Origin of the sequence: Cryptobacterium curtum DSM 15641 (assembly GCF_000023845.1) — a bacterium.
Classification (GTDB): domain Bacteria; phylum Actinomycetota; class Coriobacteriia; order Coriobacteriales; family Eggerthellaceae; genus Cryptobacterium; species Cryptobacterium curtum.
This window is the reverse complement of the sequence record NC_013170.1, coordinates 1,493,364-1,551,034: the sequence shown is the minus strand read 5'-3', so window position 1 is coordinate 1,551,034 and position 57,671 is coordinate 1,493,364. Positions and strand designations below refer to the sequence as shown.

Below are 57,671 nucleotides of genomic sequence, written 5' to 3'. Positions count from 1 at the left end.
TCTTGCCAGATGTGCGAGAACCCATCTTGCGTGAAAGTATGCCCAACTGGGGCGTCATATGTCGATGAAGACGGGGTCGTGCTTGTCGATTACGAACGCTGCGTTGGTTGTCGCTACTGCATGAGCGCCTGCCCGTATGGAGTGCGTCAGTTCAACTGGGGGGATTCACTCCCAAGCAAGACGCTTGGAGCCGACGGGTATGTTTACGGTTATCCATATGACTATCGAGAAGAGGGGCGGTTGGTATATACACGCGATCGTCCGCGCGGTACGGCAGAAAAATGTACCTTCTGCGCGCAGTATCGCGCGCAGGGGCTTGATCCCATGTGTGTGACAGGCTGCCCTGCTAACGCGCGTATCTTTGGTGATTTAGACAATCCTGAGTCGCCTATTAGTACCTATCTGGTCGAACGTGATGCAGATCAGCTGGAAGCTCATCTGGGCAATAACCCGAAAGTGCTCTATGTACAGGGCTCGTCAAAGGACAAGCCGGCGTTGTTTGACCCCTACGAGAGAAAGGAGCTGTAATGTCCCGGAAGATGCTTTTTGCCGCATCGACTGCTGTCATGGCGCTCGGTCTGGCCGCCTGGATATTCCAGCTTTTAAACGGCTTGGTCATAACTAACATGTCAAACCTATTTAACTGGGGTTTATATATCGGTTGCTTCGTGTTCCTAGTGGGGGTTGCTGCAGGTGGCATGATTATTTCATCATGCATTTATCTATTTAATATCAAGTTGCTCAAGCCCTTTGGCAAGATCGCATCGCTCTCCGCTTTTGCGTGCGCACTGGGGGCCGGCACGATGGTTATTGTTGATTTGGGAAGCGTACAGAACATTCTCAATATATTCATTCACCCTAACTTTTCCTCGCCGTTGGTGTGGGACGTTATTGTGATTTCGTGCTATATCGTGCTGACCTTCCTATCGGTGTATTTTCAGCTACTTCCCGATTGCAAAGAACGCGGTCTGTGGTTCTTTAACGGATGGGTGCGCAAGGCAAGTGAAGAAAAGGTGCTACGGATTTCTCAGAAGGGATCGCGGCGAGTTGCCTTAATCGGTTTGCCGTTTGCAGTGCTTATTCACACGGTAACGGCGCTTATTTTTGCTACGCAGAATGGGCATGAGTACTGGCATACCGCTATGCTGCCGCCGGACTTTATTGCCATGGCTGTTGCTTCGGGCGGATCCTTAGTTCTGCTTTTGGCTATGGGTCTTGCCGGGAAGGATAGCTTCAAGGAGAACCTGGGGGCGTACCGTCTAATTGCAAGAATTGCAGCGACGGGTGCTGTCGTACACTTCTTCTTTGTCGCGATGGAACTTATTTTGCTCGCCTGGACGAGTAGCTTTGACACGCTGGAACTACTGGGACGATTGTTTGGTACCTATGGCATTCTATATGCTATTGAACTGGTATTTCCCTTTGTCGCCCTGGTGATGTTCTATCGCAAGAGCACTTCATCGTCAGCGGGTATGCTGATAACAGCTTCGGTGCTGATGCTGATAGGCACACTTGCTCATCGTTTTATGCTGCTGTTTCCTGAACTGTCGGTTTCTCATATATCGCTGAGTGTGCAGACACTTTCTGGTACGGTAGACTGGCTTTATCCAGTGTCAACGGGTCGGTTTGCCCAAACGGGCATGGCGTTTTCTTCGGTGTATGCCTATGTGCCGACAGGGGCAGAGTATCTTGTTGCGTTGCTTCCGATAGGACTCACGTTGACCGTGCTCGCCTTCATGGCATTGAGATATCCACTCGTGAGCCAAAAGTAAGAGGTGCGGGACATATTTTCCCTTAGACCAACGTAATGTTAAGGGATTAAGACCAAATGGCACCTGCCTTACGTCTTTTGCGTAAGGCAGGTGCGCTGGCACTTTTAGGAGAGGAGGCCATCATGGAAATAGTCCAAGAAAGAGATCTCGAGCTGCTTTCACAGACCCCCTTGTTCTCGTATCTTTCCGATGATGAGATTAGGAAAGTATGTCGTGAGACGAATTGTTACATCAAGCAGTATTCGCGCGGTGAATTCCTTATGCGCTCGGGTGAATCGATTTCTGCAGCGGGTCTGGTGCTTGAGGGGAGGGTGGCTATCTATACCGCGCCGGGATACGACGGCATTGAGCGTATTATTGCAGAAATAGGCATTGGCGAAATGTACGGTGAGCCTTTTAACTGCCTGTCTTACCAGGTAACTCCCATTAGTGTCACAGCGAGTACTGCGGCTCGGGTGCTTATTATCGATGTGCGAGAGCTGTTTGATCTAAAGATTGACCAGGCAACTTCCCAACGTGTTCTTGCAAATCTAGCCATTCAATTTGCGGAAAAAATTACGTTGTTCCGCGGCAAAGTTGAAGTACTCAGTCAGCCGACGCTCAAGAAGAAAATCTTGGCAGCGGTTAAACAAGAAGCTGAATATCAAAATACACTCAATCCCGTTATCCCCTTTACGAAAGTTTCGTTTGCACAATACTTATGTGTCAACCGCAATACGCTGGCGCGGGCGCTGAATGAACTGGAAGAAGAAGGCGAGCTTGCAATACAAGGGCGCAATTATCGACTGCTTCGGCCGGAGCATATGCTCTTTGTGCTGAAGAGCCCTCAGTCGCCCGAAAGCGGTATTCATTCCACGCGTTCGCGCTCGTAGCTGGGGTGCTAGTGAGGGTGTTTTACTCTGGCGTATTACGTTGCTTTACGAGTCTGCGCTACTCTCACTTTACGAGCCGACGTTATCCTTACTTTTCCTCGCCTTTATATCGGGGCTGCCACTTTGTTTATCGGGCGTTTCGGTGAGCGTATCAGGGCTGTTGCCTTGCCTATCGACTGTTTCGATGGGGTACTTCAGGTCGCACCAGATCAATAAGTTCCTGCTTGCTGTGCACATTCAGTTTGGCGTAAAGGTGCTTTGAATGACTACGCACGGTGTTTTCGGCAACGAAGAGCGTTTCGGCGATATAGGCTTTTGAACGGCCCTTGCAGATAAGCTCCATCACTTCTATTTCGCGTGGCGTAAGACCGTGTGCCTTGCCGACTTGTTGGCAGTTGCGTTCAAGATCAGGAAAGCGGTCGTTGGCAGGAATAGTGGGACCAAGGTCGGCAAAGATGCGTCGAATGCCAGATGGGTACGAATCGACGATAAACATAAGCATCAAAATAAGGGCATAGGAAAGAACCGGCGCGACCGAAGAACCTTGAGCGTCCATGGGAATAAACTGGGCGAAGAAGTATCCAGCGGCAAGCGGTAGCGCATAGAGAACCCAGCCTGCGCCAAAGACGGCATAGGGGTGCAAGCTGCTGTAGTGAGCAATGTCCATAAGCGCAAGCCACAGCAAAATAACGACAATTGTCTGAGCGACACCGACAAGAGAAAGCGCAACGGCGCGGGCATCGCCTTGGAGAAATGGCATGATTACAAGCCCCGTTGCCATGAATACGAGAATAAGTCGCCATATCTGGAAGAAATCAAATTCTCGATGCCACGGAACAGCACGCAGCAACACAACACAACCGAGTGCTATTTCACAGAGATGCAAGAAAATATTCGCTTCGGCAGTAAGGGGCGCTGAAAGATCAGCATCAATCCCATTGATAATGCCGATGAGTGTACCAAAAAGCGCAATGCCGCAAGCGATTTTCCATAGGCGATGTACGTTTGAAGCAGTGTAAACCGCTTCCACTTCTTCAGCAGGAAATCCTTGGTGGCTGGCCCTGTTTGCAAGCAGCGGTGAAGCAAGCGCGATACAACTAACCGCGATACATTCGGCTTCGGGCGGAATCAGATCGACGAAGATCTTTGCAAGCGAGCTGATAATAAGAGCCCAGGCAAAACATCTGATACAGGCCCCAATAGGGAGCGACCGATACAATCGCGCCCATGAGGTGTACATCCACGCCACACAGATGCCGCCGAGAGCCTGCCCCATATGAACAATGGGAGCAGGCGCGGGCGTATACAGAAGATACGTTGCTAGTACACAAACGAGAGCGATCAACCACGAAAGCCATTTCAAATTGGGAGTCTGTGGGCGCATGCCCCAGACAAGGGTAATGATAAGCAGCGTGATGCCGCACGAAGAATAGAGGATAGGAACCGCAAGCGTTCCATATGTTTCGAGGTTGCCATGGTGAGCCGCGCAGAACACCCAAGCCATTGGTGCCCAGACGCCAGCCTGACAGAATTTCTGCCATCCTTGTCTGACAATATTTTTCACACGACCCCCCTCAAGTGCTATTTCTATTGTAGCGGATGGCTTCTAAGCGGTTATCAAGAAGAGCTTATCGAGAAGCAATTGGTACGCGTTGAACTGGGAACATGTATCTATCTTGGGATAAAAGGTGCAATATCACCCCTTTGATGTCATGTCATTTTCCCTTTTGCCCACGAAAGGTGTGAATACAGGCTCTTGCAAACTGCGTATGTTTGTATGTGAGGGTCGCAAGGGTTGCCCTTGCGAGGTCAATCGTCATGTTGTCTTTGAAGTCACGTCAATACTTTGAAGCAAATTACATGGCGCACTATAAGGAGGGACATCATGCACAAAGGGAATGAAAGAAACTTTGCAGCGGAGTACATCAAACCGGCATCGTATGCGAGCCACCAGATAAATACGACTACGCCCATTGATGCTGTTGATCTCTGCGCAACAGGGGCTGCTGAGCATGCTCGCCTGTCGCGTCGTGGCTTTGTGGGACTGGGCGTTTTGAGTGTAGCTGCCGCAACAGTATTAGGCACGACGGGCTGTGCTTCGCCTAAAAAGAGCGGCGATCAGGGGTCTCAAGAATATAAAGCGGGTACCTACACAGCTACCGAAGCAGGACGCAATGGCGACATCACAGTAAAAGCAACCTTTTCGACCTCGGCGCTTGAGGCGCTCGATACCGATCATGAAGAGTCGCGCAATATTGGTACGTTCGCCATCGATACCTTGACGCAGCAATGCTTGAATGGTCAGACGCTGAACCTTGATGCTATTTCTGGAGCGACGCTGACATCGATGGCGTTCACAAAGGCATTGGAAGATGTCTTTCAGCAGGCAGGCGGCAACGTAACAGCACTGAAGAAGGCTGCTCCTGGGGCTGAAGCAGCTGCTGACATCGATGAGACAGCTGATGTTGCTATTGTTGGTACGGGTGGTGCAGCTCTTGCCGCTGCTGTTACGGCAGCCGAAGCGGGCGCGAGTGTCGTTATGCTCGACAAGATGGATGTCATTGGCGGTAATACCAATGCTGGCGAAGGCACGCTTAATGCCCCCGACCCCGAACGTCAGGAAGCGCAAGGCGTTGAGGATAGTGTCGAACACTTCTATACCGACACGTATGAGGGTGGCGATGAAAAGGGAGATCCTGCCCTCGTGCATATCCTTACCGAGAATGCGCTCGATGCAGTTCACTTTATGGAGGACCATGGCTTGGTATACGAGAACCAGTGCTTTACCGCTATCGGCGGCAAATGGTGCCGGGGTCATGCTGTTGAGGTGGAAAAGAAGGGTGAACAGGGCGGATCGTATTATGTGAGCGTGCTGCGCTCTACGGCTGAAAAACTTGGCGTGAAGATATATGGCAATGCGAAAGTGGACACCATCTTAGAAGAAGGTGGAAAAGTCGTTGGCGTTTCAGGTTCGCGCCGCAACGGTGCCAAGGTGCAAGTTCGCGCAAAGTCGGTTGTTATGGCTACCGGTGGCTATGCCCGCAATCCTGAACTGGCAAGCCAATTTGATAAGCGCGTAACATCCGATATGCCGTCATCAAACGTGTCAAGTTCTACGGGAGACGGCATCGTTATGGGACAGGCTATCGGAGCTGACCTGGCAAATATGGAACTGGTACAAATCCATCCACTTGGCGACCCACAAAACGGTGGTGTTGCCACCTTTGTGGGAAATTGGTTGGGCGTTGAGGACTACATGATGGTCAACGATGAAGCAAAGCGCTTCATTAACGAAGATGGCCGTCGCGATGAAATAGCCAACGCCATTCTCGAGCAGCCTAATAAAGAAATGTGGCTGCTGGTGGATTCGACCAATATCGCTTCTGATCGTGCGTCACAGATTGATGAACTGGTTGACACCGGGCACAGCTATCGCTGCGAAAGCGTAACGGGCCTGGCTGATAAAATCAGTGTTCCAGCTGATGAATTGCAGAAAACAGTGGATCGTTACAACGGCTTTGTTGTCGCAAAGAACGACGAGGACTTTGGCAAGAAACTACTGGGGTCCGACGGAGACGATAGTTATCAACTGACCGATGCGCCGTACTATGCGTCGAAGCGCGTTCCGACTATTCATTACACGATGGGTGGGTTGAAGATCAATACCGATGCTCAGGTCGTGAATACTTCTGGTACGGCTATTGAAAATCTGTATGCTTGCGGTGAATGCACCGGTGGTGTGCAGGGTTCAAACCGACTGGGTGGTAATTCCTATACTGACCTGATTGTCTTCGGCCGTATTGCTGGTGCGAATGCAGCAAAGAATGCCCGCGCGTAACCAATTGCGTACTCAAGCCTACTGAGGCGCGTACAATTGGCGACTGCTGAATTGACGTATTGTCTGGTGGACGCAGCTTATTTACGCGGGTCTTTTGCGATTAGGTTGGTCTTGTAAAGGCCACTAAATCAAAAAATCCTCTCCGCGCGCATCCTCTGTCTTTGCAGGGGATGCGCGTTTTACGTTTCGTGCGTGTTAACGCCTGCAATGCTTCTTCTTCCGGTGGCGTGCTCGGGTACTATCGCGATGTGAGAAAGAACGCTTGCGCTTGGGTGACAAAGCTCAACAGATAAAGCTTAGCACGGGCGTGCGGAAGGAGATTTTCATGAGTAAGACTCGCATTGGCATTCTCGGTTATGGCAACTTGGGCCGCGGTGTTGAATTGGCTATCCGCCAAAACGAAGATATGGAACTGGTGGCGGTATACACGCGTCGCGATCCTGCTACCGTTACCGTTGAAACACCTGGTGTCGCAGTGCGCTCAGCTGAACAACTCGAAGCGGGCAACGAACCGATCGATGTACTTATCCTGTGTGGTGGTAGTGCAACCGATCTGCCTGCTCAGACCCCTGTGTTTGCTGGCAAGTACAACGTAATCGACAGTTTTGACACCCATCACAACATTCCTCAGCATTTTGAGCGCGTCGATGAAGCCGCTTGCGCCGCCGGTACAGTGGGGCTTATCTCTTGTGGTTGGGATCCGGGTCTATTTAGCCTTAATCGTCTCTTTGGCAACTGCTTTATTCCTGAAGGATCGGATTACACATTCTGGGGTCGTGGTGTCAGCCAGGGACATTCCGATGCGCTGCGCCGTATCGAAGGCGTTGCTGATGCTCGCCAGTATACGGTACCCGTTGAGGCAGCTTTGGAAGGTGCTCGTAGTGGCACGCATCCGAACTTTACAACGCGCGAAATGCATACACGCGAGTGCTGGGTAGTGCTTGAAGAGGGTGCTGATCCCGCGAAGATTGAAGCTGAGATCAAGGCGATGCCCAATTATTTTGACGAATACGATGTCACAGTGAATTTCATCTCTCAGGAAGAACTCGACCGCGATCATGCCGAATTACCTCACGGCGGTTTTGTGCTGCGAAGCGGTGACACAGCTGGTGGTCATACCAGTGTTATCGAGTATTCGCTGAAACTTGGCAGCAATCCCGAATTTACGGCAAGCGTGCTCGTGGCATATGCCCGTGCAGTAGCCCGTCTTGCAGCCGAGGGGCAGAAGGGCGCCTACACGGTGTTTGATATCGCTCCTGCTTATCTTTCTATTCACGATGGTGCCTACTTGCGCTCTCATCTGCTGTAGGCCAAGTTAAATAGTGCCTCAATAGTATGAGGCTGAAGATGCGCCCTCTGTCCAAGAGAATCTCTCACGGATAGGGGGCGCATTTCTTTCGGTCCGGTTTCGTTAGGTAGCTACGCAGACAATCTGCCCGTGATAAATGAGGAGTACATTTCTTTGGATGGGCGTCGTTAGACATTTCACGCGCATCTATCTCGCGCGCGATATAGATGTACCGCTCGGTTAAAGAAAAACCAATAGAGGGGTGTGCCGTGTCCTGTTTAACCAGAACAGGATAGCGAAACGAACTCCGACAAAACAAACCTCGATAAAGTGACCTGAAAAAATTGATGTGAATCGGCGCTACCTGTCTTCTGCCTGCCTTCGTAAAGTGCCATTCAAGAACTTACGGCTCAGCCGAGGTTCGGATGTCTTGCCGCGCGGCGAAGATGGGGTTACCTGTCTTGCGGGTCCATATTCTCTTCCCGGACCTGCCGCCGCGCTGCTTCATCTGAAGCGGCTCACGGAAAAGGAGGGTCTTTCATGGATCGACCAACACTACAAGAGACTTACGGACTCTATATTAACGGGGAATTTCGTCCCGCATCGGACGGTGCTACGTTTGAAACAACTTGCCCTGCTGACAGTACCCATCTGGCATATATTGCCGCTGGCACCACTCAGGATGTTGATGACGCTGTTGCGGGCGCATGGAAGGCGTTTGAAAGCTGGGGAAAGACTACCCCGAAACAGCGCGCTGTTATTCTGCGTCAGATCGCTGATGTGATTGAAGAAAACAAGGAACGGATCGCATTTATAGAGAGCCTTGATAACGGCAAACCCATTCGCGAAACACTCAATATTGATGTTCCGCTGGCGATCGACCACTTTCGCTATTTTGCAAGCGTGATTGAAGTTGAAGAAGGGTCGGCTACGATTCTGGACAATCGCTATCTGAGCTTGATTTTGCGTGAGCCTATTGGGGTTGTGGGCCAGATTGTACCTTGGAACTTTCCCTTTACTATGGTTGCATGGAAGCTTGCACCAGTTCTTGCAGCTGGTGACTGTACGGTGTTTAAGCCGTCGAGCATCACGTCGCTTTCTGTGCTGGAGCTGGCACGTCTAACGCAAAGCATTATCCCTGCAGGCGTGTTCCAGGTAATTACTGGGTCGGGTCGTGCGGCCGGACAGGCACTTTTAGATCATCCTGACTTGCGTAAGCTGGCGTTTACCGGGTCGACCGAAGTTGGCTACAGTGTGGCTGATGCTGCGGCGAAGAAGTTGGTTCCTGCTACGCTTGAACTCGGCGGTAAGTCGGCAAATATTTTCTTTGACGACTGCGATTTCGAAAAGGCGATGGATGGCCTGCAACTAGGCATTCTCTTTAACCAAGGACAGGTTTGCTGCGCGGGCAGTCGCGTTTTTGTGCAGGATACGATCTATGACCGCTTTGTCGAAGAAGCAGCAAAGCGATTCAAGGCAGTTCGCCTGGGCATGCCATGGGATCCGGAAACTCAAATGGGTTCGCAGATCAACGAAAAACAGGCTGAAAAGATTGTCAACTACGTCAAGATTGGTGTTGAAGAGGGGGCACGTATTGCCGTTGGAGGCGCGCGTGCTACCGAGGGCGACCTGGCAAAGGGCGCGTACGTACAGCCGACGCTGCTGGTGGACGTAACGAATGATATGCGCGTAGCGCGTGAAGAAATCTTTGGTCCGGTGGCTGTTGTTATCAAATTCCACAGTGAAGACGAAGTGGTGGCTCTTGCCAACGACAGTGAATATGGCTTAGGCGGTGCAGTTTGGACTCGTGATCTCAACCGAGCGTTTAGGGTAGCGCGTACGGTTGAAACGGGTCGCATGTGGGTGAATACATACAACCAACTGCCCGAAAAGGCTCCATTCGGTGGCTATAAGAAGTCGGGTATCGGTCGCGAGACGCACAAAGATATTCTGAATGCATACACCCAGGTGAAGAATATCTTTATCGATCTTGAAGACGCCCCGAGCGGTTTTTATCCCGTATCGGAAGGTTAGGGTTGAGGCTGAGGTTGAGACTAGTCACACTCCGATAATCTGCAGATTAAACCCGAGTGGCTTTTACCCTGTATCACAGGGTTAAGGCTTGCAGAGTTAAGGTCGGTTACACTCGACAATCTGCAGTTCAAACCTTACTGACTGTTACCCTGCATCGTAGGGTAACAGTCAGCTGCGGAGGCAATCTCTTCGGCGAATATCTTCTCAAGAATGGTGACCACGCGCGGCATATGTTTCACTTCGACACTCGCGAAATTCAAGACGAGTTCGTGGATATTGAACACGGTTGGCGTAACGCAGTAGTCAGACAACATCGATAGCCGAAGCCCTCGCTTGTGCGCAGCGACGCGGATTTCCTCGTCGCTGCGTGCTGTTGCGATATGCAGCACCAGGTGGGTTCCCACTGGGACCGGGCGCCTGACCGCTATGGTCATCAACGGTGACTTATCGAGCAGGGAAAATAGATTCTGTCGCGCTTCGCCGTAGTAGCGGACAAGGCGATTAATATGTCGCTCAAAGTACCCGCCAGAAAGGAACGAAGCCAAAGCGAGCTGTTCGAAGCTTGATACGGTACACGAATAAAAGCTCAATTGCTGCTGATAAAGGCTGGCAAGCGAGGGTGGCAACACCATGTATGAAATACGTAACGACGGCACAAGCGTCTTTGAAAAGGTATTCAGATAGATTGTCTTTTCATACTCGTCTTGAGAGAAGAGCGTCGGCGCAGGGGTGCCTTCGTAGCGAAGTTCGCTGTCGTAATCGTCTTCAATAAGATAGCGATGCTCTTTTTCATGTAACCAGGTAAGCAGGGTTTGCCGTCGTTTATCAGACATAACGATGCCGGTAGGAAAATGATTGGCGGGAGATGCGTGCACCACGGTAGCGGTGCTGTTGTAGAGTCGGTCGGTGCAAAGTCCCTGTTCATCAACGGGAATAAAGTCCCAGGCAATGCCCATTGACCGCGATATATCAACAAGTTTCTTTGATCCGGCGTCTCCTGCCGCGACAACACAACGCGGTCCAAATAATTGAAGCAAGCGGCCATACAGATACTCAGTACCCGCACCGATAACGATTTGTTCGGGGTCGGCCTTGAAGCCTTTAAATTCATACAGGTATGAAGCAATGGCCTGTCGTGCCGCTAGTAGGCCGTTGTACGGAACTGTTTCGAAGAGCTCAGGATTTCTATCCGAAAGTACCGAGCGCATGATGCGGGCCCACGTGTCGGCTGGAAAAAGATTCATGCTGCAGCGATTAGCTGAAAAGTCGACTTCCTGCGATGGTGAACTGGTCTGCTGCTCAACAGGGTGGCCGTTTTGAACGGCGTTTTGGGCGGGTTCGGCAGCTGGTATTTCAGGTATCTTTCGAATACCTGCGAAGCCATCTTGTGTTTGAGACGCTGAGCGGACACTCAAAGAGCTACTCTGTTCCGCTACATAGAAACCGCTCCCTTGTCGCGCGTTGACGTACCCCTGTTCAACCAGCAAATTGTAAGCTGCTTCTATTGTGCTAACGCTGAGCGAAAGATGGCGCGCGAGGATGCGCTTAGCAGGTAGTTTTGTCTTCGGCTTGATTGTGCCACTGCGAATGTCTGCCCGAATGCAGCGGTAGAGGTATTCGTATTTTGGAAGCCCCTTGCGACTGCTTATATCATAGGTGAGCATTGGTGAACCTTTCGCATAGCCCGTACATATCTCATGCCAATATAAGGTCAATTTTATTCGCTCAATCAAGTCAATTACTATACCGTTACTTACTTTGTGTGCGATAAGCCCGAAGGAACAGAGAAGAAATGATGGTATGCAGATATCAAAGGAGACAGAATCCCCAAGCAGGCACATAATCATGCTTTGAGCCTTTTCAGAGGCCGCACCAAATGAAAGGATCGGCTTATGACTGCCGAGAACAACCATATTCAGGCAGAGAACCGCCGTCGTATTGTCGAATATCTGCAAGCAGGCTGCCAGCCCGTTGCGGCGAAGGCTCGGCATGCGGATGGAACTCTTGATGCTCCTGGTGCTCTTGGTGTTGAGGTAGAGCATTTTGTTGTTACGGACCCCGATAAGCGTCCTGTTTTCTATGAGCCGCGTGATGGCAAGCTGGGCGTGCGCGATGTTCTTGAGTACCTGGCGCAGTGGTATCCCGTAGTCGATCGTAATAGCGCAGGAGAGGTCCTTGCTCTCCGTTCAGATGAGGCTTCTATTACTATTGAGCCAGCGGCTCAATTGGAAATAAGTATCGCGCCTCTTGCGCGGGTCGACCAGGTGAAAAGCGCCTATGAGCATTTTCGGCGTGTGCTTGACCCGTTTCTTCATGAACACGCTTTCCAGCTCTTGGGATTGGGGTATCACCCCACTACTCAGGCGCTTGATATGGAACTGATTCCGAAGCAGCGCTATCGTTTTATGGACGAGCATTTTCACCATATTGGTACCCATGGCGAACGCATGATGCGCGCAAGTGCTTCTACCCAGGTATCAGTTGATTTCACAAGCGAAGTCGATGCGGTAGAAAAGTTTCGCGTAGCGTTAGCTTTAGGTCCTATTTTGGCGTACATCTGCGACAATGCACCAGTATTTGAAGGCAAACCGAACACTATTCCGTTGGCGCGCCTTAATCTCTGGCGCGATGTGGACAATGCTCGTTGCGGCATTATCCCAGGTGCTTTTGATGACGGGTGGGACTTCGGCTCGTACGCCGACTATCTGTTGGGCGCGTCGCCAATTTTCGTGACACAGCCAGAGGTACGAGCGGTTGGTGAAACCCTGGCGCGTGATGCGTATGGCGATCGTCTGATGGACCAGTCGGATATCGAGCATCTGATTTCAATGTTTTGGCCGGATGTGCGGCTGAAGCAATTTGTTGAAATCCGCCCAGCCGACAGCATGCCCGCCGATTGTATTTATGGGTATGCTGCCCTGATTAAAGGCATCTTCTATGCGCAGGAGAGCCTGCAAACTATCGAGGAAGTGCTCGGTGTTCATGAGGGAATTTGGCCCCTCCACGACGATAGCGTTGACAGTGCGCTGCGGGCCATTCGCGCAGAGGGGCGCCAAGCATGTGTCTATGGACATTTGGTAACCACCTGGATTGATCTTCTGTTTGAGGTGGCCGAGCAGGTTCTTGATACTGAAGAGCGACCTTGTCTTGCGCCGCTGAAACGCTTTGCTCAAGAGCACTAACCATGCTAGAGGACATTTTTGTTTAAGAGATTAATGAGCTTTCGGATGTCAGGCGTGATATACGTGGCCTTAAGGGCAACGTATAGAAGAGTATAGAGAGGCCAGAGGGATCAGGAGAACCGGCGGTCGCACGTTTCGTGAGAAGGCTCAGGACGCGTTGCAGGGCAGCGATAGCAAGACGCCTAACCAGGTGCGGAATCATAAGACGGCACGGAGAAAGGAAGGATTCGCATGCCAGAACTTTATTTCGCCTACGGGTCCAATCTGGACTTCGGCCAAATGGAACAACGCTGTCCGGGGGCTGAGTATCTTGGCGTTGCAACGTTGCATAATCATGCGCTGCGCATGGATGCGGCGGGGTTTGCCACGGTAGTTAACCGTCGGGGCGAGCATGTTCAGGGTGCGCTGTGGGATTTGACGCATGCCAATGAAAGCAAGATGGATGGTTTTGAAGGCGTTGAAGACGGGTTTTACCGGAAACAGTTTGTTGGAGTTACCTATGAAGGAGATCGACGACCTGGTAGAAGTTCGAGCGAAAGCCTGAGTCACGCCTATGCTCATGGGCAGCACGAAGCAGCCAGTGTGTTACTTGATGCGCTCATTTACCTTTCAGCCCGCCCACCATTTATAGGGGCTACCTGGCGCAGCGACTATCTTGACCGGATATGTCGTGGTGCCGTGCAGTTGCATCTTGATCGGGCAACCATCAGCCAGTTAGCGAATATGAAGCTCGTGTCCCGCGCCGACCATAATCAAGTTCTTGCGCAAGCACGTGGGCTGCTCAAGACGTCTACGCCTGCGCAGTGATCTTGCAAGCGAACTTGATTTCTCCGTTACTATCAAGTCCTTTTGCTTGGATGTCTTTGCCTTCAACCTGCGTAAACACAACAAGCGGTGTGCCTTCGATAACTTCATGGCGAAAATCGATCTGAAATGATGCAATACTGCCCGCAGCACTGGGGTCAAGTGCATCCAGAACAAACGAAGCATAGCGGGCGTTGTTAACATGTCCGTTTTGGTCGACATCGCTATAGCGCGGAGTAATAGAAAGACCGCTACCTTCTTCGGTGAAGTCACGTATCTTGCGCAGCTTTTTTGCGAACATGCGCTCGTCAATGAAATCGAGTGAACCGTGGTAGTAATCAAGCACCGAGGTGAGAGAGCGGGTATTCATATCCATAAGTACCCATTCGGAGGTGCCACGCACCAAAAGGCTTCCATCGGTACTTCGCAGGGCGTAATCGCGCTGGAAAGAATAGCGCGAAGGCGAATGAGGCCAGGTGCTCACCTTCACGACTTCGTGTTCGGCAGGGGTGTGTTCCACCTGGTAAGCTGTGCGAACAACCGCCCAAAACACATCTTGAGCGGCCATGGCATCGTACCCAATGCCCATCATTTCTGCTTGGAGCCCACCAATATCTTGGAATAGGTCAAGTACTGCCGTCGGGTGAAGGCGCCGATAGCGGTCGAAATCGCCGGTGCGTAAGCGGTAATCTTTTTCAAGGAACAAGGATGCGGAAATAGTCACAAAGCCTCCTTTTGTCGTGTCAGTAGCGAATGATATCTGCTGGCACGGTAGGCGCGAGCTTATTAATTTGTTCGGTCAGTTGATACTTTACCGCGCGGTTGGAGCTATTCGTCCAATAGATAGATTTATATCTTACCAACTGGATTAATTTGTCCAGCCGATGGAACGATGCGAATCTTGCCAGGTGGGCGAGTCAATCCCCTGGATTCTAGTTGTCCAATACGCGAGTGTATGCTCGATGGGTCGAGCTACATCTATCGATTGAGCTGTGCTTACCAGGTCGGTATAGGCGGCTATGAGACATGAACGAGCGAATATATTTCAGCATCGGTGTAGCGGCTGACATGTTCGCGCGGATTCAGGAAATCGAGTTCCATCAAAAAGGCCATGCCTGCAAGTTTTGCCCCAAACTCTTTCAAGAGCTTAATTTGCGCGATGGCGGTTCCGCCGGTTGCAATAAGGTCATCGACTAAGATAACCGTGTCATCAGGCGTTAAGGCATCGGCATGAATTTCTAAGCAATCGGTTCCATATTCGAGATCATAGGATGCACTGAGTGTTTCGCGCGGGAGTTTCCCCGGCTTGCGTGCCGGTACAAACCCGGCGCCCAAACGGTATGCGACAGGAGCTGCAAACATAAACCCACGTGCTTCGGCGCCAATGACCTTTGTTACCCCTGCATCGGCAAAATGATCAGCTAAATCATTGATTGCGCGAGAAAATCCTTCCGGATCTTTCGTGAGGGTCGTGATGTCCTTAAACACAACACCTGGCTTTGGGTAGTCGGGAACGCTCGTAATGAGGTGGGCATAATCGAAATCGCTCATGGATATCCTTCGGTTGGGCTGTGGCCTGTTGGCGCACGGCGTCTATCATACCCGCCGTGCGCGCTTTTTGCCTATATTCGCGAAGAAAATCCCTGTAAGGGCTTTATGTCGAGGAACCGCTTACAGGCTGCCGAGCTTTTTGCCAATAACGTAACCCTGTGTATAGTTGCGCCCCAAGTTCACACCAAAAACGGTCAAGGGATAGTCTATACCGCCGTAGAATCCACCAGCTGCATTGCCGATAGCGTAGAGTCCTTCGATAACACTTCCATCGGGTGTGACGCACTGCAGTTCGCTGTTTACTTCGATGCCAGAGCAGATAGCACTCATGCGCACACGGCGATGAATGCCGTAGAACGGCGGCGTGTCGATGGAAGTTAGATAATTAGCGGGGAGACCAAAATCGCTGTCTTTACCTGCGGCAACAAGATCATTCCAGCGTGCGACACTTGCGACAAATGCATCAACATCAGCAATTTCTAGCTTGTCTGCAAGTTCTTCTAACGTATCGGCTTTCCAGGTGTTGATTTGACCAGCAAAAACACCCTGACGCTCGACATTTTCAGCAGGCATGTACACACGCAGCGATTCAGGATCAACCAGTTTCCCGGGAAAATTTGCCGCCTTATCCATGTAAGCACTGTCGAAAATTTGGCAGTAATGGCCGCGGTCTTCAGCGCTGCGGGTGTAGTTGTTCATTAAAGACATCTCAACGTCTTCGCTGCAGAAGCGTTTACCGGTACTATTTTTCACACGCATAAACGGCATATCGCACATTGAAGCAGGGCCGGCATCAAAGTCGTGCAGCATATGGGTGTGCCCGATGTTTTCGATGGCGCCACCAGCCCAGACGGCCATCTTATGCCCGTCGCCGGTACGCCCAGTCTGCTTGGGGTCGAAGTTCGTCATATCAGGAAGATAGTATTCGAGCATCGCACGGTCGCTTTGATAGTCGCCGCTGGCAATTACGATATTCTTGGCGTTGAACTGGGTATATCCTTCATCGGGGTTCTGTGCTATGACGCCTGTGACTTTGCCGGTTGAATCCTGAACCAGCTGCTGGGCAGGCGTGCGATAGAACACTTCGACACCTTCTTTAGCTGCGAGCTCGGCAAGTGCTTGCATGCCGTCGCCGGTGGTGTAGGGCTTCGGGCCAAAATAGCTCGTCACAAAATTGATGTTATAACCTTTGCGGTTTTTAAGCGGCATATGCTGGGCATTTCCCTGGTCGATAACCTGAGCACCAGCTTCTTGAGCTTTTGCTATAACCCATGAAACCGCCTCGCCAGAGTTTTTCGCCCACATTTCAATAAGGTCGCGATTAGCGCGATGTTGGGACTCAACCATCAGCAGCGAAACAAGATTTTCGACATCGGCTTCATCGCTTGTGGCAAGGTCAATACCCGATCCAGAATTGCCGTGTGCGTTTGCCTTGTCTTCCTTTTGCAGAAGCGCTACATGGGCACCCGCTTCGTGAGCTGCCAGGGCGCAGGGAACACCCGGTGCGCCGGCTCCGATAACCACCAAGTCAAAATCGAGCTCTTGGCGGATGTCGGTGATAGGTTTTGGTTGCGCAAAGAATTGGGGTAAGCCATCACGAGCATGACCGGCAGCAGTAGTTGCCTCGCCGTTGAAGTCAGCTTGGGCAATGTCAGCTTCGCGTTGGGACGCTGGCTTGCTGCAGCCGGCTAGTGCGCTACCGCCAGCTAAAGCTGCTGCTGCAACGCCGCCAAATTTGAATAAGTCTCGTCTGCTGATTGATTCCGTCATGATGTTCCCCTCTAAACGCGTTGAATCGAACATATCGGCTTGCCCTGAGGTTTATCCTGCTTCATCTTGCTGTCTCCATCTGTTGGTAGACATCGCCTGTTAGCGGGCATCGCGCAGATGGATGTGCATCTCACATCAAGGATGTTGCGGTTAGGGCGCCGCGTTGATATCTGTCACAGTAGCGGATTAATCAGCTGGCTTCCTCGCCCTGGGGCATCACCATGGGGCGAACTTTCTCACCCTTGTTGTCTCACCCATATCTGACATGCGGAAACATTATTTTGCGGTACAATACGCGTGATTCATCATGCAAGGGGAAGGGGCGAGGATGCACAAGGCGCAAGCGTCCTTGAAGATGAATGATCCGACCGCTTTAGCGCAGCCGTACCTTCTTGACGATGCTTCTTCTGATAGTGGAAAGCGTTTGCCGGGCGGATACCTGTTTTCTCGTTTGCCTTATATCCCTCTGGTATTTTTAGGCTTAGGCCTCTATCGCGCTTGGATTGAACTGGTCTTTGTTGGATCGTTTGTAGCCTTTCCCTATAACGGAGAAGCTGGGCACGATCTCTACGATATTGCGATGATACTTACCCTCTTTACGTGTGCAATCTTTCACCGACAGGTTGCGCCACTTTTCCGACGTCGTTCGATCTATCTGGCGGCACTGGCTTCCATGATCGTTGGTACGGTGTGCGCATTTGGCACACTCGCTTTGCCTGACGTGTCGGAAGAACTGTCGTGGGGAGCCACCATTTTGGGTGGTGTGGGAACGGCTCTGGTTATTCTAATTTGGTCCGAACTCTATTCGTGTTTGAGCCCGTATCGAGTTGGTTTGTACTACTGCGCTTCTATCGTGGCAGCAGCTTTTATTATCTATTTCTGCCGGGGGCTGTCGGGTGTGTGGTTGGCAGGCACGGCGGTGTTGCTTCCGGTCGCTTCAATTGCTTTTGCGATGCTGGGGTTTCTGTCTCTTGACCCCGATGAACAGCCACGGGCTCAGACCGCTCGATTTTCCTTCCCATGGAAACCAACGCTGCTTATGGCGGTCTATGCGTTTGCCTTTGGGCTGCGTGAAACAAGCCAGTATGCGACAACATTCGGACCCCATTCGGCATTTGGCACGGTGGTAATGGGCCTGGTGCTGCTGGTGCTTATCAGTAAGCAGTCGGGCGATTTTCAGTTCACCACGCTGTATCGTTCTGCCTTGCCGTTGATGATGGGTGCGTTTTTAGTGCTGCCAAGTTTTGGTTGGTTCAACGGCTGGATAGCCGACTTCTGTGCAACCGCGAGTTATACGGCATTTTCGGTCATGATTATGCTGATTATGGCTCACATGTCGTATCGCTACGGCATGTCGGCTGTGTGGCTGTTTGGTATTGAGCGTGGTGTGCGCGCAATGTTTTCGCTGGCGGGACGCCAGACATCAGAAGCTTTTTCACTGCTCGGTTCCAATGTGGCCTCGCTAGCTGTTGGGTCGATCACGATTGCGCTCGTTGTAATCGGCACCCTGCTTATTGTGAGCGAAAAGGATTTTCTCAGCCGATGGGGCGTGTCCTTTAAAGGGGATTCTTCTGCGCCCGGCGAACTCGATTCACTGTATCGCCAGGATCTATCCAAGCGCTGCGCGGACGCTGCGAGTCGTTTTGGCTTAACCGCACGTGAAGGGGAAGTGCTTGCTCTGTTAGCGACAGGGCTGACGATTGGACAGATCCAGCGGCGCTTGGTGATTTCAAAGGATACGGCAAAGACTCACATCAGGCATATCTATCAAAAGATGGATGTGCATAGCCGTGAAGGACTCTTCGACATACTCGGCATTTCAGGACCAGCTTCAAACGAGCGTCATTAACGTAGTTAAGGAAGCCAGAGAGCCGAAGAAGCTAAAGGAGCGCTGGTTTAGAGAGTGCATCCTAACGCTATCAGCTTAGTTGCGTTACCTAATGTGCATCCCTCATCGATCCGTCAGTCGCGGTCCATGTTTTAAAAAGAAACTGCACATAAGACAGCTTTCTTTAATGGTTGCACTTCGATCGACAGTTGCATCCAGCAGGTCCAACGGATCGGCTAGTTCATGCTGTGGCAGTTCACATCCAGTGAAATAACAGTCGACTGGGCAGCGACCTTCAAGCATGGCATGCGGGCAGTGGTCGTAGTTATCCTGCGACCCTTCACATCCACGTATTTCCCAGCATCGAGTCATGTGTATCCTCGTCTTTCATGTGCGCTAACTTATACTACGCGCTTTATTGACAAACTCACAGGGCGATGCAGTTTTGTCGTACATTTCCCCCATGATTTCTGCGATTCTCTTCACTGAGAGTGGCATAGCTTATAATATCTGCCCGACGCGAAATCATTGAAGTGAGGTTGACCCGTTGGAGCCACATCTCTTTTTGTAGCGGACCCCCAGAGGGTTTCCTTATCAGCTGGAGTACGTTGTTTGATGGATAAAGAAAAGCACGGCTTCGGTCGTCTTGCTGTCATATACCTGATTGGTCTTCTTATCAGCGGACTCTATGTTGGGCTTATCGCTCCGCTGCGGCTGGTTATTCAGGCAGACTTTGGCATCGATGATGCCCGGGGCATTTGGATGGTCAGTGTCTACACGCTTTTTTATGCAGCGCTTATTCCTGTTTCAGGTAACCTAGCCGACCGATATGGTCGCAAAGTGGTGTATCTGTTTTGTTTACTAGTCTTTGGAACCGGTTCGCTCATCTGCGGTTTTTCGCAACAGCTTGGAAGTTACGAGACCTTACTTGTAGGGCGTATCGTGCAAGCTGCCGGAGCAGGCGGCATTATTCCAGTAGCTACCGCTGAAGTAGGAATGGCTGCTCCGCAGGGTAAGCGCGGTATGTGGCTTGGCATCGCGTCGTCGGTGGCAGGCGTTTCAAATGTTGTCGGTGCCGCCGCTGGTAGTGGCATTGTTGGTCTGGTTGGTGTCGATCAGTGGGGATGGGCCTTTTTCTGTTCAGCCCCTATTTCCCTTGTATTGGCGCTTGCCGCTCTCATATGCTTGCCAAAGGGAACTCCGCAGCGGCGGGGGCGCCTCGACATTGCAGGATCGGCCCTATTCACGATCGTGTTGCTTTCAATGCTTGTCGGATTACGCGAGCTCGATTTTTTCCATATCAATACGATTGTTTCTATCGATGTTTGGGGGCCACTGCTGGTGGCAGTCGTGCTTGCTGGTGCTTTTCGCGAGGTGGAGCGACGGGCGAGCGACCCAATTTTTCATATAGAGTATCTTGCTGACCGCCACATCGTTTTAATTCTTGCGATTGCCTTTTTTGTGGGCTGTAGCATTATCAGTATGGTGCTGGTGCCGCAGTTTGCTGAAGCGCTGCTCGACTTGCCCGTTGGATCGGGCGGTTACCATATGGCTGTTTTGGGAGTGGCTGCCTTTGTTGGCCCGCCGCTCAGTGGCAAGCTTATCGATACTCATGGTCCCAAGATGCCGCTTGCGTTCGGTTTGGCCATTACAACGATAGGTTTTGTATTCCTTGCTGTAGTTGCTATAGCGGTTCCCTCGCTTCCGATTGTGCTTATCGGGTTAGCAATAGTCGGTTTCGGTATGGGATTTAGCATGGGAACCCCACTCAATTATATGATGTTACAAAATACCGAGCCCGAGCAGAGTACGTCGGCCATCGCTACCCTTGCGTTGGTACGACAGGTGGGTACCACCATCGCTCCCGCTATCCTGGTTGGTTTCGTATCGGCATCTGCTGGTATGGCGGGGTATCGCAATATGCTGCTCGCGGTGGCGCTTTTCAATGCAGCGGCTTTTATCATGCTGCTGTTCTATCGATCTTCTCGTTCGAAGGCGCCTGTATAGAGAAGAAAGAGGAAGCACTATGGCACGTAACTTCTGCTGGAATTGTGGATCGCCTTTAAGCGAGCATGATCGATTCTGCCCTCACTGTGGGAAAGAAGTCCCCGCTTCTTCTGATGTTTCGGCTGAGAATTCAATTTCCGATTCGCCAGATGCTGACACCACTGTTGTCATGAGTCCGGTACCTGATAATGCTTCCGTCGTGACGGCTGAACAGGCTGGTGCTGACCGACCTGCTTCTAGTAAGCCCGATACTGAAGAAGAGACGGTCATACTTGAACAGACGCCTGCAGCTGATCAAACCGTGCGCCTCGACGCCGTTTCCTCTTCGTCTGCATCAGATGGTACGTTTGCCTCACACCCAGCAGCATCTGATGCACCTAATGCTGCTTTCGGACAGCCACAGGCTTATCGTGCGGTTGCTCCTCAGCCGAAAAAGCGCGGTGTGCCGCAGGCAGCTGTTGCAGCAATTGTTGCCATTATTGTGGTTGCTGCTCTTGCTTTTGTGATTGTGACCACGGTGCTGCCGCGTATCAATACTACTGATGATTCTGGCGATATTCAGCGTCCCGACCAACAACAGGCCACGCAAGACTCTCTTGATCAGTCATCGCAAGAAGGAAGTCAGTCGTCACGGGAAGAAAACCAATCGTCAACCAGCACGAATAAATCTACCCTTGATGCTCAAACCGAGAACAATTATTACAACCATCTTCTCGATACCTATCAGGGCATTAGCACACTCGACAGTAAGGTGAGCGATGCGGCGACTGAGTTTAACGATCTGTACGCTTCGTCTGATTATGCTGCACGAACTGCTGCTGCCGCGCGTGCCGAACAGACCGCTAAAGATATTCAGGACGAGGTCGATGCCCTTGCGGAACTGCGCGTTGACTCTTCTTCGGTCTATTATCGCGATGCGCAGAATCTTTCCATGCTGCTTGAGTGCTTGCAGCATCGTATTGCGGCCATCAACAATGCCTGGGAAGTTGATTTGAAGTACTCAGATCCTGCAGGTTACGAACAAGAGATTACGGAACCCATTTCGCGCGACAAGGTTGACGGAAAGAATCGCTATAAAACTGAATTCGACAAGCTCTATCCGCAGGCACGCGTAACAAGGAAATAGTTTCTTAGGCGATCCAAAAATTCATGGTTGACGCAACTGGGGTGTTTGGGTAGAGTACCCTGCAACAATTGAATAGACCGTAAAACCTATGAGGCGAAAGTAACGCTAGAAGAGGACTTCACAGAGAGCGGGCGATGGTGAAAATCCCGCAAGCAACCAGCTAGCAAATGGGTCGCCGAGGTGAAAGGGGAACAGCCGATACGGCTTAGTATCTGGACCGTGAGCCCGCGTAAGAGGCAGGACATGTGCTGGCATGTTCGTGAGAGGGTTCTTATAACGAGAACCAATCAAAGGTGGCACCGCAGGAATCGAACCTGTCCTTTGTAAGCTCAATCGAGCTTGGAAGGACAGGTTTTTTATTTGCAGTGGTTATCTGGAGCAATACGTTGCAGAATAGCGCGCACTCAAGATGTGAGAGCATTCGGATAAACCTTTGATGGGAGATGGGCAATCTCAACTCTTCACTTGATTGTCGGCAAGTAAGTCGTCTTGCAGAATATAACGTTCTGCGGACACAACGGGCGAATCGTTCGCCAAGAAGGGAATGAGACCCTATGACAGATAACGAAGTAACGCATACGTCATCCGCTCAGTCGGCGGCGTCCGCATCGCCGGCGGTGCCACTGACAGGGCGTGATAGTTTCAAAAGCCGCCGCGGATTCATTTTGGCTTGTATTGGCTCGGCGGTGGGGATGGGAAATATCTGGCTTTTTCCCACGCGCGTGTCAGCTTACGGTGGCGCAACATTTCTTGTTCCGTATCTCATCTTTGTCGTGCTGATTGCTTCGTCAGGGGTGCTCGGTGAAATGGCATTTGGCCGGGCAGCTCGTGGCGGCCCCATGCGTGCCTTTGGCATGGCGATGGAAAAACGGTTTGGTAAGAGCAAGAAGCATTTGGGGGAATTGATTGGTCTATTTCCCGTGCTCGTTTCACTGGCGTGTGCCATTGGATATACCGTAGTAGTCGGCTGGATATTCAACTACACTTTTGCGGCATTCACCGGTGGATTTGCCGACTTGCATGGTGCCGACGCGTACGGGCAAGTGTTTGGCGGCGTGTCGCAGGGTAACTACCTCTGGCAGATAATCGCGCTTGTTGTGGCGTTTGGTATCGTTATCTTCGGTGTCAGTCGCGGCATTGAGAAAGCCAACACGGTCATGATGCCCCTGTTCTTTGCTCTGTTTGTCGGGCTGGCTATCTATGTTGCGCTGTTGCCGGGGTCGGGTGCTGGTTATGAGTACTTGTTCGTATTGAATCCAGCTGGCTTTGCCGATCCACTTCTGTGGATGTTTGCCCTTGGCCAGGCATTCTTCAGCTTATCGGTGGCAGGAAATGGCACGCTGATCTATGGGTCGTATCTATCTGAACGTGAAGATGTGCCCAATAGTGCAAAATACGTTGCTATTTTTGATACCGTAGCTGCGATTCTTGCTTCGCTCGTGATTATTCCCGCGATGGCAACCGCTGGCGAAAAGCTTTCCACTGGTGGTCCGGGGCTGCTGTTCATCTTTCTGCCCAATTTGTTTGCGGAAATGCCGTTTGGCAACGTGGTAATGGTCATATTCTTCGTAGCAGTCCTTTTTGGTGGTTTGACGAGTCTTATCAATCTCTATGAGGCGCCTATAGCAACTCTTCAAGAACTGTTTAGCTTTAGTCGCCGGAAAGCATGCTTGACCATTGGTGTTATTGGGCTGGTCGCGAGTTTGTCAATTCAGTCAATCGTGTCGCCCTGGATGGATGTTGCTTCCATTTATCTGTGTCCCATTGGTGCGGCGTTGGCGGCCATCATGTTCTTCTGGGTGCTCGGTCGCGACTTCGTGTTTGAGCAGGTAAATAAAGGTCGCGCGAAGGTCTTGAGCCCCCTGTTTTACCCGGTGGCGAAGTATGTGTACTGCGGTGCGACCGTGCTTGTGCTGGTGGCTGGGTCGATTTTGGGTGGTATTGGCTAGCGAGATGTTTTTGAAGTCCATTAAGGAGGACGTGAGGGTAGACGCTCGGGCGAACATTCAACGCTCAAGCGAGTGCACGCACAATAAGCGATGCTCCCGAGGCAATAAGCAGTAGGTAGGTAAGCTTCATAAACGCTGATTGGCTGACGCGTTTTTGGAGCTCACCGCCGATTATGGTTGCAGCAAGCACCGGCACGACCCCGATTAGGGAATAGTGGATTACGTCAGGTGTGAGGGTCCCTTCCCACATAATGTCGGCAAGAATAAACAAATTGAGTATGCACCAAACTGCCGATAGGGTTGCCCGAAACGCTTCCTTATTGCGGAGGATGGTGACTGCGTAGATCACCAGCAGCGGACCACCCGAAACGAACATACCCTGCATAACACCAGCAGCAAAGATGACTGCTGCCATGGCGGGTCGGGGAAGGATTCTTTTGCGTTTGCCTCGTAGATACCAAGCGCCAATGAGAGCAACAACCAGCCCGTAGGCGGCAAGTAGATTGTCGGCGGGGAAGATGCGGTAAATTGCGATGCCAGCAATAATGCCTGGCATGATGTATGCGATGATGCGGCCTACTTCGCGCCAGATAATGTGCTGACGAAACCAGATTGTCATGAAGAGACCACTGACAACACCAAGCACATTAAGTGCAGTGCGCGCGGTATCGACACCGAGTACGACAGCAACTGGAGGCATAGCCAACACATTGCCAGCAAATCCAGTAATTCCTTGAATGGTATTGGCAATGAGCAAGGCAGCTATGTAGAGGAACATTTCCATACGGGAAAGTATGACAGGATCAGATGGATATGCCGGCGCGTTCTTTAACCTCTCCGGTATCCGGTATTACAGAGCGCTCCCGTAAAGCTTTCATTTCCGCACGTTTCACAACCTTCATTCTGTTGTGATTGGCTGCAAGTTAAGATCAACCGCTCCACTAACGCCGGCGACAGTCCCCTTTTCAGTGTATTGCCAGATCGAAAAGGCTGTCAGGGAATCAGGAACCTGGCCGTATTGGGCAAACCAGATGGGATAGTTGCGCAGGCGATTGAAATCAATACGATCCAAGTCGCTAGTATTCCCATATATCATCATGGGGTAGCCTGCCTCTTCGATAACTTCGCAGAAGGCGGTTACATTGTCCGTAACCTGTTTGCGGCTTAAGGAATCAATACGACTGCCTTTGGTCGAGTCGCTTGGCTCGAGGTCGATAGCGACGGGATATTCCAACTCTTCACCATTGAGGGAATCGAGAACAAAGCGAGCCTCTTCGCGTGCTTCATCTTCATTGACTGCCTGGGAAAAGAAGTAGACGCCGCGATCAATCCCTGCTTCTTTTGCTTCGGCGAGGTTCTCTTGAAAAGTTTCGTCCAATCGGATGTTGCCGGCGCTCGTTCCTCGATAGCCCAAGCGAATAAAAGCAAAGTCGACGCCGTCACTTTTTACCTGCGACCAGTCGATTTGTTCTTGGTGTTCGGAAACATCGATGCCGAGCTTCGAGACAGTTTGACCGTCGATTTCGTAGCGGTAATGTCCAGAAGTATCTTTCGAGAGGTTATTCCAGTCGTATCCGTTCTGGTTGATTAATGTTTCTTTGGCATTGTAGTGAACAGGCTGTTCTTCCTGCTGCGCGGTAGAAGTGGTGCAGGATTGAAGGATGTACGAACAACCAGCGGATATCAGCACAAAAAGTATGACCGCGGCAAAAAAGGTGCGGAAACAACCGGGTGTGCGCCGAGTTATAGAACTGCTAACAGGGCGGATACGATGGCTTTGGTGGATGGGGCTGCGTGACGCACGGTGATGGCGTCGATACTCAGAGCGCATCGTCTTAGGTGTTTTAAGGGGTGTGTCGCCGTGTTCGCGAGATGCTCGCACGTGTTGATTTCCTTCCTGCAGCGCCGTTTATGTAAGACGTGCTGTTTGAGGAACCATTATACGTGCCCTGTGTTTAAGGTGTCTTTACCGGTTGGTTACAGGAGTATGCGAAACTGCAGGAAATCTTGAGAACATAAAGCGGGTGGCTATAATCACTAGTTGGCACTCAAGCTAAAGGATTGCTAAAACGCAATCGAGATTCGGTTTACTGCGACATGGTGCACAGTAAAGTGCGAGATGAAGCGGTTGAATCGCAATCGATGGCTTATAGGATGAACAGGACTGTCACAATAGAGAGAGCCGCTCGGGTGAATACGCTGGTCGGGCGGGCTGGGCGAATGATTTGGGCAGACGAGGAAAGGATACATACATGCGTGTTTTTAAGACAGAAAGCAAAAAGCTCCTGGATTTGATGATTAATTCTATTTATACGAATCGCGAGATATTCCTGCGCGAATTGCTCAGCAATGCGTCTGATGCGCAAGATAAGCTCTACTTCAAAAGCCTGACGGATGATTCCATCCAAATTGGCAAAAGTGATCTAGTTATCAATGTGGCATTCGATAAGGACGCTCGCACGGTAACGGTTACCGATTCTGGCATCGGCATGGATAAAGAAGGCCTTGAAGCGAACCTCGGCACAATTGCTCATTCAGATAGTTTGGAATTTAAGCAGGCGCAGGATACCGCATCAGAAGTGGATATCATTGGTCAGTTTGGCGTGGGGTTCTATTCGTCGTTTATGGTCGCCAAAGAAGTGCGCGTTCTTACCAAGAAATACGGCGACGATCAGGCGTGGGAATGGAAGTCGGATGGAATTGAAGGCTATACGATCAAGCCAGCTGAAAAAGAAACGCATGGCACTCAGGTAATCCTGACGATTAAGGACAACACTGACGAAGAAAACTACGATTCATATTTAACCGAATATGGATTGAAAGATCTTATCCATCGCTATAGCAATTATGTTCGTTACCCCATTCAGATGCTCTGCACGAAGAGCCGTCAGAAGCCTAAGCCTGAGGATGCTAGCGACGACTATCAGCCTGAATGGGAAGAATATACCGAGCTCGAAACGGTTAATTCCATGATTCCCATTTGGAAGCGCTGTAAAAGCGACGTGTCCGATGAAGACTACAACGAGTTCTACAAGAGCCAATTTCATGACTTCACCGATCCACTGCGTACCATTTCGGTGCATGCAGAAGGTGCGCTGAGCTACGATGTCCTGCTGTTTATTCCTGCCCGATCGCCCTTTGACCTGTGGAGCAAGGACTACAAGAAGGGTCTCGAACTGTATAGCAGCAATGTGCTCATCATGGAAAAGTGCGAAGAGCTGCTGCCTGATTACTACAACTTCGTGCGTGGCGTTGTCGACAGCCAGGACCTAACACTGAATATCAGTCGTGAAACTCTGCAGCACAATAGCCAGCTGACAGCCATTGCACGCAAGGTTGAGAAGAAGATCTCAAGCGAGCTAGAAAAGATGCTCAAGGATGCGCGCGAGGACTATGAAAAGTTCTTTGAGCAGTTCGGCCGCAATTTGAAATATGGCATCTACACGAGTTATGGCACAAAGAAAGATGAACTCGGTGGGTTGCTGCTGTTCTATTCAGCCAAGCAGCAGAAGATGGTAACGCTTGATGAGTACATCGAAGCAATGGGTGACGACCAAAAAGCCATCTACTATGCAGCAGGTGAAAGCGTCGATCGTCTGGCTAAGATGCCGATGGTGACCAGCGTGTTGGCACACGGCTACGACGTGCTGCTGTGCACTCAGGATGTTGATGATTTCTGCTTCCAGGCTATGCAGTCTTATGGCGAAAAAGAACTTAAAAATGTGGCTGGCGGCAATCTCGATTTGGAAAGTGAAAGCGATAAAACTGCCGCTGAAGAAGCCACCAAAGAAAACGAGGCGCTTATTTCTGCCATGAAAGAAGCACTTGGCGATAAGGTGGTAAAAGTAGCTGTTTCACCGGTGCTTACTGATGCTCCCTCGGCTTTGAGTTCGGAAGGCCCTATTAGTCTTGAGATGGAAAAGGTTATGGCAGGCATGCCTGATGCTGAAGGCATGAAAAGCCAGCGAGTACTCGAGCTGAATGCAAACCATCCAGTGTTCGATGTGCTGCGCAGCGCGCAGGAAGCAGGGGATACCGAAAAGGTAACAGACTACACGGAGCTTCTTTACAATCAGGCGCTTCTGGTGGAAGGGCTGCCCATTGAAGATCCGGTTTCCTATGCGCAGGCAGTATGTAAGCTGATGAAATAAGACTTCCGGGCCTTTCAGGCACAGCTTTTGAGAATTACCCCGCTGATAAGGTATTTGCACCAGCGGGGTAATTCATCTATACTTCCACTCTGCATTTCGAGGCGCTTTGCGCAGCCGAAATGCCCGCGCCAACGTGGCTCAGCTGGTAGAGCAACGCACTCGTAATGCGTAGGTCAGCGGTTCGAATCCGCTCGTTGGCTCCAGGAAATAAGCAGGTCAGACGGTTACTCTGTCTGGCCTGTTTTTGTTGCTTGGGGGGCGGGCGTGTCACAAAATGTCACAATTCAAGCAGTAGCTCTAAAAACGCGGATCGACGTTAAAGATATAGGTAGAAAAGTGTGTCCAAAGCCTCATATTTCACCAGTTTAGAGCCCTAATCGAAGTAGTCTTCCGCCTGATAAAGCTTTAACACCGCATGGTATTGCTGCAAGATGGAACAATCATTCGTAATTGATCACAACTTTTCTTTCCTGCTCGTTAAGCGGTAAGCTAGAGAATGGATAGGTATTGCGTTGTATTGACGCATTGTGCGATGTGGGAGCCACTATGATCTCAGAAAGAGCTTTGCAGCTTGCCTTTGGCAAAGCGACTGTGGCTAAAGGCGTAGGTCTTGCAAAGTGGGGTTTACGTCTGCATGATCGTACTGTTTCTTACCAGCAGGATCTCACGTACTTGTCGTGCACCTTTTCGCCGGCTACCTCGCATTACAACGAAGACTATGAGACACAAGTTATTCTCGACGAGTCTCAGAATCGCATTATCGATGCTAACTGCACCTGCCCAGCAGCTGATCTATCGAATGCATGCAAGCATATGGCAGCGCTCGTGTACGATTTTGGACTACGCGCTTCCCAATATGAAGGGTATGACTTTGGGCATCACGCCCAAACATCGCCAAGCGTACTTGAAGCGATGCGATTAGCTGGAATACATACCGCTCAAAACGTTCGGCAGCGGGCGGGGCACGCTCAGCAGGAATCCGAGCTTGCTATACAGAAGACCTTCTCGCTTATTCCCGAATTCACCCTCGATTACACCGGGTGGGGTATTCGTTGTAAGGTGAGCGACGGGACAACGGAATACGTTGTTAAGGCGATTGATGCTTTTTTAGCTCGGGTAGAAGCTGAGGATTTCTTTGCGTATGGCAAAAAGCTCGCATTCGTTCATACACGCCAGGCATTTGACGAGCGTAGTCGTGTGCTTATCGACTTTCTTCAACGTGCTTCTCGTATCCGCCGCAGTGCTTTGCAGCAGGGATACCACTTTGCTTCATCATTCAGCTTGGGGCGCGAATTACATCTGGTCGAAGCGGAATTGGCTGACCTGCTTGAACTGTATCTGGGCAATTCGGTGTCGCTTTCTGTAAGCGACTCAAAACGCTCACGGGCACGGCGCGTGCGCGTGATTGATGGCAATCCGCCGTTGGAACTAACACTTGCCCCTTTATCGGGCGGGGGTTGTCGCATTCAATACGATTCGGCGTTCGAAATAATCAAAGGCGATAAAGCGCTCTGGTTGTTTGATGGTCAGACCTTTTACCGCTGCGATGCATCAGTGGCAGATATCGAATGGTTCTTGCGGAGCATCTATAACGAAGATTCAGAACGCATACTGATTTCTGCCGAGGATGTCCCGACTTTTTGTTCGACGGTACTTCCTGCAGTAAAGAGCGTTATCACTATTCAGGCACCAGCAGAGTATGACAAGTACACTCCACAGACGGGTGAGTTGCAATTTTACTTCGATCGTCACGATGGGCTGGTTACCTGTGATGTACAGGCACGCTACGGTGACCGTTCATTTTCGGTGCTCGATCCCATTCAGCCTGAAGGATTCTCTCGAAATACAGCACTTGAACAGGTCGCGCGTGATGTAATCGCCCGCTATCTTGAGGAGGCTCCCTTTGGGTTTGATGATGGTGCCGAAGCCGAAGGTTTTGCAAGCGATGGCTTTGGTGGGGTGTATTTCATTGCGGAAGATGATGACGAACGTCTTGCGTGTTTGCTTTTTGGTGGACTTACCGTGATATCTCAGGTTGGTGAGGTGTTCACGACCGATGCATTCGATCGCTTAACAGCGCCCTCTCGTCCGATGGTAGCAGTGGGGGTGTCAATCCAATCTGATCTGTTAAACCTATCCGTTTCGTCCGATCTTATTCCAGCTAAAGAAATTGCAGCGCTGCTTAGTGCTTATCGGCTTCACAAGCGCTATCACCGCCTGAAGAATGGCATGTTTATTGATCTTTCGCAGGGCGATTTGTCCGAGGCTGCTGCGCTGGCAGAGGAACTGGGGTTGACTGCTCAGCAGTTATCGCGCGGTTCAATTGAGCTTCCTTCTTACCAAGCATTTCTTGTAAATACGCTTGTGAGCGACGATGAAAAGGACGATTCGTTCTCTCAATGGATAGAGCAGTTTAATCCACAACAGGCTGCCTCGCATGCTATTCCCGATAGTTTACGCGGGGTATTGCGTCCCTATCAGGAAGAGGGATTTTGCTGGTTGGCGCATCTCTGTGATGTTGGCATGGGGGGCATTCTTGCTGATGAAATGGGTTTAGGAAAATCAGTTCAACTTATTGCATTGATGGTGAGTCGAAGTCTTTCTCATGCGCACACCAATCGAAGCAATCTAATCGTCTGTCCAGCATCACTGGTATATAACTGGCTTGCTGAATTCGATCGCTTTGCGCCACATCTGCGTGTTGCCGCGTTGGTGGGTACTGCCTCTGAACGTGAGGCTCTGCGCCAGCGTACCGACATTGATGTGTATGTGACTTCGTACGATTTAGCCCGTCGTGATATTGAGCACTTTGCAAACTACCGCTTCGATTGCCTTGCCCTTGACGAGGCACAATACATTAAAAACCATGCAACGCAGGCAGCACGAGCAATGAAAGCCATTCCAGCTGATCATCGCTTTGCCCTGACGGGTACACCTATCGAGAACCGTTTGAGTGAGCTGTGGAGCATCTTCGACTTTCTGATGCCGGGACTGTTAGGCAGCTATCGCCGGTTCCGCGATCGGTATGACAAGCCTATTGTGGAGGGAAACACGAAGATAGCCGAGCGACTTCGGCAGGCAACTGCGCCATTTATCTTACGGCGGCGCAAGGCGGAGGTACTAACCGATTTGCCTGACAAACTTGAGTCGATTATTTCTGTTCGGTTAGAAGGAAAGCAGCGCGATTTGTATCAAGCCCATGAAGCGCGCTTGCGCCAGTCGATTAAAAGCACTGATGATGCCCGTTTTTCAACAGGCAAACTCGAAGTACTTGCAGAAATCACCCGCCTGCGTCAGCTCTGCTGCGATCCAGCTTTGGTATACGACGACTATCGTGGCCCTGCATCGAAGCTCGATGCCATTGCCGACATCGTGGAAGGAAGTCGTGATGCAGGAGAGAAAACACTCGTGTTTTCTCAATTCACAAGCTTTCTTTCACGTATTGCACAGCGGCTTGATGAAATGGACATTGCATATCACACCATTACAGGAGCTACTCCTAAACAAACACGTGTGCAGTTAGTTAATGCTTTCAATAGCGATGAAGTGCCGGTATTTCTTATATCGCTCAAGGCCGGTGGCACAGGGTTGAACCTTACAGGGGCGTCGGTGGTCGTGCATGCCGACCCCTGGTGGAATGCGGCGGCAGAAGATCAAGCGACTGACCGAGCACATCGTATCGGCCAAAAGCGCGATGTAACGGTGTATAAGCTGATTGAGCACGACACCATCGAAGAGCGCATTGTCAAGCTGCAAGAGACCAAACATACCTTTGTTGATCAGATAATAGGCGCCGGGGCAACGCCGTCGCTTGCTTCCTTAACGAAGGACGACTTACTTGCGCTGCTTTCTTAAAATGCTTGCTCGGACAAGTGATGACGGTATTGCTGGGGTTGCTTTGCTCGCGGCCTTGGACGGTGTTGGCGTAGCTTTATTGTTTTTAGATAGTTTCTACCTCTGCGCTCTGGTCGATAAGCGCGAATAGATCTTCTCGCGAGTGTATACCCAGTTTGGCGTAGATATGTTTGACGTGAGTGCGCACCGTACTTTCGCTAATGAAAAGCTTTTCGGCGATATAGGAAATGGAATAACCGCGTCCCAAAAAGACAAGAATTTCGTTTTCACGATTGGTAAGTTTATCTGAAAGGCTCTTCGGAATACGGGGAAGCCCCCGACTGAATGACGCGGACGACGCCTGGTTGTTGTCCGCGTCGTTGGGACGCGCTTCTTGCGTAATGCGTTGCCAACTTTCCCATCCAAATGAAATAAGCATGAGCGCGCAGTAAAGCGAGATAAGCACAAAAACAATTGGCTGATAGTCCGATAATCCGCCAAATAATTTTGTCCAAATAAGGCCGATAAGCGACACAACGCTGCCTGATGCGAGGGCAGCGCAGGTGACAAATGCGGCAGGAAATTCGCCGGCATTCATAATGGCGATAATCTGAGCCAGTGCCAGAATAGCCAGGGCTGAAAGAAACACATACACACCTACGAGCGCAATACTATGGACAACGGAGGAAGGTGGAAGGCTTACCAGCACGATAACAATGCCGCCAATAATCGGGGCAATTACGCGGTATAACAGTGACGAAAGCGGCTTATCTCCCTTAATAAAGAGCAGCGGAATAATACAGAGCGCCGCAAGTGCCCCGCCAATATATTCGCCATCAACCAGGCCTAACGGTTGGTATTTCATAACGCTCATCATAAAGGCATAGATAATAAGTGCAATTGCGGGTAACTTCATCGTGGCGATAAGGTCGCTCGTTTTAAAGTTGCCCTCTTCCTCTGACTTGTCCGCTTGAGTGCGGTATGATTCGTTGTCTGCTTGCTGTGCAGTCGTGCGAGTTCGATCTTTAGAATTATGCGGGTCATGCGAGCTGGTTAAATATTGAGATACTGTACCGCCTGCCTGTTGTGCAGTCATATGCGAAAGAAAAAACGGAGCGAAGCCACTCACTAAAACACCGATGCAGAAGAGGACAACACGTAAAGCCAAAGGCAGAAGAGAAAAACCCATGCCAATAAGGGATGACCCAATACAAGCACAAGCGCTAAACGCGATGGCTTCCCGAAAGTTCAGTGCAGAAAGAATCTCGGCCCACTTTGAACAGATTAATACGAGCGCACAGCCACTGGCAAAGCCTGCTATGGCAGGAATAATTGGTGGAGTGGCTATCGATAACGCCGGGATAATAAAGCAGCACGTTGAAATGGCATAGACCGACGCCACAGCAAAAGAAAAAGCTGTGTTGGAAGATTCCAGAGGAGTATGGATGTGTGTTCGTTGAGCGGTGCCCCATATCAACGACGTGGCAAGTGCGCCAAGGAACAGCGGGAAAATAAACCAAGCCATAAATGCGGGCTCTCCGGATCCTCGGAAGATCGACGCGTTGGGGCTGAATATCACGGTCGTCGAGGCAAAGCACAAAAAGGCACTCAAAACGGCAGGATTGAAGGCGCGAATTCGATTCATAAGAGCTCTCTTAAAGCATGTGTTGATGTGTAGGAACAAATTGTATCAATGGTGCATTTATTGCGCGATGAAAAAGATGATTACTGCGCAATGCCGTAATCACACACTAAAGGGTTGATGTGTCGTTTTAATTGATGGCGTTATTGCTCTTAAACAGGCAGTATGTAAGAAATACCTCAAAAACGCGACCATCTTGACGTTTGCTGCTAACAGAGGCAGGAAAAGAATACCGTTCTTCCGCGATGTAAGAGATGCCCTGTAGTCGATATGATGCCCCCATCTGAAGCGCGTCGTGATACTTGAGTATATGCGCAAGAGGGTAGTGCAGCAGCAGATAGTGCAGCCGAAAACTACTGCGGCACAATGTGGCAGCAAAGCGATTGGTAAAACGTTCCTATTTCCCGCACAACCCCGCATGCGATTCGAAAGAAGTCAGATCGACGCCAATACAAAGGGGGGCATACCTGATGAGCAAGCAAGAACACTCAATCGGACAGGAACACACCAGCAACCAACGGCATTCATCTGGACAAGGGCATGCATTTTCGCGTAGAAACTTTATAAAGGGCGGGGCACTCAGTGCCATGGGTGTCGCAGCAGCGGGCGCCTTGGCTGCGTGTGCACAGCCGAAGGCGAAAAGTGAAAGCAGTGCAACCTCATCGAACAAATCTGATGCTTCAACGTGGAAGACAGCTCCGTCAGAGGTTTCTTCTTCAGATATCGTGCGTACCGTTCAGTGCGATGCTGTTGTGGTGGGCTGTGGGTTTGCGGGCGTAACAGCATTTCGCGAGCTTTGCGAAGAAGGGTACAAGACCGTTCTTATCGAAAAGCAAGCAGAGGGTTCGTTTGCGGCGGTTGGCAACGAGTTTGCATCGCTTAATGCAGACATCTTGCAGCAACGTGGTGTGCCGCACATCGATCCGGTCGAGTTTTTCCAGAACTGGATGAAGATTACAGGCAATTCTGCCAACCAAGATCTGGTTATGAAGTTCGCGCAGAACTCAGAGGCGAATTCAAACTGGTATCTTGATCGCTGCACAGCGGAAGACTTTGCTACGATGACCACGGCATTCTTCCCACAGACCGAAAATCAGATGGACGAATTGTCGGGTATTAAATTCTGGCCGAGCGTTTGCAGTTTCTACGGCGATTGCAATCAGACGAAGCTCATCGGCTACAACCGTCAAGCTGGTGTTGATGCTGGTGGCGAAGTTAAATGGCAAGAAGAAGGCTTCTATGTTGTTATGGATAATGGCACGGTAAAGGGGTTGGTTACTAAGGCGCAAGACGGGTATGTGAAGTACGAAGCGCGCGCGGTGGTGCTTGCAACAGGCGGTTTCGGTGGCAATCCTGACATGCTGAAGGATTTAATATTCGATATGGAAGGCATGCTGGTGGGAGATGAACAGCTGAGCAGCATGTCAACCAACGACGGCGCAGGTGTGCGTATGGCCTATTGGGCAGGCGCTCATTTGGAAACCACGCCGATCGCTGGTATGAATTTTCGCGGGCTGTCGGTGCCGGGCAAAATGAACTGCCTGCCGCAGGCGGTCTGGGTTGACGAAAATGGTAAGCGTTTCTGTAACGAGTACTATCCCACGAGTGAGCAGCGCGGCCTTACCACCGTGTTCCATTCCCGCAAAGCGAAGTATGCCGTTCTCGATTCAAACTTTCCCACGTATCGCGGATACACCTTGCCGCAACATGCTGGATTTACGGCAAACGAGGCAAACATCAAGGAATTGCAGGATAGCCTGGATAAGGCATACGCCAAGTTCAAGGGCACATATACGGAAAGCGCCGACGATAAGAAAGAAGCGGGTCACGGTCCGGTTACAACTATCGATTACATTGCCGATGACACACTAGAGGGCCTGGCCAGTCAGATGGGCTTTACGGGTTCGGCTGTCACTGATTTTGTCGAGCAGATTAATCATTACAACGAATGCTGTGCTGTCGGGGCAGATGATCAATATGGCCGCGATGCGAAAGTATTGTTCCCGGTTAATACGCCGCCGTACTATGCGTGCAGTTATGAGCCCAAATTTGGCGAGACCATGGTTACCTGTGGTGGCATCCTTACCGATGGCGATCAGAACGCGCTTGATAAGAACCTCGAGCCCATTCCCGGTCTGTATGTGTCGGGCAACGACTGCGGCCGTCGTTTTGGTTATGAGTACATTACGCCTATTCCTGGCTGCAGCTTAGGAATGGCCATTACGCTCGGTCGGGAATGCGGTCGTTCGGTTGGCGGTTATCTGAAGAAATAACTTCTCCTATCCGTCCTTGTTGTCAGGCCTTTTGCGAGTAGCAGAGGGCCTGATTTTTTAAGGTAGGTAAATAAAGTAATAAGTCAATGGATAAAAGGCGAGGTAAAGAACAAAGGTGTGTTCGATAACGAGTGCTGGTTTGTTATGTCAGTTTGTCGCATGTTCAAAGGCACTCATCAAGAAGGATCAGGCAGACCACTCGTGCGCGTTTTGCTAGAATGCCTTGCATGGGAAGGGAGCTTCAAAGTAACGACCACGGTTCGAACGATTCGAGCATGCGTATTGATCGGTATTTACATACTGGCTCTTTACCTGCATTTAAAGCAGCGTTTCTTTCATATTTCGCTCTCGCCTTTTTCGGTATCGGACTGTATCGCCTGTGGTATCAGTTCAACTTCTACAATCTCCACTTTTCTGCTGACGTTGGCCTGGTAACAGTCGGGGCCAATATCGTCAGGGTTGCCGTTATTGCGATCTTGGTATTTCTCATGGCACGAACGCGGTTTCGGCATATATCGCGCAGCGTATTTGTGTGGTCGGGCTTTGTCCTGATGAGTGCGTCGAGTGTGCTCTATTTGCTCGAGATATTTTTTGGCGGTATTCAATTTGAGATGCTGCGCATTATCATCGGCGGTGTGGGGCTTGTCGGCGGCGAAATTATCTGGATATTTTTCCTTGAACGTTTGCGACCAGGTGAAGTGTTCTTCTGTTTGGCAGGCGGCTTGGCGTTGTCGTGCGCTCTTTCACTGGTGATGGGGTATCTCGATGATGTGGTAGCAGGCATGGTCAACCTGTTTATTCCTGCCTTGTCGGTATTTGCCTACTGGCAGTCCATGGAAGAAATCGACCGTCGCCAATCTCCATCTTTCTTAAAGAGCGGCAGCGGGTTGTTGTTTGGTGCTGGCGTAAACGAGACGCCCGACAGCTTGTATGAGCGAAAGCCCCTTCGCACGGGAATGATTCAGGCTGTAGTGGCCTTCTTTCTGTATGCGTTCTTGCTGGGCATGGGGCTTGGCTATCCGGACGGAAGTCTCCGTGAGTTATCCCAGATGATGCGCTCGATTCATCAGGTGCTCGTTATTGGTTTGATAGCCGTTGTGGTTGGCTTTGTGCTCGTACGTGGCCGTGCGTTTGACTTTCAGCGATACTGGCTGTTTCAGAACGTGTTTATGATGGCGAGTATCTGCCTGTTAATGAGCCATCTCGCAGGGGCGGAAGAGCTGAGTACGTTTCTTTTGACGACCGCTGTCACGTGCTTTTATTTCCCTATGATTTTCTTTATTTGTATGATCGCGCGGCATACACGACTGACGGCAGCAGGGGTGTATGCAGTGGTGTATGGCGGTTCACTTCTTTGTATGTCAGCAGGACGGTTGATTGTTCATGCGGTGGGGCCGTTTGTGGGCGAGAACCTGTGGCTTTTGATAGCGATGGCACTGATTTTGGTTGTTGAATCAACGTTGGTGTTGCGCGCCTATTTTATGGATGGTCATCCACTTGGTTTTGAGCTGGCGCGATTAGCGATAAGCACGCCATTGACACAGCAAGTACAGCAAGCCGATCAGCAAAAACAGCACGTATCACAACCCGAAACCCGGATGACAGATCGGTTAACCGTGTTTTCCGAGCGGTATGGTTTAACCGAAGTGGAGCAGGCTATCGTGTCGTTGATTGCTCAAGGCAGGAGCCGTCGAGTTATTGCTGATGAGTTGAAGTACTCGCCAAATACAATTCGGAATTACACGCGTATCGTGTATCGAAAGGTTGGCGTGCATACCAAGCAGGAACTGCTCGATCGATTATAGTCTGAGCTTTGTCCTTTAAACTTCGAAAACCGCGCGCCCAGTGAATTGATGGGTGCGCGGTTTTGATTCGTCTGAGGTTTTTGGCTACTTCTGTAAACCTTATTTACGCCTGGGATTCGGCAGCAGCGTGGGTGCCAGCACTGCGCCCAAAGGTAACGCAGTCTGCAATCGCATTTCCGCCAAGACGGTTACTTCCATGAATGCCTCCTGTGCATTCACCACAAGCGTAGAGCCCTTTGACGGGCAATCCGTATTCATCGAGCGCGTGAGCGTCGGTATCAATGCGGATGCCGCCCATGGTGTGATGCACGGTGGGTACCTTACGGCAGGCGTACCAAGGGCCTTCAGTCAGCTGCTGATCAGCCGTATTGTTCGCTTTAAACCCAAATTCGTCTTCCGTCTGCCCAGCAACTACGGCGTTGTAGCCGTCAATTGAAGCCTGCAGTGTTGCAGCGTCCATTTTGGTCTGACTTGCCAAGTCCTCTACCGTTTCGCCTTTTACGATATGCCCCAGAGCCAACATATTCTCAATCGTCGCACCGTTTGCATCGGGCTCAGTTTCAGAGGGGTACCGAACCTTATTTACAACAATCCAATACGTTGAATCGGGCTGAGCAAAAATAGCTTTGCAAAGAGTGTCGCGTTCGGCCCCTTCGTTGACAAAACGTGCTCCGCTGGTGTTAACAAAAATGCGGTTACGGCCTGAAGTGCGAATATCTTGCATAAGGCCTGTCCCTGGCGTGCCGCAGGGGTGCAGCTGAATATCAGGGAGCCCCACAAGCTGAGCGCCAGCATCTTCTGCCAGTTTGAGTCCTTCGCCCTGGGCGCAGGGTTTGATGTTGGTGCATCCGATAGTGCTGTCGAGCACCACATCGGACCAGACGCCAGTGTTTACCTGTTGGCGATATTCGACATTAGCGCCAAAGCCGCCGGTTGCAACAATAACCGTCCGTGCATTCACCGTGATGCTTTTCTGGCCGCGATGGAGTGCTGTCACACCAATAACCGCGCCATCCTCCATCAAAATCTGCTTTGCCTGCATTTCGTGCAGGAGCGTGATCTGGTCAGGATGATCGGCCAAGTATTTCTGGAATGAGCGAATATAGGTGTTGCCCGAAGGTGTTGCTGGGTAATGGCTGCGTTCGCCGAGCGACCCGGTGGCGGAGCCTACCTTCTCCTTGAATTCAACCCCCAGTGATTCAAGCCAATGCACCGAATCGAGCGCATTTTCCGTGAGGTAAGCAATAAGCTCGGGCGTTCCCTGCTCGTGACCACCTTCATAAGTTGTGTCGTAGAATTTTTGAATAGAGTCTTCAATGCCCTGCTTTTCTTGACGCTCGGGGTCAACGGCATTGAGCGCGCCTTCCGATACGTTGGTTGATCCGCCGGTAATGCCGCATTTTTCCAAAACGACAACGGTTGCCCCTGCCTGGGCTGCTGATATCGCTGCTGTTAAACCAGCGCCACCACCACCGATTACGCAGACATCTGCCGCATAGGTGTCGTCAACCTTTTCTTCAGGCCGTTCTGCGCGGGCAAGATCAGAAGCGGCACCTGCTTGTTTTGCGCAGTCCTCAACACCCTGCTGGAAGCTCATACTTGATAAGGTTGCACCCGTAACCGCATCGACATTCGTTGTCTGATATTCCATCATCTGTCCGGTTAGTTCGTCAATTGCTGAAGCTCCCACGCCAAGCGATTCCTGATTGCCTGCGGTATCGATAGCTGTAATGGCGTTATCAGAGAACGTTACATTAACGGTGAATGGGGCATTATGCCCGGTCACATTGGCACTGTAGTTGCCGGCTTTCCAAGCGCCGCCCGCTTTGTTAGATGATGGCGAAGCACAAGCAGTAAGCCCCATGCCAGCGAGGCCACTTAAGGCTCCTAAGCTAACAGCTCCTTTGACGAAGGTTCTTCGACTCAGATGTCGCTGTACTTCATCATGTTCCATGATTCCCTCCTATAGTCGCTTTGCCCGCGTGTGACGGGCGATCGATTTTTCCGGATGGCATTGAGCTCAAAACGAAGACGCTCTCCCCAGCGCCTACCGTCTTCCGGTTTGCTTTTACTGTATGCAATACCTGTTCAAGAGGCGAGCATGAAAGTGTACTGAGTGCTGACCAAAAGGTACTTTTCTTCTTCATTCCTTTGTTTTGCTGCGTAAAGATACGTCAGTGCTGGGTGATAGACATCAAAAGATAGAGAGATCTAAGGGAAGGGATGAAAGTGTAAATAGGAGAGTAAAGATTCAAGAGCAAAGAGATATATCTGCAATAAGCAGGTTATACTGCTGTGAACGGTCAGTTTTTACCCGTGAACGGTTATATCTATTTGCTACATCAAGCGATGTAGCAAATAGTATTGGTTCATATTTGATTCATAATTCCAACATATTTAATAAAAGACCAGTTTACTAAGGCAAAAGCACACAGAAAAATATTTCCCCTGATAGCTTATTTATTTCAAATAGGGGAAAACCCTCTTACCCTTTGTGTCCATTTCCTGTACAAAGATGCTAGGGATTTATGACGTGTGAGGAGGGAGTCATTATGACTCGCAGAATACCGAAACGTGCTTTGGTGTGGCTTTGTGTTGCCGCCATCGCCATTGCAGCTCTGGCGTTATACGCCTGCGCGCCCAAGCAGAATCCGGGTATTCCCACACCGAAGGCTGAAGCACCAAGCTATGTGCCTGAAGCTAATTCATTCGGTGTGATTGAAGCTCATTCTTGGGCTGATCAGTATCCGAATCAGTACAGTACGTTCTTGTCGAACGACGAGAATACGTGGCCCGAGGGCAAAGCAAGTAAAGACGAGCTGTATCCTGAAATGGTTACGCTGGGCAAGGGCTATGGCTATGCCAAGTTCTTTATGGAGCCTGGTGGTCATACCTATGCCATGTATACCGTTATGAATAATGGTCGTGTCAGTGATAAGACGAAAGCTCAGTGCTTGGCTTGCAAGACACCCAATCTGCATTTTGAAGCTGCAGAAATGGGTAACGAGGCATGGCAGCGCAACATGTTTGCTACTGCTGAGACGTATAAAGAAGGTGGCAGCAGCTTAGCTGATGCTGAAGGTATTAGCTGTGCGAACTGCCACGTAAACGATGATCCTACCCAGCTTAAACCACTGCGCGCCGATTGGATTCGCGCAATGGGCCCTGATGCCGATAAGCGTTCGGTGTCTGGCGAGGTATGCGGTCAGTGCCATTGCGACTATTCAATGGATGCTGTAACGGGCGAGCCGACAAGCCCCTATGATAGCATCAGCGAGATGACACCTGACAACGCGATCGAATGGTATGACAACCACAACTTTGTCGACTGGACCTATGAGTCCACCGGGGCAAAGATGCTTGCTGTTCGTCACTCAGAGTATGAGTACAACTATGGCGGCGAAGGCAACCATATGACTAAGCTTGGCTATGACTGCGCCGACTGCCACATGAAGGTAGAAACCGATGCCGACGGCAACGCCTATACAAGCCATTATTGGGGTAGCCCGCTCGACAATGATGAACTCATCAAGAACGATTGCAGCAACTGCCACAAAGATCTCAAGGCTGAAGTAAAGCAGACGCAGGAAGAAGTTTGGGGACGCACCCATCAGGTTGGCCAGCGTACCGCCTGCTATGTTCAGAACTTTGAGAAGGCTCTAGCAGCTGGCACCGTAGCCGATTCCGACCTAGAACGTTTACAGTACATCCAGCGTGCTGCCGCTTACTACTGGAACTCTGCTTTTGCCGAGAACAGTAAGGGCGCACATAATCGCGATCGCTTTATGCACGTACTTGACCAAGCCGAAAAGCTTCTCGATGAAGGCGATCAGCTGCTCGGTATGGAATCTTCTGCTGAAGGCTTTGTGAGCGAGTACGATCCTGCAAACGACAAGGCGAAGACCCTGGACTTCCCCGAATCGCTGCCTCAGACGCAGGATTACGGCCTGCCCGAGGCTGAAAAGTACGGCTACGGCAACTAAGGAGTGTGCCGTATGAGCGACGAGATGAAAAATACGGACAAACAGGCCGTGGACGCCCCTGAAGCAGATATGCAAGCTGCCAAGGCTGATACGGACGCGGCCAGCAGTCCTTCACTAAAGAAGCGTAAGAAGGGTATTGTCATCGGCGTTATCGCCGTTGTGATAGCGCTCGCTGGTGTTGGGTTTTGGGAATGGCACGAAACACCAGGATTCTGTGCAGCTATTTGCCACAATATGGATCAGTATTTGGATACCTATAGCGAACCAGGCGATCAGCCGGGTCATGACAAATACGGCAACCCAGTGAGCAATACCAACGCAATGATGGCGACTCTTCATCGCACCAATGAGACAACTGGTAAAAGCGATTTTCGGTGCATGACCTGTCATCATCCCATTATTGGGGAACAGGTAAGTGAGGCTGTCGGGTTTGTATCCGGTAACTACTATGATCCGCTGGATGAACGTGTTGGTGACGATCTTACCCATTGGTGGGGAGAACCGGCTAATAAATTCTGCGTGAACGAGAACTGTCATTCTTACCTGCGTGATGAAAACGGCGATGTCAACTATGACAAGCTTGAGGCATCAACAGTATGGATGGATTTCAATCCACACTCACAACACCATGAGGATATCCGCATGGATTGCACCGACTGCCACAAGGGGCATCGTGCTTCTGTACAACAGTGCACTGGCTGCCATGAGGATGTAAACCTTCCTGATGGTTGGTTGACCAAGGCAGAGGGCGATAAGGTTATTGCGGACGAGTTCAACACCTCTCAGGTGCATAAGTAGAGTTTCACGGCTACTGTGTAAGACTGGTGCGTGAAAGGGTTCGACCTTTCATAAGTAAGAAAAGGCGTTGCGGTTTCGGCTGTAGCGCCTTTTCCTTTATGGCGTTACCCTACCAGACTGAAACGGAGGAGCTGTACGAGCCTGCAGGCACGATCTGTTCCTAAATCCTCTTGATAGATAGCGCAGGTCAGTTAACTTGTTTGTTACCAAATTATTCTAAAGATGGCAAAGCACCCGTTACCGACTGGCAACACGAATCGTTGTCGCACCTATCTGACGGTATACTAAAGAGGTCAACTATTAAGACCTCTTATGGAAGCGTGTCAGAGTGAGCGAACAGCCTTCTTTAGACAAGACAACAGATCAAACTTCAGACATGGCAGCCAATCAAATGATAGATAAAACGGCAGATCAAATGGTAGCGCAAAGTCGTCACAACCCTCCGTTTCATAGCTTGACCTTCATGATGTTTAAGCAGCCGGGAGGTCGGTCGGTGTTCCGCATGAAGGAAGACGGGTCGGGCATGTATAAGCTGAATGTTGAGACAGGATCAAGCGCTAACGGTACCCATTTCACTCGCACACTACCGCAAGCAAGTGCACAGCAACTCAAAGACGACTTGAGTGCTGCTGGCGTATTTGGCTGGGATGAACAGTACGATTTAGATGCGGATTTCAAATGGACATTGAACGTGGTGTTCAAGGAAGGCGTGTATTCCCAATCATCACAGGGCGGGTCAAAGGTACCGCCTGGTTTTGATGAAATGCTTGAAGCATTTTACCGGTTAGACTTTCCTCGTCCGGACGCAAACGAAACAAACCAGAGAGGCACAGCCTCTTTCGGCTCTGCTTCGCTTCCTTTTCAATTTGATAAATCAACTTCCTTTGATTTCTCTTCTCTTTCAGGAATGGTTGATTTAGATGGAATTGATCAATCAGCTTTGGCTGAAATGCAGCAGGCATTTGCTACGTTGCAGTCGGATCCTGCACGCTTCCAGCAGATGATGCGTTCGGAGTTTGCGGCGATGTCGGCCGAAAGCCAAGAAGGGCTGCTCGATATGTTGGCGTCCATCGGCGTTGCTTCTCGTGCGTGGTGGGAGCGCTTCTTACGGGGCAACGGCGCGGAATAAGCAAGGGAATAATGTACATGAATTACCACTTGGCAAAATTTGTGGCTTCGTATGCTCAAGCCGATCAGGTGCCTGTATCGATACGGCCAGAGATATCGTTTGTCGGTCGGTCAAATGTGGGTAAATCGTCTTTGATGAATAAGGTGTTTAGCCGTAAAGACCTTGTTAAGGTGTCGCAAAAACCTGGCTGTACGCAGAACATCAACTTCTTCAATGTGGGGGAGGTTGATTTCGTTGATCTGCCGGGATACGGCTACGCAAAGGTTTCGAAGGCTGAAATGGGGCGGTGGCGTCCGCTTGTCGAAGGCTACTTTAAGCAAGATCGGCGCTTTGCTCTCTGTGTGTCGCTTATAGATATCCGCCATGAGGTAAGCGATCTCGACAAGCAGATGATTGGCTTTCTCCAATCGCATGAGATACCCTTCATGATTGCTTTTACCAAAGCGGACAAGCTTTCAAGCAAGAGCAAGGTTCGCGCCCAAGTAGCTACTCTTTGCAAGCAGCTTGCGGCTGCAGGCGATGTTGTTGTGTTGCCCGTTTCGTCATTGAAGGGCGATGGAATTGCTGATTTGCGCAGTCTCATTGACGATGCAATCGCACAGGCATAGATAACCATTGGTAGCGCGGTGCTGTCAGCATAAAGACGCCAATCATGTGTTTGCATGACAAAAAATTGTGGTTTATCGCAAATTTCATTAGTCTGCATGATAGGAAAAATCGCAGTTCAAGTTCATAGTATGCGAAGACAGTTTCGGTAGTAATTGCTCGAGGCTCAAACTCTTACATGACACCGAAACTATGATAAAAGTTGTACGGAAGCCTCTATAAAACACTTGTCTGTCTGTATGAAATGCAGCTTGCATGGTGTGATGGGGGTTCCAGTACGGCTCACCTAAGAACCGTAAAAGAAAAGCAATGAAATCAAAGGAGACACAATGAAATTCGGTGGAATCGGTATTCCCGAGCTTCTTCTCATTCTTATCGTGGTGCTACTCATTTTTGGTCCAAAGAACCTTCCCAAGTTAGGTAATGCAGTAGGTCGTTCTATTAAGGGTCTGCGCGATGGGCTCGGCGACGGCAAGAAGGAAGAAGAGACAGTTGTTGAAGAAGCTGTCGATGCAGACGAAGAAACTTCCGAAGACGACACCGATGCTACTGAGGCAAAAGATACAGCTGAGGGAAGCACTGCCGCTGAACCAAAGAAGCGCGTGAAGAAAGTGGTAAAGAAGGTCGCAAAGACTAAGGAACCCGCTGAATAGCGCGACAAGGTTACGTATCCCACTGCGGCGTAGATGGTTGAGTTTGGTACTATGGGACAGGCTCTTCTTTAGTGAAAGCGGTGGAAATGCCTTCGATCAATGCACCAAAGCCTCCACGGTTCTTCGACAATGAAATATCGTCGAAGCGGGTCGTGGGCTTTGCGTGCAATCAGGCATTTATATTTTCCTTCTTCTATTTGGGGGAAAACCAAGGGTTATCACTGGGTGACATCTCTTTTGAGCGCGTCGATCTGCTTTTTACGTTAGCGTTTATGGTTGTGGGATTTCTGATTCTGCGTGCCCACTCACGACAATCACGGCAGGTATTGCTGCTTCGTCCATTGTTGTTTGTATATGCCGTAGCAATGGCGGCATCGTCCCTGCTTCACTCGTTTGCGTTTGCCTCCGAAGCTCTTTCTGGGTGGCAAACGGTGGAAGGGGCAGTGCTCGGTCTGTCAGCAGCCTTTATTTTGGCTGCATGGGGTCGCGTGCTTGGCGCGGGGACTCTGCGTTCATCAGTAACAGAAGTCTTTGTCGGTTCTCTTGTTGGGGCGCTTATTTGTCTTGCCTGTTCGTTAGCACCTTCTTTGGTGGTTTCATGTGGTTTGGGTCTATTGCCGATTGTAAGTGTTGCACTTATTGATGTGTCGCACGGTGCGGCGAATACAGCAGTATCGTCGCAGATGGTACCAAAAGGCGAAACATTCGCTGGCGTAGAGGATTCTGCCACTGGTGGTACAGGTACAGCGGTAATGCTCTCTATTAGTACAGCTGGCGCGGCAAAGGTATCTGCTGCTGGAACTGGTGTAAGGAAGGTATCTGCCACTGGCGTGGTGGGGGTGCCCGCTGTCGGTGCAGTGGGAATGTCGGCTACGGGTGACACCGCTATTCTTTCCGCCAAGGTTATGGTGGGCACCATTTGCTTTGGGGCGGCGGCTGGTTTTATGGAAACATATGCCACCAACCCAGGAGCGATGGCTATCCCGTATGCTTCGGTGTCGTTTTTGCTGTTCGGGGCTTTTCTTGTTGGAGCACTTTCACTGCTTGCTTCTGACGGCTTCGGAAAAGGAGCCTCATTAAATAAATCCTATCGTCTGGCTATTTTTATGATGCTTGTCGGTGTGATTGCAGTGCCAGTATTACAAGATGCTGCATCGCCATTGCCAGGCGAGGCGGTGGCTCTTGCGGGATATTTGGGATTGCAGACAGTGCTCATTTCGCTCTTTCTGGTACTTGCCCGCATTTCTGGACGCGACGCGGTGGAATCGTTTGCCGTTGGTTTTGCATCGCTTTTTGCGGGCGAGTTTGTGGGCGTATTACTTGCCAACCTTGCCGACCTAAGTCAATCCGATCAGGTGACACCGTATGTTGTCGTTGCGATTGCGGGTGCACTCGCACTTATCGGGTATGTATTCCTTTTTACCGAGCGCGATTTTTCGAACCTCTCGGAGATAGCCACTAGTCGCGACGCGTTTGATATAGCTTGTTTACGCATAGCGCAGCGATACCATCTTTCCAAACGCGAAGCTGAGATTCTCCCGTTTGCTATGCGCGGTCGAACTGCTGACCGGATTGCTCAGGAGCTGTCTGTTTCAAAAAGCACTGTTGACACGCATATACGGCGTATATATGCCAAAGCAGAGGTGCATAGTCGTCAGGAGCTTATCGATCTTGGCGAACGTGAGTCAAAAGCGCTGTAGGTGACGTCGTCAGCACGTGGTACGATTTTCGCTTTTGCAAGTAGAATAGACATGCAGGCAGAACAGACACATCTGTACACTGAACTAGATATATCTGCTGATAGAAAGCTATGTATGAACAGGTGTGATCGCTTATAGAAAACAGTGATGGTGAATATTTGCCGATAGAAAATTCTCATCTAAATGAGCGGCGCACGGCAGCAAGGGGGTGCCGATGAAGATAGCAATATGCGATGACGATGGTGAGATCGCAGCCGTGCCGCTTACGCAGCGTCCGCGCAAAAGCGTTATTGTGTGCGGGCGAGAAACGGCTTATGCGGGTGAATGGCTCATACGAGCAGCCAGCTCTTGTCCGCAAGTGACAACGTTGGGTCGGATAACACGCGGTTCTATCGACCATACCTGCTTGCTTTCTCGCGAACTCGACAACGACTTTGTTCTTGTGTATCCAACCGCGATATATCGCTGGGCATACGAGAGTGCGGCAGGCGGCGCAGTCGGTGCGAATAACGATGCAAGTGATACAGCTGATACGTCGGATAATACAGCAACACCTCGGGTCGCCGCTCTGCCAGAGAACTCAGCGATTGCGGCGACGCGTGGACGTGGCATTGCTCCCGCTGTTGTTGTTCCGTGGACACCTGAACATCTTTCAGTTGATATCGATCTTCGGCGTGCTCTTGAAACGTTAGGAATGCGCGGATAAGGCTTTCAGACCACGAGAGGAAATCAGATTCTTACCGGTACGCTATAATCGCGCTATCGAGAAGAGGTACCTGTGATTTCCAATACGTCGATCATTCCCAGTCCGGCAGTTTCTGTCGTTGGGCGTCATAATTCTGGTAAGACCACACTGGTTGAGGCGGTTATTGCGCGTCTGGTTGCGGATGGCTTGGATATTGGCAGCGTAAAGCACCATGGGCATGTGGGTTTCGATATCGATATCCCTGGAAAAGATTCCTATCGGCATCGTGCTGCCGGAGCCAGCGAAACGGTTATATCGGCTCCTGGTCAGGTTGCCTGTATTAAAACTATTTCTGGTGAAGCCGAATGTAGCCAGCTGGTTAAGTCGATGCCCGGTCATGATCTGGTGATTGTCGAAGGCTACCGAAAAAGTGGTCTGCCTTCTATCGAAGTAATGCGTGCGGCCAATACTGCGGATACTAATGTGGCGCAGATATTTCTGAAGGCTGCACAAAGCGGGCAGCCATTGACTACCGACTTTATACAGGCGGCACGTGCTTCTCATACGCCAGCACCCGACCCTGGTGCACCGGTCGATGCTGGCAAAATCCCCCAGGCGAGCACCGTGGCGGTGGTTTCCGACATACCGAGTGCCCATGAAGCTGCTGGTATATATGGTATTCCTGCCTTCAACCTTAATGATGTCGACGGTCTTTGCGCATTTCTGCGTGAACGCTATGCGCGCCCCCGTATTTCAGTCGTGCTGCAGGCTGGGGGCGAAAGCCGTCGCATGGGTCACAGCAAGGCGCTGGTGTCTTTTGAAGGACGTCCACTTATCATGCGATTGATAGAACGCGTGGCACCAGCAGCCGATGAGATTATTGTTACCACCAACGAAGCTAAAAAGCTCGCATTTCTTCAGCAGGAATATCCCCAGTTATCGCTACGTCTTGAAACCGACCGTCTTGATTATCGGGGTGCTCTACCTGGCATGCTCACTGCGCTTTCTGCCGCGCATAACGAACAGGTGGCCATTATTGCGTGTGACATGGTATTTGCCTCTCCACGGCTTATCGTTGCTGAATCGCAAGAAATGCAGCGTACCGGGGCTGATGTCGTGGTGCCGGTAAATAGAAATGGGTTTGAGCCGTTTCATGCGCTGTATCGTCGCAGCAGCTGTCTGCCGCAAATTGAGGTGCGCCTCAAACAAGGGGAAAGTCGCGCTCAGGCAATTTTTCCCTTTGTATCGCTCTGTGAATTTCCGCAGGCGAAAGTACTTGAAACAGAGCCAGGCGGGCGTTGCTTTATCAATGTGAATACACCTGACGACTTGGATTTTGCAGAACGGTTGGCAGAGAAAGATACCCTGTGGAAACCTGCCCTTCAGCCAGCTGAGCACAATCGCCCATCGTGCGCGGTTAAGAAAAGCTCGCAGCAAGCAGTTTCGCAATTGAAGGAAGATGCTCAGCGAGCAGCTTCTCAATCAGCGGTAGACCAAAGTAGTTTTTCACAGACCAACCAAGACAGCCAGATTGAGGAGTGCCGTTGAGATGCCCTCGCTCAACGATTTTGTCGAACTAACGCAGGAGCTTGGACCACGTCCCGTACTCATTATGGCGCAGCGGTGTTCACCGGTTCGTAATCGGAATTCAAAATGCGACCGTTGCGTGGCTATCTGCCCTATTGATGAAACAATAACGATTGAAAAGAACAATCTGTTGATCGACTTTGAGCGCTGTGTTTCTTGCGGAGCTTGTACAACAGCGTGTCCTACCAATGCGCTTGCCCCGCTTGATCCTCCTGATAATTATCTGGCGCAGCAGACGGCCGAGGCGGTATTAACATTGGGCGGGAAGCAGGCGGTTATTGCTTGCGCGCGTAAAGCATCTAAGCGCGAAGCTGACCCACGAATGTTTGCTGAGGTGCCCTGCGTCTGTCGTGTCGATGAAAGCCTCATCGTGGGGTTAGCGTCGCATGGGGTAGATGACATCGTACTGGTTGATGGAATCTGTCGTACCTGTCGTTTTCGCGATACACAAATGTTGACTGACCAGGTTGTTGAATCGGCAAATAACTTGCTTGACCTGTGGGGAAGCACTGCTCGGGTGCGCCGATCGTCGGAGTTTCCGCAAGCGTGTTTGCTCGCGCAGCAACGAGGAGTATATGGTAAGGCGCGCCGTGAGTTTTTCAGCAAAGCTGGCAGTGGAGCGAAAGAAGCAGCGGTAAAAACCGCCTTGAAAACGCTTCATATCGAAAAAGAAACACCTACGCTTCGCGAAATGTTGCAGGTAGGGTCGGGACGTATGCCGCAGTACGAACCCGTTCGTCATCAGGCGATTTTAGATGCACTCGATCGCATTGGTGAAGTGCCTCAGGCAGAAAAACAGCCTTCGCGGTTGTGGGGACGCGTGCAGATAGACGAGCAGAAATGCAATGCGTGCGGTATGTGTCCAGTATTTTGTCCAACGGGTGCACTGCGCCGTGCCGATGATGACGACACAAAGGAATCGGGAGCCGACCTGTTGCTCGAGTTCACCGCTTCTCAGTGTGTGCAGTGTGATCTGTGCCAAGTATCGTGTTTTCGGGGTTGCCTGACAGTCGAGCATGCCATGGTTCCGGAAGAACTCTTTGATTTTGAGCCGCGTCTTTTTACCCTTTCGAAGCAACCAACCCCAGCAGGCATGGGGTTCTTTGGCAATCGGTAGGCAAGGGTCTAGACTTTGCAGAACTGACCCCAACAGGCTGGGATTCTTTATCAAGCTCAGCTGGTTACCTTTATCTAACCGATGGATACTCAATTTTAGCTTACTGCCCTCATCTAATCAGCTGATATCTAAGCGCGGCTATTCGCTGTAACTTGGATAGCTGGGGGCGGAAGCGTACTTTTCAACTGGTCTTTTAACTGAGTTTTGAATTTTTTTCGAAGGAAGGTACTGCGTGCTATAATCACTCCATCGCTTTATCGTGCTAAAGTGACACAAGCGGATATGGTGTGAAACGTACACGTCACCCACACTGCAGTACAAAGCGAGACGACAACAGGATGGAAAACGATCGTTCGACGGGACAGTTCGACGGCGGCAAGGGAGAAAGAGGACGTTATGAACAAGAGGATGAAGAAGAAAGGACTGTTCGCTTTTGTGGCCAGTGCGTGCATGGTCTGTGTGCTTGCGTTTGCGCTTGCGGGATGCTCGGGTGGTCAGAACAGCACCCAGAACGGGGATGCCCAGTCAAGCAATTCCGCCGATATCAAAACACTGACTGTTGGGTTTGATCCGGCATATCCTCCGTACGGCTTTGTGGGTGACGACGGGCAGTATACGGGCTTCGATCTTGATCTCGCCAAGGAAGTTTGCAACCGCAATGGCTGGGAATTTAAGGCCGAACCAATCGACTGGGATGCCAAGGATGCGCTGTTGGGGCAAGGTGCTATTAATTGCATCTGGAATGGCTTCACTATGGAAGGACGCGAAGGGCAGTACACCTTTAGTGACCCTTACATGCTGAACGAGCAGGTCGTTGTGGTTAAATCGGGCAGCAACATCAGTCAGCTTTCCGACCTATCAGGCAAGACAGTTATGACCCAGGTTGATTCTGCCGCACTTGATGTGCTCGAAACACCAGCAGCTGAAGATGGACAAGCGGATCTTGCTGCTACCTTTACCGGCGGCGCTCCACAGACAATTGGTAACTATAACGATGCGTTTCTCCAGTTGGATGCTGGTACGGTAGACGCCGTGGCGTGTGATCTGTCTATTGCTCAGTATCAAATTGCTGCGAACCCTAGTAAATACATGCAGCTTTCCGAAGCGCTTTCGACCGAAAATTACGCGGTGGGCTTCAAGCTGGGCAACAGCGAGCTTGCTCAGAAGGTAACGGCGACGCTAAAGGAAATGGCTGCTGACGGAACCGTGAAGCAGCTGTGCGAAAAGTACGCTCAGTACGGCCTGTCATACGATAATTGGGAACTCAAGTAAAGAAATACGGGCGCACTTAAGAAGCGCGGGTGCAGCTGAAAGGGTTTACTTCGTTGGCTTTGCATGGTTGCACCCTCACACTTTGTACGAAAGAACCGGTGTTGCACTGAGACGTGCGATACCGGTTCGTGCACGTCGCCGATGAAGCAGGTGAAGCAGATGAAAAGGCTGTCCTGCAACAGGAAATAGAAAAGGGGACACGGTGAGTTTTTCGACAATGATGGGGTTGCTGGGATCAGGTCTTACGCTGACTGCCCAGATATTCTTCGTCACGCTGGTAGGAGCTCTGCCATTAGGTGTGGTGGTGGCACTTTGCCGTATGAGCCGCTTTAAGCCTCTTGCTTGGTTGGCAGCTTTCTATATATCAGTATTGCGTGGTACTCCGCTAATGCTTCAGCTGATGGCTCTTATGTTTGTGCCCTATTACCTGTTTGGCCTACAGTTGGGTAGCGATTGGAAATTCTGGGCGTGCGATATTGGTTTTGTTATTAACTATGCAGCATATTTCGCAGAGATCTACCGCAGCGGCATTCAATCGATTCCACGTGGTCAGTATGAGGCCGCCGAAGTGCTGGGCTATACGCGCGGGCAGACATTCATGAGGATCGTGCTGCCACAGGTGTTCAAGCGTATTTTGCCGTCGATGGGCAACGAAGTTATCACGTTGGTGAAGGACACATCGCTCGCTTTCGTGTTAGGCATCATGGAAATGTTTACGCAGGCCAAAGCAATTGCGGCCTCGCAGGTAAGTATGACACCGTACCTGGTGGCAGCAGCCATTTACTGGGTGTGCTGCCTTATTATTGAGTTCATACTGCGTCGTGCGGAAAAGCGACTCGATTACTATCACGATTAGTCGGGCCGATTAGCTACGACGGTTAGTCAGCTTGATTACTGCCGCGATTAATCGGCTGTAGAGCGGTTAATTGCGAGGCTTGAAGTCGCAAGACGACGCGGAAAGGAAGAACACGTGCAGGATACTACGCTGATGCAGCTTTCTCACGCGAGAAAGAATTTCGGTGATGCTACGGTGCTTAAAGATATCTCGCTTTCAGTGAACGAAGGTGAGGTGTTGACGATTATTGGTCCGTCGGGCGGCGGCAAGTCGACGCTTTTGCGCTGTTGCACCCTACTTGAGACACTTGATGCCGGTGAATTGCGCTATGGGGATATTGCCGTGACGCACGACGAAAATGGTCGTGCTGTGTATGCTAATAAGGAAACCTTACGTCGTGCACGTGCTCGTATCGGGTTGGTATTTCAGAATTTCAATTTGTTTCCCCATTACACCGTTATGAAAAACATCATCGATGCACCCATTAATGTACTGAAGGTGCCGCGTGCTGAAGCGGAAGAGAAGGCACGAGAGCTTCTACAAAAAATGGGGCTTGAGGGCAAAGAAGATATGGTTCCGTGCGAGCTTTCGGGTGGACAGCAGCAGCGAGTGGCTATTGCGCGGGCTCTTGCCTGTAATCCTGCGGTGCTGTTCTTCGACGAGCCAACAAGTGCACTTGACCCTGAGTTAACCAAAGAAGTTCTGCGGGTTATTCGCACCCTGGCCGACGAACAGATGACAATGGTTATCGTGACACACGAGATGGCGTTTGCACGCGATGTAGCTGATCATATTGTGTTTATGGATGGCGGCGTTATTGTTGAGCAGGGTTCGGCCCGTCAGGTTATTGGTAACCCACAGCATGAACGGACGCGTCTGTTTTTACAGAACTTTAGCGACTAAAATAAGAGAAGCAAGTAAGCGAGATCGCGCGGTGAGGGCTGCGAGATAAGGGTCTGCACGATGTCTGAGGGGACTGCCCATTGGCGTGTAGCGCGATGGGCAATGGTAAGCATTGTTCTTGGTGTTGCCTGCGGCCTTGCGGCGGTAGCACTTGGATGGTTGACGGTTGGTGCTGAAGTACTGCACCAACAGCAGCCCTGGACACTGGTGTTTCTTCCTTTTGTGGCAGTGTTTTCTGTCTGGCTATATCGACGCTTTCGCATTCCTTTTGACACGGGTGCTCCTGCTGTTATTCATGCGCAGCGTGTTGACAAACCAGTAACCTGGAAGCTCTTTCCGGCATTGCTAACGTGCGTGCCACTTGCCTTAATAAGTGGTGCATCAGTTGGGCGCGATGCTGCGGGTATGCAAGCAGGCGGTGGGATCGCGAGTGCCTTAGCTCCACTCGTGCACAAAGAAGCGGGTGCACAACGCGTACTTATCCTCGCAGGTATGGCGAGCATGGTTTCGGCACTCTTATTTGTACCGCTGGGCGGCATTTTGTTTGCCTTCGAAATTGTTCGTATGAAACGCAGCGAATATCGCGATGCACGGCTACTTTGTGTGCCGATATCAGCACTGATTGCTTCGGCTATTACAAATTTTTTTGGTGCGGGGCGCGTGGCCCCGGTGCAGCTTTCCCTTCCCGCTTTATCCAACGCGCTTGTGTGTTGCGTGGCTACCGCTGTGGTGTGCGCTGTTGTGGGGTTTATATTTGTCACCTTGCTGAAAGGAATTGGCACTGTCTGCGATAGGTTTTTGTCAAACACCTATGTGCGCATGGTTGTGGGTTCGCTTGGTGCCTGTGTATTCGTGTTGACGTGTGGGACTGATGCGGTCAGCGGATCGGGTCTTGATGGTATTGCACTGGCCACATCGGGTGAGGAAATCCCACTTGGTCTGTTTATGCTCAAGCTCGTTTTCACCGTGTGGTGTCTCGGTGTGGGGTTTAAAGGGGGAGCCATTACTCCGCTGTTCTGTGTGGGAGCACTTGCTGGATGTTCCCTTGCGCAGGTGGTCGGCTTTCCCCTGAGTTTCACCGCAGCGCTCGGTGCGGTGGCAGCACTGGCGGCCGGTGCGCGAAGTCCGGCTGGTGCAGCTGTCATGGGTATGGAACTATTTGGATTTGCTGGTGCGCCATATTTTCTTGTTGTTGCCCTAGTAGCGTCATGTGCCGGTCTGCTCGACAATCTGTATGCCAAACCCTATTGGCACTTTGGGAATCGTTCGGTGACCCATCACCGTGTCGATGACGACAACAAATAAGCTTAAAACAATCAGATAAGATTGAGTCAATACGGGGACCCCGAACGAGAAATTAAATGTGGCTCAAAGGGCTTACAGGTTTAAGACTAAAACTTCACGACAAGCTCGTCTTGAAGAGCAAAAATTCCCCTCTCCAGCTGTATCTCGGCCAAGAGAGGGGAAACGATAGGGGTGAACTATCTGTCTATTCGCCTGCTTTTAGGAGGCCATATCCTCCGTTGCGACGACGATATAAGATACGGAATTCATTGGTATCGCGATCGGTATACGCAAAGAAGTCATGGCCCAAGAGGTCGATTTCAACGAGTGCTTCCTCTTCAGTGAGCGGTTGAAGATCAATGCTCTTCTCGCGGACAACTTCGTCGTCAGAAAGCTCTTCCATAAGAGCATCCAGATCGAGTTTGGCCGATTTGGCAGAGCGTATGCTGGCAGCGTCAGTGCGCGTATTGCGCTCGACAACACGGGTCTTAAATTTACGCAGTTGGCGCAGAACCTTTGCAGCAGCCACGTCGATAGCAGCGTACATGTCTTCTTCGTGTTCTTCCACGCGGATGATATGACCCTTTGCTGTCATGGTCACCTCGCAGATGGCAGGACGTGCGATAGCCCGATTCTGCTCGACGTGTAGGATTACTTCAGCGATGAGAGGATCGATATCCATGACCTTCATGGAGTTTCCGATTTTCTCTTCGGCGTACGATTTAAGGGCGTCGGTAACGGGCATCTTGCGGCCGGTGACGGAGATTTCCATGCAAACCACCTCTTAGGGTCTTGGGGGTATTTCCAGCTGGAAGGGCATGCCCACCCTCAATTGCTCAATGCCAATTGAGGGAATATATGTGCCTCGTTCGTCCAGCTGACACTATTAGTATAGCGCTTCGACTGGCGCTAGAGTGCCGCGTAGGAAGCTTGTTGTCATACGGTGAGCTACGCGCGCTCAGCGTCAGTAATGTACGGTTATCTTATGGCGCATCAGTTACCGGTCAATTCAGTCTGCGCAGCCTCAGTGTTTGGCTGTCCTGCCCGTTTTTCATAGAGCTTAGAGCTATCTGCAATGCGCTCTTGCTCAATTACTTCCACAGAACTTTATAAAGCTGCCTCATTGTGTTTCATAGGAATACTGCATGGTGTGTTTAGTGCTTTCTTATAAAGGGAAAGGGTAGGACAAAGATGCGGAGCAGAGAAGAATAGAGCGAAAAAAGCAGTTGAATTGAGAAGGGAATTGAAAGGAAGGAAAAGAAGGAGATTAAAAAAGAAAGCAGCGAGGCTCCATACTTTCTCTCGACAGAACGGCGACGGGAAATTCACGCGATGGTCAAAACTGCATCAATACCCAAGATATGGGGTCTGCTGCTATAAAATCGTAGGCTATTGTGCGCTTTGACGCATCATTTCGTTCAGTTATTTGCCTAATATATGCTGCCTTATAGCCGTCTCAACTCGTGTAATTTGATTTTTGGGCAGTCCGCCCATAAAATTTAGTTTACTCGAAAGCCGTAATGACCGTAGAGGCGGGAATACATGAACAGCAAACACACCTCATTCCCCCGACGTACCTTCATTGCCGCAAGCGCTATGGCAGGCGTTGCGACTTTGATGCCGTCGGCCTTTGCCGATCCGGTGTCCGATGCTCAGTCGCAAGCGGACAGTGCGGCTTCGGCTCTTTCCGATAAGCAGGCACAGGCAGAGGCAGCTCTTTCATCCTTGAATGCGATGCAGGATTCGCTTGATGAGGCATCTGATAAGTATCAAGAAGCGCTCGACGAACAGAATGCTGCTCAACAAGCGATGGATGAAGCGCAGCGTCAGGTGGATGAAGCCACAGCAAACATCACACAGATGCAAAAGCGTTTGTCTACACGCGTGCGCAGTATGTATCGCACTGGTTCGGGCACCTTTTTGGACGTGCTCACGGGCGCAACGTCGTTTGAAGACTTTGCGACCGGTCTCGATCTGTTGAATGACATGAGCGAAGACGATGCCAAGTTGGTATCCGACCTGAAGAACACCCGTGTGCAGCTGACTGCTGCGCGCGACGAGTACGCCGCGCAGGAAAAGGTTGCGCAGCAGAAGGCTGAAGAAGCTGAAGAAGTAAAGCGCCAGGCTGAAGCAACGGTGTCTCAGTATCAGGCGACGTACGACAGTCTGTCTTCTGAAGTGCAGCAACTGCTTGAACAGAAGCGTGAAGCAGAAGAAAAGGTACGCGAAGCCCAGGCGGAAGCCGAAGCCCAGCGCCAACGTGAACAGGCTGCTCGTGAAGAGCAGCAACGTCAGAGGGACAGTGCAACGACAAATCGCTATGTTCCCTCGGCACCGACAGACGGCAATGCCATTGTCGCCCGGGCTCAGTCTTGCTTGGGTCTGCCCTATGTATGGGGTGCTGTTGGTCCGTCGGGCTATGACTGTTCTGGCTTGGTTAGTTATTGTGTGACTGGACGCCACGAGCGTATTGGTACTGCGAGTACCTTCTATTCGTGGCCAGCGGTATCGAATCCTCAGCCGGGCGATATCGTCGCATGTTCGTCGCACCACTGCGCTATCTATATTGGCAACAATCAAATGATCGAGGCGCCGACGTTTGGCATACCAGTGAAGGTATCAGCCTTGCGTGGTAGCAAAATTGTTCGCTACGCGTAAAGTACGACCAGGGGTTTTGAATAAGATACGAGGGAAGCATGTAGCTTTCCCTAGGTGTAAGGGTCTCGGTTTACCATAAGTATGTGTACATTCACGCATACGAAACCGAATTAAGGCGGTAGTAACAGCATGAAAGAAAACACCTTTGTTCTTCCACGGCGCGCATTTATTGCAGGCGCTGCAGCAACAGGCGCATTAGCTCTGACGCATCCTTCACTGGTTTTTGCTGATGAGGTTTCAGACAAGCAAGCAGAAGCAGATGCTGCGCTTTCCTCGCTCAATGCGATGCAGACAGCACTCAATGAAGCGTCTGATAACTATACGCAGGCTCTAAACGAACAGCAAGAAGCCCAGCAGGCTATGGATGATGCTCAGACGCAGATCGATGAAACGAATGAAGTGATTTCGGGCAACCAGGTCAAGCTTTCGTCTCGCGTGCGACGTATGTATCGCACGGGGTCGAGTACCTTCTTGGACGTGCTTGCAGGCGCTTCAACGTTTGAGGATTTTGCCACCGGTCTCGATTTGCTCAATGAAATGAGCGAAGACGATGCCAAATTGGTATCTGATTTGAAGACGCAGCGGACAACGTTGGAAAACGCTAAGGCCGAGTACGCCATACAGGAACAAACAGCTGCAAAGAAAGCCGAAGAAGCTGCATCTGTTCAAGCCGAAGCTGAAGCGACAGTGGCGCAGTATCAGGCCACATACAATAGCCTGTCCTCTGAAGTGCAA

Annotated in this window: 42 protein-coding genes and 1 tRNA gene (2 of these 43 cut by a window edge); 32 read left to right on the top strand and 11 right to left on the bottom strand. The window is 50.8% G+C overall.

Annotated elements, in window-relative coordinates:
- The 3 genes in view from CCUR_RS06800 to CCUR_RS06790 are tightly spaced (at most 56 nt apart) and all read left to right on the top strand, a layout consistent with a single transcriptional unit that may run on beyond the window.
- On the top strand, nt 1–528 hold the 3' portion of the coding sequence (locus CCUR_RS06800) for a 4Fe-4S dicluster domain-containing protein (protein WP_041225308.1). 192 nt of this gene lie to the left of the window's left edge; 528 of the gene's 720 nt are visible here — the last part of the coding sequence; its start codon lies off the left edge, out of view; it ends in the stop codon at nt 526–528.
- Entirely contained in the window at nt 528–1,772 is a 1,245-nt protein-coding gene (nrfD, locus tag CCUR_RS06795; RefSeq protein WP_015778905.1) for an NrfD/PsrC family molybdoenzyme membrane anchor subunit, read from the top strand. Before CCUR_RS06800 ends, nrfD begins: the two co-directional genes overlap by 1 nt.
- A 56-nt stretch (nt 1,773–1,828) precedes the next feature.
- The gene (locus tag CCUR_RS06790; protein ID WP_245526096.1) at nt 1,829–2,644 is read left to right on the top strand and encodes a Crp/Fnr family transcriptional regulator; all 816 of its coding nucleotides are present in this window, start codon (nt 1,829–1,831) and stop codon (nt 2,642–2,644) included.
- A gap of 169 nt (nt 2,645–2,813) precedes the next feature.
- On the opposite strand, the gene CCUR_RS06785 is transcribed toward CCUR_RS06790, so the two are convergent.
- A complete protein-coding gene (locus CCUR_RS06785; RefSeq protein ID WP_015778903.1) occupies nt 2,814–4,208 on the bottom strand; it encodes a helix-turn-helix transcriptional regulator in 1,395 nt (464 codons plus the stop codon).
- 321 nt (nt 4,209–4,529) lie between these two features.
- Between CCUR_RS06785 and CCUR_RS06780 the strand changes: the two genes are divergently transcribed.
- The 3 genes from CCUR_RS06780 to CCUR_RS06770 all read left to right on the top strand — a co-directional run bounded on the left by CCUR_RS06780 (nt 4,530) and on the right by CCUR_RS06770 (nt 9,804).
- Nucleotides 4,530–6,482 (top strand): flavocytochrome c, encoded by a 1,953-nt coding sequence (locus CCUR_RS06780; protein ID WP_015778902.1) that lies wholly within the window; start codon nt 4,530–4,532, stop codon nt 6,480–6,482.
- Between the two features lie 325 nt (nt 6,483–6,807).
- Complete coding sequence (locus CCUR_RS06775) at nt 6,808–7,791, top strand: diaminopimelate dehydrogenase (RefSeq protein WP_015778901.1); 984 nt, start codon at nt 6,808–6,810, stop codon at nt 7,789–7,791.
- 519 nt (nt 7,792–8,310) lie between these two features.
- A complete protein-coding gene (locus tag CCUR_RS06770; RefSeq protein WP_015778900.1) occupies nt 8,311–9,804 on the top strand; it encodes an aldehyde dehydrogenase family protein in 1,494 nt (497 codons plus the stop codon).
- 134 nt (nt 9,805–9,938) lie between these two features.
- On the opposite strand, the gene pdxR is transcribed toward CCUR_RS06770, so the two are convergent.
- Nucleotides 9,939–11,468: a MocR-like pyridoxine biosynthesis transcription factor PdxR gene (pdxR, locus tag CCUR_RS06765; RefSeq protein ID WP_015778899.1), complete on the bottom strand. Its 1,530-nt coding sequence runs from the start codon at nt 11,466–11,468 to the stop codon at nt 9,939–9,941.
- Nucleotides 11,469–11,696: 228 nt separating this feature from the next.
- Between pdxR and CCUR_RS06760 the strand changes: the two genes are divergently transcribed.
- Nucleotides 11,697–12,986, top strand: coding sequence for a glutamate-cysteine ligase family protein (locus CCUR_RS06760; RefSeq protein ID WP_015778898.1), 1,290 nt, complete (start codon nt 11,697–11,699; stop codon nt 12,984–12,986).
- A gap of 231 nt (nt 12,987–13,217) precedes the next feature.
- Entirely contained in the window at nt 13,218–13,793 is a 576-nt protein-coding gene (locus tag CCUR_RS07340) for a gamma-glutamylcyclotransferase family protein (protein ID WP_015778897.1), read from the top strand.
- Here CCUR_RS07340 and CCUR_RS06750 read toward each other — a convergent pair.
- From CCUR_RS06750 to CCUR_RS06740, 3 genes are all read right to left on the bottom strand, one after another.
- Complete coding sequence (locus CCUR_RS06750) at nt 13,777–14,514, bottom strand: acyl-[acyl-carrier-protein] thioesterase (RefSeq protein WP_015778896.1); 738 nt, start codon at nt 14,512–14,514, stop codon at nt 13,777–13,779. The two genes, CCUR_RS07340 and CCUR_RS06750, sit on opposite strands and share 17 nt — an antisense overlap.
- A gap of 293 nt (nt 14,515–14,807) precedes the next feature.
- Nucleotides 14,808–15,341, bottom strand: a complete 534-nt coding sequence (locus CCUR_RS06745; RefSeq protein WP_015778895.1) for an adenine phosphoribosyltransferase — start codon at nt 15,339–15,341, stop codon at nt 14,808–14,810.
- 120 nt (nt 15,342–15,461) lie between these two features.
- Nucleotides 15,462–17,111 (bottom strand): FAD-dependent oxidoreductase, encoded by a 1,650-nt coding sequence (locus tag CCUR_RS06740; RefSeq protein WP_015778894.1) that lies wholly within the window; start codon nt 17,109–17,111, stop codon nt 15,462–15,464.
- Nucleotides 17,112–17,439: 328 nt separating this feature from the next.
- Between CCUR_RS06740 and CCUR_RS06735 the strand changes: the two genes are divergently transcribed.
- Complete coding sequence (locus tag CCUR_RS06735; protein ID WP_015778893.1) at nt 17,440–18,960, top strand: helix-turn-helix transcriptional regulator; 1,521 nt, start codon at nt 17,440–17,442, stop codon at nt 18,958–18,960.
- A gap of 102 nt (nt 18,961–19,062) precedes the next feature.
- Here the strand turns inward: CCUR_RS06735 and CCUR_RS07505 are convergent, their stop codons facing one another.
- Nucleotides 19,063–19,311, bottom strand: coding sequence for a hypothetical protein (locus CCUR_RS07505; protein ID WP_143711827.1), 249 nt, complete (start codon nt 19,309–19,311; stop codon nt 19,063–19,065).
- Between the two features lie 243 nt (nt 19,312–19,554).
- Between CCUR_RS07505 and CCUR_RS06730 the strand changes: the two genes are divergently transcribed.
- The 3 genes from CCUR_RS06730 to CCUR_RS06720 all read left to right on the top strand — a co-directional run bounded on the left by CCUR_RS06730 (nt 19,555) and on the right by CCUR_RS06720 (nt 24,021).
- Nucleotides 19,555–20,946: an MFS transporter gene (locus CCUR_RS06730; protein ID WP_015778892.1), complete on the top strand. Its 1,392-nt coding sequence runs from the start codon at nt 19,555–19,557 to the stop codon at nt 20,944–20,946.
- A gap of 19 nt (nt 20,947–20,965) precedes the next feature.
- Nucleotides 20,966–22,072 carry a zinc-ribbon domain-containing protein gene (locus CCUR_RS06725; RefSeq protein ID WP_015778891.1) on the top strand — a complete coding sequence of 369 codons (1,107 nt, stop codon included), beginning with the start codon at nt 20,966–20,968 and terminating at the stop codon, nt 22,070–22,072.
- Between the two features lie 554 nt (nt 22,073–22,626).
- Entirely contained in the window at nt 22,627–24,021 is a 1,395-nt protein-coding gene (locus CCUR_RS06720; RefSeq protein WP_015778890.1) for a sodium-dependent transporter, read from the top strand.
- Nucleotides 24,022–24,085: 64 nt separating this feature from the next.
- Here the strand turns inward: CCUR_RS06720 and CCUR_RS06715 are convergent, their stop codons facing one another.
- Entirely contained in the window at nt 24,086–24,799 is a 714-nt protein-coding gene (locus CCUR_RS06715; protein ID WP_015778889.1) for a sulfite exporter TauE/SafE family protein, read from the bottom strand.
- Nucleotides 24,800–24,919: 120 nt separating this feature from the next.
- Nucleotides 24,920–25,903 carry a glycoside hydrolase family 25 protein gene (locus tag CCUR_RS06710; protein WP_015778888.1) on the bottom strand — a complete coding sequence of 328 codons (984 nt, stop codon included), beginning with the start codon at nt 25,901–25,903 and terminating at the stop codon, nt 24,920–24,922.
- A 370-nt stretch (nt 25,904–26,273) separates the two neighbouring features.
- On the opposite strand from CCUR_RS06710, the gene htpG reads away from it, so the two are divergent.
- The 3 genes from htpG to CCUR_RS06695 all read left to right on the top strand — a co-directional run bounded on the left by htpG (nt 26,274) and on the right by CCUR_RS06695 (nt 32,027).
- Nucleotides 26,274–28,172 carry a molecular chaperone HtpG gene (htpG, locus tag CCUR_RS06705; protein ID WP_015778887.1) on the top strand — a complete coding sequence of 633 codons (1,899 nt, stop codon included), beginning with the start codon at nt 26,274–26,276 and terminating at the stop codon, nt 28,170–28,172.
- Between the two features lie 127 nt (nt 28,173–28,299).
- Nucleotides 28,300–28,375: transfer RNA gene (locus CCUR_RS06700), tRNA-Thr, on the top strand.
- A gap of 343 nt (nt 28,376–28,718) precedes the next feature.
- Nucleotides 28,719–32,027: a DEAD/DEAH box helicase gene (locus CCUR_RS06695; protein WP_015778886.1), complete on the top strand. Its 3,309-nt coding sequence runs from the start codon at nt 28,719–28,721 to the stop codon at nt 32,025–32,027.
- A gap of 85 nt (nt 32,028–32,112) precedes the next feature.
- On the opposite strand, the gene CCUR_RS06690 is transcribed toward CCUR_RS06695, so the two are convergent.
- Nucleotides 32,113–33,651 (bottom strand): response regulator transcription factor, encoded by a 1,539-nt coding sequence (locus CCUR_RS06690; RefSeq protein ID WP_083771594.1) that lies wholly within the window; start codon nt 33,649–33,651, stop codon nt 32,113–32,115.
- Between the two features lie 467 nt (nt 33,652–34,118).
- On the opposite strand from CCUR_RS06690, the gene CCUR_RS06685 reads away from it, so the two are divergent.
- Both CCUR_RS06685 and CCUR_RS06680 read left to right on the top strand, forming a co-directional pair.
- Nucleotides 34,119–35,921, top strand: coding sequence for an FAD-binding protein (locus CCUR_RS06685; protein WP_015778884.1), 1,803 nt, complete (start codon nt 34,119–34,121; stop codon nt 35,919–35,921).
- A 275-nt stretch (nt 35,922–36,196) separates the two neighbouring features.
- Entirely contained in the window at nt 36,197–37,726 is a 1,530-nt protein-coding gene (locus CCUR_RS06680) for a helix-turn-helix transcriptional regulator (RefSeq protein WP_015778883.1), read from the top strand.
- Nucleotides 37,727–37,829: 103 nt separating this feature from the next.
- On the opposite strand, the gene CCUR_RS06675 is transcribed toward CCUR_RS06680, so the two are convergent.
- On the bottom strand, nt 37,830–39,680 hold the full coding sequence (locus tag CCUR_RS06675; RefSeq protein WP_015778882.1) for a flavocytochrome c: 1,851 nt from the start codon (nt 39,678–39,680) through the stop codon (nt 37,830–37,832).
- A gap of 598 nt (nt 39,681–40,278) precedes the next feature.
- Between CCUR_RS06675 and CCUR_RS06670 the strand changes: the two genes are divergently transcribed.
- The 13 genes from CCUR_RS06670 (at nt 40,279) to CCUR_RS06610 (ending at nt 54,299) form a co-directional block, all read left to right on the top strand.
- Entirely contained in the window at nt 40,279–41,709 is a 1,431-nt protein-coding gene (locus CCUR_RS06670; protein ID WP_015778881.1) for an ammonia-forming cytochrome c nitrite reductase subunit c552, read from the top strand.
- 12 nt (nt 41,710–41,721) lie between these two features.
- The gene (locus tag CCUR_RS06665; RefSeq protein ID WP_015778880.1) at nt 41,722–42,507 is read left to right on the top strand and encodes a cytochrome c3 family protein; all 786 of its coding nucleotides are present in this window, start codon (nt 41,722–41,724) and stop codon (nt 42,505–42,507) included.
- A 328-nt stretch (nt 42,508–42,835) separates the two neighbouring features.
- Nucleotides 42,836–43,636 carry a hypothetical protein gene (locus CCUR_RS06660; RefSeq protein WP_015778879.1) on the top strand — a complete coding sequence of 267 codons (801 nt, stop codon included), beginning with the start codon at nt 42,836–42,838 and terminating at the stop codon, nt 43,634–43,636.
- Nucleotides 43,637–43,653: 17 nt separating this feature from the next.
- Nucleotides 43,654–44,244: a ribosome biogenesis GTP-binding protein YihA/YsxC gene (gene yihA, locus CCUR_RS06655; RefSeq protein WP_015778878.1), complete on the top strand. Its 591-nt coding sequence runs from the start codon at nt 43,654–43,656 to the stop codon at nt 44,242–44,244.
- Nucleotides 44,245–44,571: 327 nt separating this feature from the next.
- Complete coding sequence (locus CCUR_RS06650) at nt 44,572–44,895, top strand: twin-arginine translocase TatA/TatE family subunit (protein WP_015778877.1); 324 nt, start codon at nt 44,572–44,574, stop codon at nt 44,893–44,895.
- 86 nt (nt 44,896–44,981) lie between these two features.
- Nucleotides 44,982–46,595: a helix-turn-helix transcriptional regulator gene (locus tag CCUR_RS06645; protein WP_015778876.1), complete on the top strand. Its 1,614-nt coding sequence runs from the start codon at nt 44,982–44,984 to the stop codon at nt 46,593–46,595.
- Nucleotides 46,596–46,809: 214 nt separating this feature from the next.
- Entirely contained in the window at nt 46,810–47,301 is a 492-nt protein-coding gene (locus CCUR_RS06640; protein WP_041225303.1) for a hypothetical protein, read from the top strand.
- A 72-nt stretch (nt 47,302–47,373) separates the two neighbouring features.
- Entirely contained in the window at nt 47,374–48,828 is a 1,455-nt protein-coding gene (mobB, locus tag CCUR_RS06635) for a molybdopterin-guanine dinucleotide biosynthesis protein B (RefSeq protein ID WP_015778875.1), read from the top strand.
- A 1-nt stretch (nt 48,829) separates the two neighbouring features.
- Nucleotides 48,830–49,984, top strand: coding sequence for a 4Fe-4S binding protein (locus CCUR_RS06630; protein WP_015778874.1), 1,155 nt, complete (start codon nt 48,830–48,832; stop codon nt 49,982–49,984).
- Between the two features lie 396 nt (nt 49,985–50,380).
- Nucleotides 50,381–51,256 (top strand): transporter substrate-binding domain-containing protein, encoded by an 876-nt coding sequence (locus tag CCUR_RS06625; RefSeq protein ID WP_015778873.1) that lies wholly within the window; start codon nt 50,381–50,383, stop codon nt 51,254–51,256.
- Between the two features lie 202 nt (nt 51,257–51,458).
- The gene (locus tag CCUR_RS06620) at nt 51,459–52,112 is read left to right on the top strand and encodes an amino acid ABC transporter permease (protein ID WP_041225301.1); all 654 of its coding nucleotides are present in this window, start codon (nt 51,459–51,461) and stop codon (nt 52,110–52,112) included.
- A 132-nt stretch (nt 52,113–52,244) separates the two neighbouring features.
- On the top strand, nt 52,245–52,994 hold the full coding sequence (locus CCUR_RS06615) for an amino acid ABC transporter ATP-binding protein (RefSeq protein WP_041225696.1): 750 nt from the start codon (nt 52,245–52,247) through the stop codon (nt 52,992–52,994).
- 60 nt (nt 52,995–53,054) lie between these two features.
- Nucleotides 53,055–54,299 (top strand): chloride channel protein, encoded by a 1,245-nt coding sequence (locus CCUR_RS06610; RefSeq protein ID WP_015778870.1) that lies wholly within the window; start codon nt 53,055–53,057, stop codon nt 54,297–54,299.
- A gap of 184 nt (nt 54,300–54,483) precedes the next feature.
- On the opposite strand, the gene hpf is transcribed toward CCUR_RS06610, so the two are convergent.
- On the bottom strand, nt 54,484–55,050 hold the full coding sequence (gene hpf / locus CCUR_RS06605; RefSeq protein ID WP_015778869.1) for a ribosome hibernation-promoting factor, HPF/YfiA family: 567 nt from the start codon (nt 55,048–55,050) through the stop codon (nt 54,484–54,486).
- Nucleotides 55,051–55,820: 770 nt separating this feature from the next.
- Here hpf and CCUR_RS06600 point away from each other — a divergent pair.
- Complete coding sequence (locus CCUR_RS06600; protein WP_015778868.1) at nt 55,821–56,936, top strand: coiled-coil domain-containing protein; 1,116 nt, start codon at nt 55,821–55,823, stop codon at nt 56,934–56,936.
- Nucleotides 56,937–57,065: 129 nt separating this feature from the next.
- Nucleotides 57,066–57,671: the 5' portion of a coiled-coil domain-containing protein gene (locus CCUR_RS06595; protein WP_015778867.1), read on the top strand. The gene runs 564 nt beyond the window's last position; only the first 606 of its 1,170 coding nucleotides appear in the window; its start codon is at nt 57,066–57,068; its stop codon lies beyond the right edge, outside the window.

Excerpts from the sequence above, each read along its gene's own strand:
- CCUR_RS06690 (WP_083771594.1), bottom strand. The coding sequence starts at position 33,651 with ATGAATCGAATTCGCGCCTTCAATCCTGCCGTTTTGAGTGCCTTTTTG.
- CCUR_RS06780 (WP_015778902.1), top strand. The coding sequence starts at position 4,530 with ATGCACAAAGGGAATGAAAGAAACTTTGCAGCGGAGTACATCAAACCG.
- hpf (WP_015778869.1), bottom strand. The coding sequence starts at position 55,050 with ATGGAAATCTCCGTCACCGGCCGCAAGATGCCCGTTACCGACGCCCTT.
- CCUR_RS06745 (WP_015778895.1), bottom strand. The coding sequence starts at position 15,341 with ATGAGCGATTTCGATTATGCCCACCTCATTACGAGCGTTCCCGACTAC.
- CCUR_RS06650 (WP_015778877.1), top strand. The coding sequence starts at position 44,572 with ATGAAATTCGGTGGAATCGGTATTCCCGAGCTTCTTCTCATTCTTATC.
- CCUR_RS06775 (WP_015778901.1), top strand. The coding sequence starts at position 6,808 with ATGAGTAAGACTCGCATTGGCATTCTCGGTTATGGCAACTTGGGCCGC.
- CCUR_RS06770 (WP_015778900.1), top strand. The coding sequence starts at position 8,311 with ATGGATCGACCAACACTACAAGAGACTTACGGACTCTATATTAACGGG.
- CCUR_RS07340 (WP_015778897.1), top strand. The coding sequence starts at position 13,218 with ATGCCAGAACTTTATTTCGCCTACGGGTCCAATCTGGACTTCGGCCAA.
- CCUR_RS06715 (WP_015778889.1), bottom strand. The coding sequence starts at position 24,799 with ATGTTCCTCTACATAGCTGCCTTGCTCATTGCCAATACCATTCAAGGA.
- CCUR_RS06675 (WP_015778882.1), bottom strand. The coding sequence starts at position 39,680 with ATGGAACATGATGAAGTACAGCGACATCTGAGTCGAAGAACCTTCGTC.
- nrfD (WP_015778905.1), top strand. The coding sequence starts at position 528 with ATGTCCCGGAAGATGCTTTTTGCCGCATCGACTGCTGTCATGGCGCTC.
- htpG (WP_015778887.1), top strand. The coding sequence starts at position 26,274 with ATGCGTGTTTTTAAGACAGAAAGCAAAAAGCTCCTGGATTTGATGATT.
- CCUR_RS06695 (WP_015778886.1), top strand. The coding sequence starts at position 28,719 with ATGATCTCAGAAAGAGCTTTGCAGCTTGCCTTTGGCAAAGCGACTGTG.
- CCUR_RS06725 (WP_015778891.1), top strand. The coding sequence starts at position 20,966 with ATGGCACGTAACTTCTGCTGGAATTGTGGATCGCCTTTAAGCGAGCAT.
- CCUR_RS06680 (WP_015778883.1), top strand. The coding sequence starts at position 36,197 with ATGCGTATTGATCGGTATTTACATACTGGCTCTTTACCTGCATTTAAA.
- yihA (WP_015778878.1), top strand. The coding sequence starts at position 43,654 with ATGAATTACCACTTGGCAAAATTTGTGGCTTCGTATGCTCAAGCCGAT.
- CCUR_RS06685 (WP_015778884.1), top strand. The coding sequence starts at position 34,119 with ATGAGCAAGCAAGAACACTCAATCGGACAGGAACACACCAGCAACCAA.
- CCUR_RS07505 (WP_143711827.1), bottom strand. The coding sequence starts at position 19,311 with ATGACTCGATGCTGGGAAATACGTGGATGTGAAGGGTCGCAGGATAAC.
- CCUR_RS06615 (WP_041225696.1), top strand. The coding sequence starts at position 52,245 with ATGCAGCTTTCTCACGCGAGAAAGAATTTCGGTGATGCTACGGTGCTT.
- pdxR (WP_015778899.1), bottom strand. The coding sequence starts at position 11,468 with ATGCTCACCTATGATATAAGCAGTCGCAAGGGGCTTCCAAAATACGAA.
- CCUR_RS06610 (WP_015778870.1), top strand. The coding sequence starts at position 53,055 with ATGTCTGAGGGGACTGCCCATTGGCGTGTAGCGCGATGGGCAATGGTA.
- CCUR_RS06760 (WP_015778898.1), top strand. The coding sequence starts at position 11,697 with ATGACTGCCGAGAACAACCATATTCAGGCAGAGAACCGCCGTCGTATT.
- CCUR_RS06720 (WP_015778890.1), top strand. The coding sequence starts at position 22,627 with ATGACAGATAACGAAGTAACGCATACGTCATCCGCTCAGTCGGCGGCG.
- CCUR_RS06665 (WP_015778880.1), top strand. The coding sequence starts at position 41,722 with ATGAGCGACGAGATGAAAAATACGGACAAACAGGCCGTGGACGCCCCT.
- CCUR_RS06625 (WP_015778873.1), top strand. The coding sequence starts at position 50,381 with ATGAACAAGAGGATGAAGAAGAAAGGACTGTTCGCTTTTGTGGCCAGT.
- CCUR_RS06670 (WP_015778881.1), top strand. The coding sequence starts at position 40,279 with ATGACTCGCAGAATACCGAAACGTGCTTTGGTGTGGCTTTGTGTTGCC.
- CCUR_RS06740 (WP_015778894.1), bottom strand. The coding sequence starts at position 17,111 with ATGACGGAATCAATCAGCAGACGAGACTTATTCAAATTTGGCGGCGTT.
- CCUR_RS06790 (WP_245526096.1), top strand. The coding sequence starts at position 1,829 with ATGGCACCTGCCTTACGTCTTTTGCGTAAGGCAGGTGCGCTGGCACTT.
- CCUR_RS06735 (WP_015778893.1), top strand. The coding sequence starts at position 17,440 with ATGCACAAGGCGCAAGCGTCCTTGAAGATGAATGATCCGACCGCTTTA.
- CCUR_RS06600 (WP_015778868.1), top strand. The coding sequence starts at position 55,821 with ATGAACAGCAAACACACCTCATTCCCCCGACGTACCTTCATTGCCGCA.
- CCUR_RS06630 (WP_015778874.1), top strand. The coding sequence starts at position 48,830 with ATGCCCTCGCTCAACGATTTTGTCGAACTAACGCAGGAGCTTGGACCA.
- CCUR_RS06730 (WP_015778892.1), top strand. The coding sequence starts at position 19,555 with ATGGATAAAGAAAAGCACGGCTTCGGTCGTCTTGCTGTCATATACCTG.
- CCUR_RS06645 (WP_015778876.1), top strand. The coding sequence starts at position 44,982 with ATGCCTTCGATCAATGCACCAAAGCCTCCACGGTTCTTCGACAATGAA.
- CCUR_RS06640 (WP_041225303.1), top strand. The coding sequence starts at position 46,810 with ATGAAGATAGCAATATGCGATGACGATGGTGAGATCGCAGCCGTGCCG.